Origin of the sequence: Catellatospora paridis (assembly GCF_009720365.1) — a bacterium.
Classification (GTDB): Bacteria; Actinomycetota; Actinomycetes; order Mycobacteriales; family Micromonosporaceae; genus Catellatospora; species Catellatospora paridis.
In genome coordinates this window covers 170,513-228,183 of the sequence record NZ_WBZD01000016.1, presented here as the reverse complement: position 1 = coordinate 228,183, position 57,671 = coordinate 170,513, and the positions used below count along the sequence as shown (strand labels likewise).

At 72.6% G+C, this 57,671-nt stretch carries 46 protein-coding genes and 1 pseudogene (2 of these 47 running past the window's edge); 21 read left to right on the top strand and 26 right to left on the bottom strand.

All coding sequences use genetic code 11. The features are described from left to right. From F9C41_RS30355 to F9C41_RS30340, 4 genes are all read right to left on the bottom strand, one after another. A protein-coding gene (locus F9C41_RS30355; RefSeq protein ID WP_155390227.1) for an ABC transporter permease crosses the window boundary here: on the bottom strand, positions 1-401 show its 5' portion. Its footprint begins 394 nt before the window's first position; the window shows 401 of its 795 coding nt (coding positions 1-401); the start codon lies at positions 399-401; its stop codon lies beyond the left edge, outside the window. Positions 402-465: 64 nt separating this feature from the next. Further along, complete coding sequence (locus F9C41_RS30350; protein WP_155390226.1) at positions 466-1,437, bottom strand: ATP-binding cassette domain-containing protein; 972 nt, start codon at positions 1,435-1,437, stop codon at positions 466-468. A gap of 48 nt (positions 1,438-1,485) precedes the next feature. Continuing rightward, positions 1,486-1,872: a VOC family protein gene (locus tag F9C41_RS30345; RefSeq protein ID WP_407924749.1), complete on the bottom strand. Its 387-nt coding sequence runs from the start codon at positions 1,870-1,872 to the stop codon at positions 1,486-1,488. Next, positions 1,869-2,447, bottom strand: coding sequence for a cob(I)yrinic acid a,c-diamide adenosyltransferase (locus F9C41_RS30340; RefSeq protein ID WP_155390224.1), 579 nt, complete (start codon positions 2,445-2,447; stop codon positions 1,869-1,871). The genes F9C41_RS30345 and F9C41_RS30340 overlap by 4 nt, the downstream gene beginning before the upstream one ends. Here F9C41_RS30340 and murA point away from each other — a divergent pair. Then, positions 2,446-3,822, top strand: coding sequence for a UDP-N-acetylglucosamine 1-carboxyvinyltransferase (gene murA, locus F9C41_RS30335; protein WP_196280017.1), 1,377 nt, complete (start codon positions 2,446-2,448; stop codon positions 3,820-3,822). The genes F9C41_RS30340 and murA overlap by 2 nt on opposite strands. An 85-nt stretch (positions 3,823-3,907) precedes the next feature. On the opposite strand, the gene F9C41_RS30330 is transcribed toward murA, so the two are convergent. Beyond that, positions 3,908-4,228 carry a hypothetical protein gene (locus F9C41_RS30330; protein WP_155390223.1) on the bottom strand — a complete coding sequence of 107 codons (321 nt, stop codon included), beginning with the start codon at positions 4,226-4,228 and terminating at the stop codon, positions 3,908-3,910. 141 nt (positions 4,229-4,369) lie between these two features. On the opposite strand from F9C41_RS30330, the gene F9C41_RS30325 reads away from it, so the two are divergent. Next, positions 4,370-5,218, top strand: a complete 849-nt coding sequence (locus F9C41_RS30325) for a 3-hydroxyacyl-CoA dehydrogenase family protein (protein ID WP_155390222.1) — start codon at positions 4,370-4,372, stop codon at positions 5,216-5,218. 47 nt (positions 5,219-5,265) lie between these two features. Here the strand turns inward: F9C41_RS30325 and F9C41_RS30320 are convergent, their stop codons facing one another. Together F9C41_RS30320 and F9C41_RS30315 are read right to left on the bottom strand one after the other, a co-directional pair. Continuing rightward, positions 5,266-6,126, bottom strand: coding sequence for an ABC transporter permease (locus tag F9C41_RS30320; protein WP_155390221.1), 861 nt, complete (start codon positions 6,124-6,126; stop codon positions 5,266-5,268). A 64-nt stretch (positions 6,127-6,190) separates the two neighbouring features. Continuing rightward, positions 6,191-7,054: an ABC transporter ATP-binding protein gene (locus F9C41_RS30315; RefSeq protein WP_230690129.1), complete on the bottom strand. Its 864-nt coding sequence runs from the start codon at positions 7,052-7,054 to the stop codon at positions 6,191-6,193. Between the two features lie 126 nt (positions 7,055-7,180). On the opposite strand from F9C41_RS30315, the gene F9C41_RS30310 reads away from it, so the two are divergent. Beyond that, positions 7,181-9,172 (top strand): protein meaA, encoded by a 1,992-nt coding sequence (locus tag F9C41_RS30310; RefSeq protein WP_155390219.1) that lies wholly within the window; start codon positions 7,181-7,183, stop codon positions 9,170-9,172. Positions 9,173-9,272: 100 nt separating this feature from the next. On the opposite strand, the gene F9C41_RS30305 is transcribed toward F9C41_RS30310, so the two are convergent. The 5 genes from F9C41_RS30305 to F9C41_RS30285 form a co-directional block, all read right to left on the bottom strand. Beyond that, positions 9,273-9,929 (bottom strand): hypothetical protein, encoded by a 657-nt coding sequence (locus F9C41_RS30305; RefSeq protein WP_155390218.1) that lies wholly within the window; start codon positions 9,927-9,929, stop codon positions 9,273-9,275. Beyond that, a complete protein-coding gene (locus F9C41_RS30300; protein WP_230690128.1) occupies positions 9,926-12,661 on the bottom strand; it encodes an FtsK/SpoIIIE domain-containing protein in 2,736 nt (911 codons plus the stop codon). The genes F9C41_RS30305 and F9C41_RS30300 overlap by 4 nt, the downstream gene beginning before the upstream one ends. Then, on the bottom strand, positions 12,654-13,664 hold the full coding sequence (locus tag F9C41_RS30295) for a hypothetical protein (RefSeq protein WP_155390217.1): 1,011 nt from the start codon (positions 13,662-13,664) through the stop codon (positions 12,654-12,656). Before F9C41_RS30295 ends, F9C41_RS30300 begins: the two co-directional genes overlap by 8 nt. 91 nt (positions 13,665-13,755) lie before the next feature. After that, a complete protein-coding gene (locus F9C41_RS30290) occupies positions 13,756-14,016 on the bottom strand; it encodes a hypothetical protein (protein ID WP_120318357.1) in 261 nt (86 codons plus the stop codon). Between the two features lie 93 nt (positions 14,017-14,109). Next, the gene (locus tag F9C41_RS30285; protein WP_155390216.1) at positions 14,110-14,712 is read right to left on the bottom strand and encodes a DUF4126 domain-containing protein; all 603 of its coding nucleotides are present in this window, start codon (positions 14,710-14,712) and stop codon (positions 14,110-14,112) included. Positions 14,713-14,783: 71 nt separating this feature from the next. Here F9C41_RS30285 and nucS point away from each other — a divergent pair, with 71 nt between their 5' ends. Continuing rightward, positions 14,784-15,443, top strand: a complete 660-nt coding sequence (nucS, locus tag F9C41_RS30280; RefSeq protein ID WP_155390215.1) for an endonuclease NucS — start codon at positions 14,784-14,786, stop codon at positions 15,441-15,443. An 18-nt stretch (positions 15,444-15,461) separates the two neighbouring features. Here the strand turns inward: nucS and F9C41_RS30275 are convergent, their stop codons facing one another. The 5 genes from F9C41_RS30275 to F9C41_RS30255 form a co-directional block, all read right to left on the bottom strand. After that, positions 15,462-16,049 (bottom strand): acyl-CoA-like ligand-binding transcription factor, encoded by a 588-nt coding sequence (locus F9C41_RS30275; RefSeq protein WP_155390214.1) that lies wholly within the window; start codon positions 16,047-16,049, stop codon positions 15,462-15,464. After that, the gene (locus F9C41_RS30270; protein WP_155390213.1) at positions 16,027-17,550 is read right to left on the bottom strand and encodes a DHA2 family efflux MFS transporter permease subunit; all 1,524 of its coding nucleotides are present in this window, start codon (positions 17,548-17,550) and stop codon (positions 16,027-16,029) included. The genes F9C41_RS30275 and F9C41_RS30270 overlap by 23 nt, the downstream gene beginning before the upstream one ends. A 112-nt stretch (positions 17,551-17,662) precedes the next feature. Continuing rightward, complete coding sequence (locus F9C41_RS30265) at positions 17,663-19,162, bottom strand: aldehyde dehydrogenase family protein (protein WP_155390212.1); 1,500 nt, start codon at positions 19,160-19,162, stop codon at positions 17,663-17,665. 41 nt (positions 19,163-19,203) lie between these two features. Then, on the bottom strand, positions 19,204-19,887 hold the full coding sequence (locus F9C41_RS30260; RefSeq protein WP_196280016.1) for an SDR family NAD(P)-dependent oxidoreductase: 684 nt from the start codon (positions 19,885-19,887) through the stop codon (positions 19,204-19,206). 60 nt (positions 19,888-19,947) lie between these two features. Continuing rightward, positions 19,948-21,024, bottom strand: a complete 1,077-nt coding sequence (locus F9C41_RS30255) for an RNA ligase (ATP) (protein ID WP_155390210.1) — start codon at positions 21,022-21,024, stop codon at positions 19,948-19,950. Positions 21,025-21,256: 232 nt separating this feature from the next. Here F9C41_RS30255 and F9C41_RS30250 point away from each other — a divergent pair, with 232 nt between their 5' ends. The 4 genes from F9C41_RS30250 (at position 21,257) to F9C41_RS30235 (ending at position 25,441) form a co-directional block, all read left to right on the top strand. Further along, a complete protein-coding gene (locus F9C41_RS30250) occupies positions 21,257-22,156 on the top strand; it encodes an alpha/beta fold hydrolase (protein ID WP_155390209.1) in 900 nt (299 codons plus the stop codon). A 200-nt stretch (positions 22,157-22,356) separates the two neighbouring features. After that, positions 22,357-24,150, top strand: coding sequence for a 3-hydroxyacyl-CoA dehydrogenase family protein (locus tag F9C41_RS30245; RefSeq protein ID WP_407924748.1), 1,794 nt, complete (start codon positions 22,357-22,359; stop codon positions 24,148-24,150). A gap of 118 nt (positions 24,151-24,268) precedes the next feature. Then, the gene (locus F9C41_RS30240) at positions 24,269-24,595 is read left to right on the top strand and encodes a hypothetical protein (protein WP_373313424.1); all 327 of its coding nucleotides are present in this window, start codon (positions 24,269-24,271) and stop codon (positions 24,593-24,595) included. 66 nt (positions 24,596-24,661) lie between these two features. Beyond that, positions 24,662-25,441 carry an alpha/beta hydrolase gene (locus tag F9C41_RS30235; protein WP_155390208.1) on the top strand — a complete coding sequence of 260 codons (780 nt, stop codon included), beginning with the start codon at positions 24,662-24,664 and terminating at the stop codon, positions 25,439-25,441. 84 nt (positions 25,442-25,525) lie between these two features. On the opposite strand, the gene F9C41_RS30230 is transcribed toward F9C41_RS30235, so the two are convergent. The 4 genes from F9C41_RS30230 to mce all read right to left on the bottom strand — a co-directional run bounded on the left by F9C41_RS30230 (position 25,526) and on the right by mce (position 30,419). After that, positions 25,526-26,788, bottom strand: a complete 1,263-nt coding sequence (locus tag F9C41_RS30230; protein ID WP_155390207.1) for a coiled-coil domain-containing protein — start codon at positions 26,786-26,788, stop codon at positions 25,526-25,528. A 78-nt stretch (positions 26,789-26,866) separates the two neighbouring features. Then, on the bottom strand, positions 26,867-28,117 hold the full coding sequence (locus F9C41_RS30225; protein ID WP_155390206.1) for a coiled-coil domain-containing protein: 1,251 nt from the start codon (positions 28,115-28,117) through the stop codon (positions 26,867-26,869). A 229-nt stretch (positions 28,118-28,346) separates the two neighbouring features. Then, positions 28,347-29,702 (bottom strand): crotonyl-CoA carboxylase/reductase, encoded by a 1,356-nt coding sequence (gene ccrA / locus F9C41_RS30220; protein ID WP_155390205.1) that lies wholly within the window; start codon positions 29,700-29,702, stop codon positions 28,347-28,349. 237 nt (positions 29,703-29,939) lie between these two features. Then, positions 29,940-30,419, bottom strand: a complete 480-nt coding sequence (gene mce, locus F9C41_RS30215) for a methylmalonyl-CoA epimerase (RefSeq protein ID WP_155390204.1) — start codon at positions 30,417-30,419, stop codon at positions 29,940-29,942. A 65-nt stretch (positions 30,420-30,484) separates the two neighbouring features. Between mce and F9C41_RS30210 the strand changes: the two genes are divergently transcribed. The 5 genes from F9C41_RS30210 to F9C41_RS30190 all read left to right on the top strand — a co-directional run bounded on the left by F9C41_RS30210 (position 30,485) and on the right by F9C41_RS30190 (position 37,734). After that, positions 30,485-31,666 carry an acetyl-CoA C-acetyltransferase gene (locus F9C41_RS30210; RefSeq protein ID WP_155390203.1) on the top strand — a complete coding sequence of 394 codons (1,182 nt, stop codon included), beginning with the start codon at positions 30,485-30,487 and terminating at the stop codon, positions 31,664-31,666. A 167-nt stretch (positions 31,667-31,833) separates the two neighbouring features. Further along, entirely contained in the window at positions 31,834-32,823 is a 990-nt protein-coding gene (gene meaB / locus F9C41_RS30205; protein ID WP_230690127.1) for a methylmalonyl Co-A mutase-associated GTPase MeaB, read from the top strand. 221 nt (positions 32,824-33,044) lie between these two features. Beyond that, positions 33,045-36,137, top strand: coding sequence for an FtsX-like permease family protein (locus tag F9C41_RS30200; RefSeq protein WP_155390201.1), 3,093 nt, complete (start codon positions 33,045-33,047; stop codon positions 36,135-36,137). Continuing rightward, positions 36,134-37,078: an ABC transporter ATP-binding protein gene (locus tag F9C41_RS30195; protein ID WP_155390200.1), complete on the top strand. Its 945-nt coding sequence runs from the start codon at positions 36,134-36,136 to the stop codon at positions 37,076-37,078. Before F9C41_RS30200 ends, F9C41_RS30195 begins: the two co-directional genes overlap by 4 nt. Continuing rightward, positions 37,078-37,734, top strand: coding sequence for an ABC transporter ATP-binding protein (locus F9C41_RS30190; protein WP_155390199.1), 657 nt, complete (start codon positions 37,078-37,080; stop codon positions 37,732-37,734). The genes F9C41_RS30195 and F9C41_RS30190 overlap by 1 nt, the downstream gene beginning before the upstream one ends. A gap of 93 nt (positions 37,735-37,827) precedes the next feature. Here the strand turns inward: F9C41_RS30190 and F9C41_RS30185 are convergent, their stop codons facing one another. Together F9C41_RS30185 and F9C41_RS30180 are read right to left on the bottom strand one after the other, a co-directional pair. Beyond that, positions 37,828-41,049, bottom strand: a complete 3,222-nt coding sequence (locus F9C41_RS30185; protein WP_155390198.1) for a penicillin acylase family protein — start codon at positions 41,047-41,049, stop codon at positions 37,828-37,830. Between the two features lie 246 nt (positions 41,050-41,295). Further along, entirely contained in the window at positions 41,296-42,570 is a 1,275-nt protein-coding gene (locus F9C41_RS30180; protein ID WP_155390197.1) for a CDP-glycerol glycerophosphotransferase family protein, read from the bottom strand. A gap of 291 nt (positions 42,571-42,861) precedes the next feature. On the opposite strand from F9C41_RS30180, the gene F9C41_RS30175 reads away from it, so the two are divergent. The 7 genes and pseudogenes from F9C41_RS30175 (at position 42,862) to F9C41_RS30145 (ending at position 49,469) form a co-directional block, all read left to right on the top strand. Continuing rightward, the gene (locus F9C41_RS30175; RefSeq protein WP_155390196.1) at positions 42,862-44,535 is read left to right on the top strand and encodes an acyl-CoA mutase large subunit family protein; all 1,674 of its coding nucleotides are present in this window, start codon (positions 42,862-42,864) and stop codon (positions 44,533-44,535) included. Positions 44,536-44,722: 187 nt separating this feature from the next. Next, positions 44,723-45,664: a tetratricopeptide repeat protein gene (locus F9C41_RS30170; RefSeq protein WP_155390195.1), complete on the top strand. Its 942-nt coding sequence runs from the start codon at positions 44,723-44,725 to the stop codon at positions 45,662-45,664. Positions 45,665-45,754: 90 nt separating this feature from the next. Then, positions 45,755-46,732 (top strand): annotated as a pseudogene (locus F9C41_RS30165) (arginase family protein); the annotation flags it as partial. Between the two features lie 222 nt (positions 46,733-46,954). After that, the gene (locus F9C41_RS30160) at positions 46,955-47,311 is read left to right on the top strand and encodes a hypothetical protein (protein WP_120318381.1); all 357 of its coding nucleotides are present in this window, start codon (positions 46,955-46,957) and stop codon (positions 47,309-47,311) included. Further along, positions 47,304-47,705, top strand: coding sequence for a hypothetical protein (locus tag F9C41_RS30155; RefSeq protein ID WP_155390193.1), 402 nt, complete (start codon positions 47,304-47,306; stop codon positions 47,703-47,705). The genes F9C41_RS30160 and F9C41_RS30155 overlap by 8 nt, the downstream gene beginning before the upstream one ends. 57 nt (positions 47,706-47,762) lie before the next feature. Then, positions 47,763-48,272 carry a SigE family RNA polymerase sigma factor gene (locus F9C41_RS30150; RefSeq protein ID WP_155390192.1) on the top strand — a complete coding sequence of 170 codons (510 nt, stop codon included), beginning with the start codon at positions 47,763-47,765 and terminating at the stop codon, positions 48,270-48,272. A gap of 3 nt (positions 48,273-48,275) precedes the next feature. Continuing rightward, complete coding sequence (locus tag F9C41_RS30145) at positions 48,276-49,469, top strand: Rossmann-fold NAD(P)-binding domain-containing protein (protein WP_155390191.1); 1,194 nt, start codon at positions 48,276-48,278, stop codon at positions 49,467-49,469. Positions 49,470-49,489: 20 nt separating this feature from the next. Here F9C41_RS30145 and F9C41_RS30140 read toward each other — a convergent pair whose 3' ends face one another. Beyond that, positions 49,490-51,418, bottom strand: a complete 1,929-nt coding sequence (locus F9C41_RS30140; protein WP_155390190.1) for a penicillin-binding transpeptidase domain-containing protein — start codon at positions 51,416-51,418, stop codon at positions 49,490-49,492. Positions 51,419-51,621: 203 nt separating this feature from the next. On the opposite strand from F9C41_RS30140, the gene F9C41_RS30135 reads away from it, so the two are divergent. Then, a complete protein-coding gene (locus F9C41_RS30135) occupies positions 51,622-56,640 on the top strand; it encodes an NAD-glutamate dehydrogenase (RefSeq protein ID WP_155390189.1) in 5,019 nt (1,672 codons plus the stop codon). 102 nt (positions 56,641-56,742) lie between these two features. Here the strand turns inward: F9C41_RS30135 and F9C41_RS30130 are convergent, their stop codons facing one another. Together F9C41_RS30130 and F9C41_RS30125 are read right to left on the bottom strand one after the other, a co-directional pair. Next, positions 56,743-57,303 carry a flavodoxin family protein gene (locus F9C41_RS30130; protein WP_230690126.1) on the bottom strand — a complete coding sequence of 187 codons (561 nt, stop codon included), beginning with the start codon at positions 57,301-57,303 and terminating at the stop codon, positions 56,743-56,745. Between the two features lie 108 nt (positions 57,304-57,411). Continuing rightward, positions 57,412-57,671: the 3' end of a glycoside hydrolase family 3 protein gene (locus tag F9C41_RS30125; RefSeq protein WP_155390187.1), read on the bottom strand. Its footprint extends 1,189 nt past the window's final position; only the last 260 of its 1,449 coding nucleotides appear in the window; its start codon lies beyond the right edge, outside the window — the gene reads right to left on this strand; it ends in the stop codon at positions 57,412-57,414.

The window sequence follows — 57,671 nt, the reverse complement described above, 5'->3', positions numbered from 1 at the left end:
CGCCAGCCCGCGATCACCCCCGCCGCCGCCGCGACCGCCGCCGTCATCGCGATCCGGACCAGGTCCGCCGCGGTACGCCCGAACAGCACCGCGGACGCGCGCACGGGCAGCGTCCGGAACCGGTCGACCATGCCCCGGCGCACGTCCTGCGCGACGCCCACCGCGGCCAGCCCGGCGGTGATCGCGACCGCCTGCACCAGCAGGCCAGGCGTCAGGTACCCCGGATAGGAGGCCACTCCCGGCACGGCGACCACGCCGCTCAGCACCACGCCGAACAGCAGCATGAACAGCACGGGTTGCAGCAGGGGCAGCGCCAGCAGGCGCGGCTCCCGCCGGCCGCGCAGCAGCCCTCGCCGGGCCGTGACCCACACGTCCTGCACCGCCGCCGCCAGCTCGCTCATGCCTTCTCCTCGCTGCGCTCGTCGGCGGCATCGAGGAGAACCATGATTCGCTCGCTGCGCTCGCTCATGCGCGGGCCTCCTCGTCGGCCAGGGTGGGGGTGGCGGCCTGGCCGGTGAGCTTGCGGAACACGTCGTCGAGGCTGGCCCGGTGGATGCCGATGTCGACCGGCTCGATGCCCGCCGCGTCGAGCCGGCGCACCAGCTCGACCAGGGCCGGGGTGCCCGCCACGACCGGCGCCTGGACCAGGTGCTGGTCCAGGAAGACCACGGCCCGGCCGCCGCAGACCCGGTTCAGGATGTCCTCGGCGACCTGGGTCTCGGCCCGGTTGCCCAGCACGACCTGCAGCCGGTCGCCGCCGATGTGCCGGGTGATCTCCTCCGGCGTGCCGCGGGTGAGCACGTGGCCCCGGTCGAGCACCACGATCTGGTCGGCGAGTTCGTCGGCCTCGTCCAGGTGCCGGGTGGCCAGCAGCAGGGTCGTGCCGGCGCGCACCCGCTCGCTGATCACGTCCCAGATGCCCAGCCGGCTGCGCTGGTCCAGCCCCGCGGTGGGCTCGTCGAGCAGGACCACGGGCGGTGCGGTCACCAGCGCGCCGGCCAGGTCGAGCCGACGGCGCATGCCGGGCGGGTAGCAGTGCACGGGCCGGTGCGCCGCCTCGCTCAGGTGGAACCGCTCCAGCAGCTCCTCGGCCCGCACCCGGGCCCGCCGCCGGCCGAGCCGGTGCAGCCGGCCGAGCTGCTCCAGGTTCTCGAAGCCGGTGAGGAAGTCGTCGACGGCCGGGCGCTGCCCGCACATGCCGATGTCCTGCCGTGCCCAGCGCGGGTGTGCCAGCACGTCGACGCCGTTGACCAGGCAGCTGCCCCCGTCGGGGCGCAGCAGGGTGGCCATGATCCGCACTGCGGTGGTCTTGCCGGCCCGATCCGGTCCGAGCAGGCCCAGCACGGTGCCCTCCGGCACGCTCAGCGACAGGCCGGCCAGGGCGGTCACCGAGCCGTACCGCTTGACCAGCCCTTCCGCGACGATCGCAGCGGCCATGGACACACGGTAGTCACGGTGCGGACCCGGCGAGCCGGATCCGCCCATTTACCGGGTCGCGACCAGTTCGACCTCGTAGCCCTGCTCGTCCTCCAGGTACGCCGCGTAGGTGTCCGGGCCGCCGGCGTGCGGGTGCCGGTCGGCGAACAGCAGCCGCCAGCCGTGCTCGCCCGCCGCCGCGACCAGCCGATCGACGTCGGCGGGGGAGCCCGCGTGCAGCGCCAGGTGGTTCAGCCCGGGTGCGCGGCGCTCGTGCCGGTCGCCGACGAGGTCCGGCGAACTCTCGAAGACGACGTACGCCGTGCCGTGCCGCCAGGAGACCCCGGCGTCCCAGCGCTGGTGCTCGACCCAGCCCAGCTCGGTCAGCAGCCAGCCCCAGGAACGTTCGGTCGCGTCCAGGTCGGGCACCCACACCTCGACGTGGTGCAGGCTCACCGGTTGGCCCCGGGCACCCACTTCACGTCGGCGGCGCCATCGGAATTGGCGACTCTTCCGAGGATGAACAGCAGATCGGAGAGCCGGTTGAGATACTGTGCGGGCAGCGGGCCGGTGCGCTCCGCGTCCACGCTCAGCAGCGCGAACGAGGAACGTTCCGCGCGCCGGGCGGTGGTTCGCGCTACGTGCAGCAGGGCCGCACCAGGCGAACCCCCCGGCAGGATAAAAGAATCCAGCTTGGTCAGTCGTGCGTTGAACTCGTCGCACCAGCCTTCCAGGCGGGTGACGTAGTCCTGCGTGACGCGCAGTGGCGGGTACTTCGGATCGGGGGTGATCGGGTTGCACAGGTCGGCGCCCACGTCGAACAGATCGTTCTGGATGAGGGTCAGCACGTTGCGCACATCGTCGGCTAGGTTGCCCAGAGCGAGCGCCACCCCCAGCGCGGCGTTGCACTCGTCCACATCGGCGTACGCGGTGATGCGCGGATCGGTCTTGTCCACGCGCTCGCCGTTGCCGAGCGCGGTGGTGCCGGCGTCGCCGGTCCTGGTGTAGATGCGGGTGAGGTGAACAGCCATGACAGCGAGCCTAATGGTGGCCGACGGTGGTGACTCCGTCGGCGCGTTGCTGACGGGCGTCCGGACGGGGGGTCCGGCTTCTACGATGGCCGACGTGGATGTGATCCGGGTCAAGGGCGGCGTACGGCTGGCCGGCGAGGTCGGCGTGGTCGGCGCGAAGAACAGCGCGCTCAAACTGATGGCAGCGGCGTTGCTGGCCGAAGGCGAGAGCGTGATCACCAACGTGCCGCGCATCACCGACATGGCGCTGATGGGGGAGGTGCTGCGGCGGCTGGGCGCGGACGTCGTCTTCTCCGACGACCGGGTGCGCATCAACGTGCCCGAGAGGCTGCATCCGGAGGCCGACTACGAGCTGGTCCGCCGGCTGCGGGCGTCGATCTGCGTGCTCGGGCCGCTGCTGGCGCGGTGCGGCAGGGTGCGGGTCGCGCACCCGGGCGGCGACGCGATCGGCTCCCGCGGGCTGGACATGCACGTGTCCGGCCTGGCGAAGATGGGTGCGGACATCAGCGGCGAGCACGGCTTCGTGGTCGCCGAGGCCCCGTCGGGCCTGCACGGCGCGAAGATCAGCCTGGACTTCCCCAGCGTCGGCGCGACCGAGAACCTGCTGATGGCGGCCGTGCTGGCCCGCGGCACCACGGTGATCGACAACGTGGCGCGCGAGCCGGAGATCGTCGACATCTGCCGGATGCTGACCGGGATGGGCGCGCGCATCGAGGGCGCGGGCACCTCCGAGCTGACGGTGCACGGCGTCCGCCAGCTCCAGCCCGTCGAGCACGCCACCATCGGCGACCGCATCGTCGCGGGCACCTGGGCCTTCGGGGCCGCGATGACGCGCGGCGACGTCACCGTGCGCGGCATCGACCCGCGCTGCCTGGAGATCGCGCTAGACAAGATCCAGCAGGCCGGCGGCGCGGTCGACTACGGCCCTGACTGGTTCCGGGTGCGCATCGCCGACCGGCCCACCGCGGTCGACGTACGCACGCTGCCCTTCCCGGGTTTCGCCACCGACCTGCTGCCGATGGCGATCGGCATGGCCGCGGTGGCCGACGGCGTCTCGCTGATCACGGAGAACATCTTCGACGGGCGCTTCATGTTCGCCGAGGAGCTCAAGCGGCTCGGCGCGGACATCCGCATCGAGGGCCACCACGCCATGGTCCGCGGCCGGAGCAACCTGTCCAGCGCCGAGGTCACCGCGAGCGACATCCGGGCCGGGGCCGGGCTGGTCATCGCGGGCCTGTGCGGCGACGGCGTGACCACGGTCCGCGCCGTGCACCACATCGACCGCGGCTACCCCGACTTCGCCGGCGACCTACGGGCGCTGGGCGTCGAGGTCGAACGCGCCGAAACCCCCGCCGATCCCGAGTACGGCTTCTGAGGTGCGTGAAGGCGTCCCCTGACCAGGGGACGCCTTGCTCGCGAGGGGCTGGACCGGGTGCCGGCGGCGTTGACGGCAACCGGGATCAGCGGGTCTCGCCGACGACGCGCCGGGCGCGGTTGACCTCGTCGGCGAAGACGAGCACCCGGATGCGCCCGTCGGGTGCGGTGGCGAGTGTGGCGCGGATGCCGACGCTGTGCAGGTGCTCGCGGATGAGCGCCGCGTCGGCGAGGGTACGAACGACGGCGGCGCTGGCCAGCAGGCCGTAGTCGTCGAGAGCGGGGCTCGGCGCGACCGGGGCGGGTGTCTCGGCGTCGCGCTGCAGTCCGCGGTGCAGGACCACGGCGAGGACCGCGATCGTCAGGATCGCGACCATCGGGCCGGCGAGATAGGCACTAGCAGGCATGATCCCAGTCTGCACCTCCGTGGCGGGGTCGCGAGGCCGTTCGCACCCTCCTGAGCGATCGTTTAGGCTCGACGCGTTCGGCAGCGCGTCCACCGGCCGCCGGACGACACCGGATCATGTTCCCCAGTGGGAGGCAGTGCAATGGCAGGGAAGCTCGCGGTCATCGGGGCGGGACTCATGGGCGCCGGCATCGCCCAGGTGGCGGCGCAGGCCGGTTGGCAGGTCACGCTGCGTGACCTCGACGACGCCGCCACCGGGCGCGGCCTGGACGGCATCCGCACCTCGCTGGGCCGGTTCGCCACCAAGGGCACCATCGCCGAGCAGGACGCCCAGGACGCACTGGCACGTATCACCACCACCACGGACCTCGAGGCCGCGGCCGAGGCCGACATCGTGATCGAGGCGGTCTTCGAGAAGCTGGAGATCAAGCAGGAGGTCTTCCGGGCACTGGACCGCATCTGCAAGCCGGACGCGGTGCTCGGCACCAACACCTCCGCCATCCCGATCACCCAGATCGCCGCGGCCACCTCCCGGCCCGAGATGGTCGTGGGCACCCACTTCTTCTCCCCGGTGCCGATGATGAAGCTGTGCGAGCTGGTCCGCGGCCACCGCACCAGCGACGAGACGCTGGCCACCGCGCGGGCGTTCGCCGAGGGCATCGGCAAGACCTGCATCGTGGTCAACCGCGACATCGCCGGCTTCGTCACCACCCGCCTGATCGCGGCGCTGGTCGTGGAGGCGGTCAAGCTGGTCGAGTCCGGGGTGTGCACGCCCGAGGACCTCGACACGGCCTGCAAGCTGGGCTTCGGCCACGCCATGGGCCCGCTGGCCACCACCGACCTGACCGGCGTGGACATCCTGGCGCACGCGGCCCGCAACATCTACACCGACACCGCCGACCCGAAGTTCTTCCCGCCGGAGCTGCTCCAGCGCATGGTCACGGCCGGTGAGCTGGGCCGCAAGAGCGGCAAGGGCTTCTACACGTACTGATCAGCGGCACGCCGCGCGGTGCTCGCTCGCACCGCGCGGCGCACGCGTCAGCCTTCCCGCTTGGTGGTCCAGCGGAAGCCGACCAGGCACAGGATCAGGCCACCGACACACCAGGCGGCGAGCACCAGGGCGACCCGGCCCAGCTCGAACGAGCCGGCGACCTCCTGGCTGGCGAACGACTCGGGCAGGAACACGCTGCGCAGGCCCTGGCACATCCACTTGAGCGGGAACAGCGCGGCGAACTGCTGCATCCAGTGCGGCAGGTCCTTGTACTCGAAGAACACGCCCGAGGTGAACTGCAGGATCAGCGCGATCGGGGTGACCACGGCGGGCCCGGAGCGGCCGGTCTTCGCGACGCCGGAGAAGGCGATGCCGCACAGCGTGCAGGCGATCAGGCCGAGCACGCTGACCCAGCCGAAGGTGAACCACTTCTGCCCGGTGTCGGGCAGCCGCAGGTCGTAGAGGGCCACCGCGACGCCCAGCAGCAGGACGACGGCGATGAACGCGAGCGCCGCCACGCACAGGATCTTGCCGGCGAAGAAGACCCACTTCGGCATGGGCGTGCCGCGGTAGCGCTTGAGCACTCCCCGGTCCCGCTCGATGGGGATGGTGATGGCCAGGTTCTGGAAACCGGTGGCCATGATGCCCGAGGCGATCATGCCGGTGACGAAGTACTGCGACAGGGTCACCGCGGGGACTTCGCCCTCCGGCGTGATGATCACGCTGCCGAAGATCGACCCGAAGATCAGCATCAGCATCACGGGGAAGAGCAGCGTGAAGACCAAAGACTCGCGCGTACGCACGAACTGCTTGAACTCGATCCCGCCCTGCGCCAGGGCCAGGCTGAGCCCGCCCGCCTGCCGCACGGCGGGCCGCGCCGCTTCCTGCTCGGTGGCCAACGCGCTCATGCCATCTCCTCGCTGCGCTCGTCGACGGCATCGACCGATGACATTGCTCGCTCGCTGCGCTCGCTCACGCCGGCTCCTGCCCGTTCTCGCCGATCATCTTCAGGTAGACGTCCTCCAGCGTGGGCCGGGTGACGGTCAGTTCCGGCACCTCGCCGCCGAACGAGGCGGCCAGCCGCTGCACCACCTCGGTGGGCCGGTCGGTCTCCTCGCTGCGCGGCCCGCCCTCGTCGCGCCAGCTCACCGTGGCCGTGGCCAGGTGCCGACCGCCCAGCTCCGCGGGGGTCGACACGGCGATCATGGTGCCGCGGGCGATCACGCCGACCCGGTCCGCGAGCGCCTCGGCCTCGTCCAGGTAGTGCGTGGTCAGCAGGATGGTGGTGCCGGTGTGCGAGAGCTGGCGGATCAGGTCCCAGAACTCGCGCCGGGCGGCCGGGTCGAAGCCCGTCGTCGGCTCGTCGAGGAACAGCACCTCGGGCTGGCTGATGATGCCCAGCGCCACGTCCAGGCGGCGCTTCTGGCCGCCGGAGAGGGTGTGCGTGCGCGAGTTCGCCTTCTCGCTCAGCCCGACCCGCTCGATGACCTCGTCGGGGTCGGCCGGGTGGGGATAGAAGCGGGCGAAGTGGCGTACCACCTCGTGCACCTTGAGCTCGTCGAACTCGCCGGTGCCCTGCAGCACGATGCCGACCCGGCGACGCCAGTCGCGGTCGGCCTTGGCCGGGTCGATGCCGAGCACGGACACCTGGCCGGAGTCGCGGGTGCGGAACCCCTCCAGGATCTCCACGGTAGTGGTCTTGCCGGCCCCGTTGGGGCCCAGCAGGGCGAAAACCTCGCCCGGCGGCACGGCCAGGTCGACCCCCGCGACGGCGACGTTGTCCGCATAGGACTTCCGCAGCCCGGAAACGCTGATCGCCAGCTCTTCGTGAGTCACACCCGGCACCATACGTCAGCGCCGCATAGAGCCCGGCCGGTGCTCGGCCGGGCGCGAGCGACGCCACGTACCCCAGTGAGATTCTTCACCGGCACAAGTTACTGAACGTTCACTTAGCATCGGCGTATGGAGCCACGTCTGCCCGATCGTGACCGTCCCTGGGTCATGCGCACCTACGCCGGTCACTCGAACGCGGCGGCCACCAACGCGCTCTTCCGGCGGAACCTGGCCAAGGGCCAGACCGGGCTGTCGGTCGCCTTCGACCTGCCCACGCAGACCGGCTACGACCCCGACCACGAGCTGGCCGCGGGCGAGGTGGGCCGGGTCGGCGTGCCGGTGGCGCACCTCGGCGACGCGCGGGCGCTGTTCGACGGCATCGACCTCGCCGCCGCGAACACCAGCATGACCATCAACGCCACCGCGATGTGGCTGCTCGCGCTGTACGTCACCGTCGCGCAGGAGCAGGGCGCGGACCCCGCCGCACTGGCCGGGACGACGCAGAACGACATCATCAAGGAGTACCTGTCGCGCGGGACGTACATCTTCCCGCCCGGCCCGTCGCTGCGGCTGACCACCGACGTCGTCGCGTGGACGGTGGCCAACGCGCCCGCCTGGAACCCGGTCAACATCTGCTCGTACCACCTCCAGGAGGCCGGCGCGACGCCCGTGCAGGAGGTCGGCTTCGCGCTGGCCACCGCCGTCGCGGTGCTGGACCGGGTGCGCGACGGCGGCCAGGTCGCGCCCGAGCGCATGGGCGACGTGGTGCAGCGCGTGTCGTTCTTCGTCAACTCCGGCGTGCGCTTCGTCGAGGAGATGGCGAAGATGCGCGCGTTCAACCGGCTCTGGGACGAGATCACCCGCGACCGGTACGGCGTCGCCGACGCCAAGCAGCGGCGACTGCGCTACGGCGTACAGGTCAACTCGCTGGGGCTGACCGAGTCGCAGCCGGAGAACAACGTGGCCCGGATCGTGCTGGAGATGCTCGGCGTCACCATGTCCCGCGACGCCCGCGCCCGTGCCGTGCAACTGCCCGCCTGGAACGAGGCCCTCGGCCTGCCCCGCCCGTGGGACCAGCAGTGGTCCCTGCGCCTGCAGCAGGTCCTGGCGTACGAGTCCGACCTGCTGGAATACCCCGACCTGTTCGCCGGGTCGCACGTGGTCGAGGCGCTGGTCGACGAGATCGCCGACGGGGCCCGCCGCCAGCTCGCCGAGGTGCTGGAGCTCGGCGGCGCGGTCGTCGCCGTGGAGGGCGGGCACCTCAAGAGCGCCCTGGTCGCCTCGCTGGCCCGCCGCCGCGGCCGCGTCGAGTCGGGCGAGGACGTGGTGGTCGGCGTCAACCGGTTCGTCGAGACCGAGCCGTCGCCGCTGACCGCCGCGGGCGCGCAGGCCATCGAGCAGGTCGACCCGGCCGCGGAGAAGGCCGCGATCGACGCGGTGCAGCGCTGGCGCGCGGAGCGCGACGGGTCGGCGGCTGCCGACGCGCTGGACCGGCTGCGCGCCGACGCCGCCGGGTCGCGCAACCTGATGGCGGCCACGCTGGAATGTGTGCAGGCCGGGGTCACCACGGGGGAGTGGGCCGGGGTGCTGCGGGAGGTGTTCGGCGAATACCGGGCCCCCACCGGGTTGAGCAGCGGCGTTTCCGGCAGCGCGGACGGTTCACTGGCCCGGGTCCGCGAGCGGGTGCACGCCACGGCCCGCGAGCTGGCGCGCCCGGCACTGCGGCTGCTGGTCGGCAAGCCCGGCCTGGACGGGCACTCCAACGGCGCGGAGCAGATCGCCGTACGCGCCCGCGACGCCGGGTTCGAGGTCGTCTACCAGGGCATCCGGCTGACCCCGGCGCAGATCGTGGCAGCGGCCGTGCAGGAGGACGTGGACCTGGTCGGCCTGTCCGTGCTGTCCGGCTCACACCTCAACGCGGTCCCCGCGGTGCTGGCCGGTCTGCGCGCGGCCGGGCTGCCCGACCTGCCGGTCGTCGTCGGCGGCATCATCCCCGAGGACGACGCCGAGGTGCTCCGCGAGGCGGGCGTGGCCCGCGTCTTCACCCCGAAGGACTTCGCCCTCACCGACATCATGGCCGAGCTGGTCACCGTGGTACGCGAACGCCACGGCCTGGCCTGACCCTTCTCAGGTCGATCGATCATGAAGTTGTGGACGCGACACGCCGTCGAGCCGTGCCATAAGTTCATGATCAACGCGGCGCAGCGCGGGGCGGGGGCGGTCAGGCGAGGGTGAGGGCGGTGGTGGCGAGCATGCCGGCCAGGATGGTGAGGGCGATGGCGCCGGGGTCGAGGCGGGCGCCGAACCAGCGGTCGGCCAGGTCGCGGGCCGGGAGCAGGCCGGACAGCGGCGCGCCGAGCAGGATCAGCCAGCCGGCGAGCAGGCCGACCGGGCCGTGGGACTGCAGGAAGGCCGTGAGCAGGGTGACCACGGCCGCGCAGGCCGCGCCGAGGGCGAACAGCAGCGGGAGGATCAGCGGGGGCAGTTTCTCGCCGCCGCGCCGGGCCCGGTCGATGCGGGCGGCGGCGCTCTCCAGCAGGGCGATCGGGTCGGTGGACGCGGACGCGGGCTGTTCGGGCAGGGGCAGCGGGGGCGGCACCGGGCCCAGCCGGCGGCCGCGGCGGCCGCGTACCTGTTTGAGCTCGTCCCACAGCGCCCCTGCCGCGAGGTCGGTCTGCGCGACGAGCCGCTGCGCGTGCGCCATCCGGGCACTCGCCGCGACCACCGCGTCGTCGGCCGCGGCGAGGTCGTGTTCGATGGTGGCGATGCCGTCCGCGTGGGACTGCACGGCCGCGGTCAGCGCCGTCTCGTGCCGCCGGGACGCGGCGACCAGGTCGGCGATCAGCGCGCGGTAGCGGACCGTCGGCGGGGAGGTCACGGGGCCACCTCGTACGGGATGATGATCTGCGCGCGGTGGTGCACCGCGCGGTCGAAGTGCAGGGCTCGGTTGAGCCGTGGGAACCAGGCCGGGCCGCCGGGCTGCGGGTAGAGCGCGGACAGCTCGGGCCCGTGCACGTCGAGCGCCACCCAGGCGCCGATCGCGTCGAATCGGGCGCCGGGACCGCCGAGGTCGTCGCGCAGCCGGGCGACCGTACGCCACCAGCCGAGCACATGGGTGCGCCGCTCGGGGCCCCGCGCCAACACGGTGCGCAGCAACTCGTGGCCGCTGGGCAGGCCCGGTCCGGGCTTGGCGGCCAGCCGGGCGGCGACCGCGTCCAGCGCGAAGGCGAACACGTAGTGCGGGGGAGCGGGGACCTCGCCGTCACCGCGGCCCTCCCCGGTGTTCTCGGCGAGTTCGGCCAGCAGGGCGGTGACGCCGTCGGCGTCGTACCAGTCGCAGCGGTGGCGGGCGTCGAGCACCGCGTGCAGCGACTTCGCGGGCGTGGTCGCGTCGGAGTCCAGGCACAGCACGCTGAACCGGGCCGAGCCGGAGGTGTGCTGGCTGCCCAGGGCGTGCCCGGCGGCGAGCAGCACCGCGCAGGCCTCGTCGGCGCGGGTGCCGAGCACGGCGAGGTTGCGGCCGGGCGCGCGGTTCAGCCGCAGCGTCGCGGGGCGGCCCGCGACGTCGATGGTCTCGCCGAGCAGGGCCACCGCGCCCACCGCGGCGGGCAGCTCCGGCGCGGGCGGCGGCGGCAGCAGCGGGAACAGCGGGCGGGAGTCGCCGTCGAACAGGCGCGGCGGTTCGGCACCGTCGGGCCGGGCCGACCACAACTGCTCCTGCAGCCCGAGCCAGGTCGCGCGGTCGCCCGCGTCGGGCAGGCGCACGATGGTGTTCGCCGAGGGCACGCCCGAGTCGGCGTTGACCACGGCGTGGCAGCGCGGGATCAGCTCGGCGGCCAGGTTCACATCGGACAGGATGCGGCGCGCCTTGGGCAGCGCGATGCGCAGCGTGAACTGCGAGACCAGGCCGGAGCGGCCCCACAGCGCCTCGATGCCGGACACGTCCTGGCTGGCCAGCACCAGGTGGATGCCCTGCGAGCGGCCCCGGCGGGCCAGGTCCTCCAGCAGGTCCACGGCCTCGCTGGTCACCGCGTCGCGCGCGCCCAGCAGCACCTGGAACTCGTCGATGACGGCGACGATGCGCGGCCAGTTGCCGGCCGGATCCTCGGCGCGCAGCTCGGCGAGCTTGGTCGCCTCATGCTGCTTGGCGGCGGCCGCCCGGCGCTTGAGCTCCTCGGCCAGGTGCCGCAGCAGGGCCAGGCCGAACTCCCGATCGCCGTTGACGTTGACGCCGACCAGCCGCACCTGCGGCAGCCAGCTGGGGTCGCGGGTGCCGGGGGCGAAGCGGGCGAAGGACACGCCCTCCTTGAAGTCCAGCAGGTACAGCGACAGCTCGCCGGGGGAGTAGCGGGTGGCCAGCGCGGCCAGCCAGCAGTAGATCAGGTTCGTCTTGCCCGAGCCGGACGGGCCGCCGATCAGGGCGTGCGGCGGATCGTCACCGAGCACCAGTTCCACCAGCCGGCCGTCGGTGCCCTCGCCGATCGGCGCGCGCAGCGACTCGGCCGAGGACTGCTGCCAGATCTCGTCGGGCAGCAGCGCGGCGAACGGCACCGGCGGCGGACCGGCGGTGGCCTGCTCGGCGAGCGCCCGGCAGACCCCGGTGACCAGGGCCGCGCCGGGTGGGGCGTCCAGCCGCACCGGGATCTCGCCGGTGAGGCTGGTCCGCGCGGTGCCGTTGGCCCGGATCGCGATCGTCTCCACGTCGGTGTCGGCGGCGAGCTCGAAACCCCGGCTGATCAGGTGTACGCCGGCCGCGACGCCGGTGCGGGCGACCCGGTCGAGCTGGGCGCGCTCGGCCTTGGACAGCTCCGCGCCGTTCGGGTCGGCCAGCAGCACCGCCACCCGCCACGGCTCCGGGCGGCGGCCGGTCTCCGCGGCGAGTTCGGCCACGCTCAGGTAGACCCCGCCGAGCACGTTCTCGTTGATGCGGCGGATCTGCTCGGCGAGGTCGTCGAGCAGCGGGGCGAGCCCGCCCGGCCCGAGGTACGAGATCAGGCCCGCCGGGGCCAGCGGGGCGAGCCCGGCCAGCGCGCCGCCGAGACGGCCCGGGTCGTACACGCTGATCCGCAGCGAACCGGGCGGCACCGACGCCAGCGCGCGCAGCAGCATCGCCCCGATCAGGGCGTCCACCGCGGCCGCACCGTCGCCGGACACGCTCAGGTGCGCGGTGTCCAGCAGCGGCACCAGGGCCGGGACGGGCACGTTCGGGGCGGGTTCCTGCACCAGCGAGCCGATCCGCAGCAGTCCGGGGGTGAGTCCGGCCTGCGGCTCGGGCCGCATGCCGGGCCGCCACGACGCCCACGGGCTGCCCGCGGTGCCCGGCGCGGCCGCCTCGGCGAGCCCGAGCAGGCCCCGGCCGAGTTTCGCGGTCTCCCGCTCGCGGCGGGCCCGTGCCTCGGCCAGGGTCTTGTCGCGCGTGGACAGCAGCTCGTCGCGCCGTTTGGGGGCGGACAGCCGGACGGCGTCGAGCTGCGCGAGTGCGGCGGCCCGAGCAGCCGCGGTGGCCGCCAGCGAGGCGCGGGCGGCGTGCCGGGCCGCGGCCAGTTCCCTGCGTACCGCCGCGACGATCCCTCGGCTGGTCGGCGCAGTCGCGGCGTCCTGCTCAGCCACCGCTGCGGCGGCGAGCCGTGGACTGCGTGACGCGGCCCAGTTCGTCGACGGCGGAGCGGCGGCGGCCGCTGTCGGTGATACGCAGCGCGGCCCGGTGGGCCTCGGCCCGTTCCGTGGCCCGCTGCTGGGCGGCCCCGGCGGCGGCCCGTTCGGCCTCGATGATCTGGTTCAGCTCGTCGGCTGCCCGGCCGTTGGCCCGCAGCAGCGCGGCGACCAGCAGCGCGGCGGCGGTGGCGGCGTCCACCGGGTGGGTGGGCGGGCGGTCGGCGGTGCGCTGGGGCGAGGTGTGGCAGACCCGCGCCACGATCTCCTCGGCCGCCTCGGCGGGCAGCTGCGGCAGCAGCTCCGCGGGCAGCGGCAGGGCCGCCCGGCGCACCCGGGCCAGATCCTCCAGTCGCGGCGGGTAGCCGACCAGGTCGGCGGCGAGGTGGCGCAGCAGCGGCGGCGCGATCGCGGCCAGGCCCAGGCCGACGGCAGGACCCGCCGCGGCCAGGTGCCGGTGCAGCCGCCTGCGGTCGCCGTCGTGTGCCGCCTGTACGCAGCGGCGCAGCAGCTCGGCGCTGGACTGCGCGGCGTCGGCACGGTCGCCGGTGAGCGTGGACGCGGAGAAGGACTCGCCGGTCAGCGCGGCGATCCGCTCGCCCCACCAGTCGGCCAGCCGGCAGTCGCCGGAGCCGCTGACCTCGCCGCGCGGGGCCTGGGTAGGCACGGCGGCCGGCCAGCCCTCGTCGTGGCGGGCGTGGGTGTCGGCGGGCATGCCCAGCGCCAGCGCGTACTCGTCGAGGCGGTCCTGGGCGACGCGCAGCGCGGCGGCGGCGTGGTCCAGGCGCTCGACGGCGCGGCTCAGGTCGGGCACGCTGACCGGGGTCGCGCTGTGGTGCAGCACCCAGGCCAGCAGCCCGGTGGCGCTGCGCAGGCGCTCGGCGGCGGCGGAGACCTGCGGCAGGGGCAGTTCCTCGCGGGCGACCCGCAACTGATCGGCAAGATCTTGAACGAGGCTCATGCCGTCGCCTCCTCGCTGCGCTCGTCACCGACGACGACATGAGCCGACCTGTGCCGACTGATTCGCTCGCTACGCTCGCTCATGTGGGCGCTCACAGCGTCGCGACGTACGACTCGGCCTGCTCCACCGCGTGCAGCGTCGCGGTGAGGCACTCCTCGAGTTCCGAGGCGGCCTGGGCGAGTGCGGCCTGCGCGGCGGTGACGGCCTCGTGCCCGGAGCCCTCGACCGCGGTGGCGAGGCTGAGCTGAGCCTCACCGAGCCGGTCGTTGGCGGAACGGACCGCGTCCTGGCCTTCCTGCACATGCAGCATCGCGGCATCGATGGCCGCTTTGACCTCGGCGACGCTGGCCACGGCACCTCCACGGGGGATTCGGATGGATTTCCTCCGCGAGAGTATGACGTTTTCGCCCGTTTATAACCCTTTCGCCACGCCTGACGGCGGTAGCTACTTTTCCGACAGTGCCCTGACCGTGCGACGCTGCCGCCGCCTGCGGGAAACGGTCACCATCCACCAGACCAGGCCGATCAGGAAGATGACCACCAGTGCGGGGATGATGATGGCGACGACCGACAGGCTCGCGCTCGCGCCGTCCTCGACCGTCGACACCACGGGAGCCGCCACGCCGAGCGTGGCCGCGTTCATCACCGGACGCGCGACCGCCTTGGTGCTGTGCACGGTGAGCGCGATGAGCAGCCCGATCACGATCGGTATCCACAGCTTCTGCGTCCACAGTGCCGACGGGTCGGTGACCGTGACCGTCTCGGAGCCCGAACCCGCGGCGAAGGCCATGCCGCCCGCGGTCGGCCGGACCACCGTCTGCACCACGTCGTTGACGCTGTCCACCACCGGCACCTTGTCCGCGACGAACTCGACCGCCAGCAGCACCGCGAGGATCAGCAGCACCCAGCCGTTGCTCAGCCACGACCAGGCCGAAGGCAGATTGATCAGATTCGTGTACCGGTCCAGCATGCCGATCACCAGCAGCGGTATGTATGCATTGAGCCCCGCGGCCGTGGCCAGCCCCGTGCCGGTCAGAAGTTCGAGCACGCTCCCAGCATGCCCCGACCGTGCGACGGACGCGAACGCTACGGCGGATACGCGTCCCTTAGGCTGGTTCGGTGCGTCTCGTCATCGCCCGGTGCACCGTCGACTATGTCGGACGGCTGTCATCCCACCTCCCCTCCGCCAAACGCCTGCTCATCGTGAAGGCGGATGGTTCGGTCTCGATCCACGCCGACGACCGGGCATACAAGCCGCTGAACTGGATGAGCCCACCCTGCAAGCTGGTCGAGGAGCCCGGCGTGTGGCGCGTGGTCAACAAGGCCGGCGAGGAGCTCAGGATCGCCCTCGAAGAAGTCTTCGAGGACACCTCCCACGTCTTCGGCCCCGACCCCGGCCTGCAGAAGGACGGCGTCGAAGCCCATCTCCAGGAGTTGCTGGCCGCCGCGCCGCACACCTTTGGCGAGGGCTTCACCTTGGTCCGCCGCGAGTACATGACCGCCATCGGCCCCGTCGACCTCCTCTGCCGTGACGCCGCCAAGGCCCACGTGGCCGTCGAGATCAAACGCCGCGGCGAGATCGACGGCGTAGAGCAGCTCACCCGCTACCTCGAACTCCTCAACCGCGACCCCCTGCTGGCCCCGGTAGCCGGCATCTTCGCCGCCCAGGAGATCAAACCCCAGGCCCGAGTCCTCGCCGAAGACCGCGGCATCCGCTGCGTCGTCGTCGACTACGACCGCCTCCGCGGCACCAAGAAAGACGAACTGACCCTCTTCTGAGCCTCTTGGCGGGCGGGCTTACGGGGTGAAGCCTTTGCCGACCTTTTCGAGGGCGTCGTCGACGACCTTGGTGAGGTCGAGGGTGCCGTTGGAGTCGACCCAGGCGAAGAGGGCGGGGAGCATGGCGCCGACGCAGGCGCCGGCCATGATCTGGACCTCCAGGTCGTCCTCGGGGCGGCCGATGCGGGGGGCGATCGCGGTGCTGATCAGCTTGATGTTGCCGATCAAGCCGTCGAGCAGGCGGGCGCGCAGCGCGGGGACCGAGTTCTGCAGGCGGCTGCGAAAGAGGATCTTGTCGCGGTCCGCTTCCGGCAGGTTGCTCATCGTGGTGCGCACGGCGTGCCGCAGCGCGTCGATCGGCCCCAGCTCGGCCGGCGCCGCCGCGACGGCGCCGGCCAGCATCGGGTCGTACTCGTCGTCGAGGACGACGTCCTCCTTGGTGGCGAAGTACCGGAAGAACGTGCTGGGCGAGATCTCGGCGGCCGCCGCGATCTGCTCGACCGTGGTGGCGTCGTAGCCCTGCTCGGTGAACAGCCGCAGCGCGTGCTCCTGGATCAGCCAGCGGGTCTTCTGCTTCTTGCGCTCACGCAACCCCGACGAGCTCATGTGCGGATTCTCCACCATCGCCGAGGTCGGGGCGGCGGGCGGGCAGCAGCAGGGCGGTCAGCGCCGCCCCCACGACCGCGATCGCGGCGCAGCTCCACAGCACCGCGGCCATGCCCGCGACGAAGGCGTCGTGCGCGCTCGCCGCCAGCTCCGGCCGACCCAGCGCGGCGGCCACGGCGTACGCGCCGGCGGCCGAGTCCTGCGCGGTCCGGGCCGCGTCGGCCCCGAGCCCGGCGACGTCGACCCGTCCGGTGTAGACGGCGTTCAGCAGGCTGCCGAGCAGGGCCACGCCCAGCGCCCCGGCGGCCTGCCGCATGGTCATGGTCAGCGCGGTGCCGGAGCCGGCCCGCTCCGGGGGCAGCGCGCCCAGCACGGCGTCCATCGCGGGTGCCAGTGCCAGCCCGGTGCCGAAGCCGACGATTGCGCACCAGGCGGCCGCGAAGCCGTACCCGGTGGTGGGCCCGGTCGTCGCGCCGAGCGCCAGCCCGGCCGCGGTGATGAGCAGGCCCGCGGTCACCGGCAGCCGGTGGCCGATCCGGACGGACAGCCGGGCCGCGAGCGGCGACGCCACGAACAGCCCGCCGATCAGGGGCAGCAGCCGGACGCCGGTGCCCAGGGCGTCGTAGCCGAACCCGAACGACAGGTACTGCGGCACCACGAAGAGCAGGCCGAACAGGCCGAAGGAGAGGACCGTGGCGGCGACCGCGCCCCACAGGAAGCCGGGGTCGCCGAACAGCCGCAGGTCGATCATCGGGTGGCCGGTGCGCCGCTCCCACCACCCGAACGCGGCCAGCAGCAGCACGCCTCCGGTCAGCGCGGCCAGCACCAGCGGGTCGCCCCAGCCGCGCTCCGGCGCGGCGACGATGCCGTACACCAGGGTCACCAGGCCGGTCGTGGAGAGCAGGCCGCCGGGCAGGTCGGCCGGGCGCGGGTGCGGATCGCGGTTCTCCGGCATGAGCAGCGCCACCGCGATCATGCCCAGTGCCGCGACCGGCACGTTGATCAGGAAGATCGAGCCCCACCAGAAGTGGTCGAGCAGGTAGCCGCCCACGATCGGGCCGAGCGGGATGCCCAGGCCGAGGCCCAGCATCAGCACCGCGACCGCCTTCGGCCGCTCGGCGGGCGCGAACAGCGCGGGCAGCACCGCGACCGCGGTCGGGGTGAGGATCGCCGCGCCGAAGCCCATCAGGGTGCGCGCGACCAGCAGCGCGCCCAGCCCGTCGGCGAACACCGAGACCAGCGAGGCCGTGCCGAGCACCGCCAGCCCGATCAGAAGCAGCCGCCGGCGGCCGTAACGGTCGCCCAGCGCCCCGAACGGCAGCATCAGCCCCGCGAACACCAGCACGTACGCGTTGACGACCCACTGCAGGCCGTCGGTGCCCGCGTCCAGGTCCGCCGCGATCGTGGGCAGCGCGACGTTGAGCACCGTCCCGTCCAGTCCCACCGTGAGCACGCTGAGCACCAGTGCGCCCAGCGCCCACCAGCGCCGCCGATCCGACATGACATCGCCTCCAAAATGATAGCCACTAGAAAATGACAGTAGCTATCAGAATTCTGGAGCGCAAACAGCGAGGCCCCCGGCGGGTGCGCCGGGGGCCTCGTGGTGTCTCGGATCAGCGGTCGCGACCGTGCAGCAGCTTCGTCACGGTCAGCGCCAGCCGGACCGCCGACGGCTTGCGCTCGAAGGTGAGCAGCGCGGGCAGGCTCGGCAGCCGCCGCCGGGCGATGGCCTTGGCCCGGGTGAACTCGCGCAGGCCGTCCGCGCCGTGGATGCGGCCGAAGCCGGACGCGCCGACGCCGCCGAAGGGCAGTGAGGGCAGCACCGCGAACGAGAACGCCGAGTTCACCGCGGTCATGCCGGTGCGCAGCCGGCGCGCGATCGCCATGCCGTGGCGCTTGGAGAACACCGCCGAGCCCAGCCCGTACGCGGAGTCGTTGGCCAGCGTGATCGCCTCCTCGACCGAGGCGACCTTGGTGACCGTGATGGTCGGCCCGAACGTCTCCTCGCGCACGGCCGCCGACGTCTCCGGCACGTCGACCAGGATGGTCGGCTTGACGTACGCGCCCTGCACCGAGTCGGGGCCGCCGAGCAGGGCGCGGCCGCCGCTGTTCAGCGCGTCGTCGATGTGCCGGGCGATGATGTCGCGCTGGCCGGGCATCGTGATCGGGCCGACCTGCTCGCCGAGCGTCAGCTTCTCGGTGCGCGCCACCAGCTTGCTCACGAACGCGTCGTACACCCGCTCGTGCACGTACGCCCGCTCGATGCCGACGCAGGCCTGGCCGGCGTTGAAGTTGGCGCCCCAGGCCGCCGCCTCCGCCGCCGCGTCGAGGTCGGCGTCGTCGGCCACGATCAGCGCGTCCTTGCCGCCGCACTCGATGAGCACCGGGGTCAGCGACTCGGCGCAGGCCGCCATCACCTTGCGGCCGGTCGCCGCGGAGCCGGTGAAGGCCAGCTTGTCCACGCCCGACCGGCACAGCGCCGCGCCCGTCTCGCCGGTGCCGTGCACGATCTGCAGCACCGGGTGCTCCGGCACGACCTCGTTGAAGGCGTCCACGTAGAACTGGCCGACGGCGGGGGTGTACTCGCTGGGCTTGAACACCACGGCGTTGCCCGCGGCCAGCCCGTACGCGATGGAGCCGAACGGGGTGAAGATCGGGAAGTTCCACGGGCCGAGCACGCCGATGACGCCGAACGGCTGGTACTCCAGGTGCGCGGCGTACTCGGACTGCATCAGCGAGCCACCGACCCGGCGCGGGCCGAGGACCTTGCGGGCGTGCTTGGCGGCCCAGGCGGCGTGGTCGACCGAGACGACGATCTCCAGCAGTGCCTCGTCGACCGGCTTGCCGCCCTCGCGGTGCATCAGCTCGGCCAGCTCGTGGATGCGGGTGACCAGCAGGCTACGCCAGCGCAGCAGCCGCCGGCGGCGCTCGCGCCAGCCCAGCCCGGCCCACCAGACGCTCGCGACGCGGGCCCGCTCGACGGCGGCGGCCACGTCCGCGGCGGTGGCGACGGGCAGGCGGGCCACCTCGTCACCGGTGGCGGGGTTCGTCGAGATCAGCTCGCCGGCCTCGACGACACTCGCGCCGGGCGGCAGGGATGAGGTGGTGGTCACGCGCGCAGTCTAGGCCTACTGATCAGTAATCCGAAACATCCTCACGCATGGAGGTGGTCCTCGATCAGCCGGGCCGCGATCGCCGCCGGGTCCGGGAGCTCGTTGTTCTCGAACAGGTCGAGGAAACGCTGCTGCCCGGCGAACCGGGCGGCCCGGATCGTCTCCTGCATGCCGGTGTCCATCACCCCGGGATTGACGATCTCCACCCGGATCCGGGGCTCGTCCGCGTACTGCTCGGCCAGGTGCGCGAAGAACTCCTCCGCCCCGCGCTTGGTCGCCGAGTACGCCGACCAGCCGTCGATGACCCGGTGCGCCGCGCCCGAGGAGACGAACATGATCAAGGCGCGGGCCGTCGCGGGCAGTGCCGCCAGCAGGGAGTTGGTCAGCAGCATCGGCGCGGTCAGGTTCACCGCGACCGCGTTGGCCAGCTCGTCGGGCTCAAGGTCGCCGATCGGCCCGATCGGGGCGACCACCGCGGCGTTGTGGATCAACACCACCTCGTCGGCGTCCGCGATCAGCTCGTTCAGCTCGGACGCGTGCGGCAGGGTGGACGGCTCGGCCAGCTCGCAGTGGCGCAGGATCAGCCGCGGGCCGGCGGCGATGCGCTGCGCGTCGGTGAAGCCGCGACCCAGCGCCAGCACCGTGGTGCCCTCGTCGGTCTCGAACTGGTTCAGCAGCGCCTCACCCAGCCCGCGGGACACGCCTGTGATCACGACATAACGCACGCTCACAGGCTAGTCCGTCGGTGGCCGCGCCGGTCGACCGGCGCGGCCGCCCGAGGCCCGTCACTCGTATTCGGTGCCGCCCTTGCGGGTGAGGTAGGCGGGGGAGACGAGCTTGCCGATGGCGCGGCCGCCGGTCACCGGGCTGTAGCGCTCGGGCAGCGAGCGTACGACCAGGCCCTCGCGCAGGTTCGCGCCCGTGCCGGACACCGTCTCGGTGCCGTCGGCCAGCCCGATCAGCTCCTGCTCGTCGTAGGCGCCCCGGTAGAGCACCGGGACCAGGGGCACCCCGTGCTCCGCTGCGAGCGGCGCGTATTCGTCCAGCGTCAGCCAGCGCACGCCGTCCCCGGCGTCCACGCACACGTCGAAGACCGCGTACCCGGGGCGCACCCCGGCGTTCGCGCCGTACGGCAGGTCCTGCACGCCGCGGCCGAACACCTCGCCGAACACGCCCACCCGGGCCGCGCCGAACGCGGCGGCGACCGCGGCCGCGAACGCGGGCACGTCGAACGTGCGGATCGCGCGCCAGTAGAGATTGTGGCCCGTCTCCTTGATGGCCAGGCGCTGCTTGCCGAAGCCCTTCGAGGACGCGTACACCTCGCCGGTCGCCGCGACGAACGTCATCAGCGTCGCCGAACCGTGGATCTTCTCGGTGGCGATCACCGGCTCGCCGGCCGTGAACAGGTCGGGGTAACGGCGGATGTTCTCCACCTCCAACCAGGGCAGCAGGTCGGCGGCGGGCTCCATGTCACCGGCCAGGTGCACCGGCACCGGCGGGTTCCACTTGACCACGCCGAGCAGCTCCGCGAAGTCCGTGCCCGCCGCGGCCGCCTGGACCAGGTCCACGTCGGACAGCGCCTTCGGCAGGCAGACGATGCCCTGGGACAGCTCGCCGCGCAGGCGTACCGCGGTGATGCGGTCCTTGTTCGCTCCCGCCAGACGGCCGGTGAGGCCGAGTTCGGCGATCAGCGGCTCCGGCAGCACGGAGCCTTCGGGCAGGTAGACGGCGTGGTCCCCGGTGCGGAAAGCACCCTTGGCGACCACCGCGCGCAGCCGTCCCACCTCGGCGAGTTCGAGCGCGTCGGCGTTGGGGTGCGGGTGGATCACCAGCCGTTCCGCGGTGACCTTGAGTGTCGACATGCGGAGAATCGTCCCGGCGCGGCATCCCCCCGGCAACCGACTTAAAGGAAGGGCACCTTCACATCGCTATACGTTGTGGAAGGCGCCCTTCCCCACCTGCTGAGGACCGGGGGACGGGCGGCGGTGCCGGTGGCGGCAGCCCTGTCGGTCGGCGCGGATTGTGTGGGCGGACACCACTGGCGCGAGGCGTCCGGTGTGGCAGCATCCCGCGCACGGCGTGGGAGGAGCGGAGATGGGTCAGCAGGTGGCGTACCGGATGGAGAGCGTGCCCGTACGCGGCGGCGAGCTGCGGGTGGGCGTGTGGGGCGAGCACGGTCCGGTGCTCGTCGCGGTGCACGGCATCACCTCGTCGCACCTGGCCTGGACACTGATCGGGCCCGAGCTGGGCCGCGACCACCAGGTGGTGGCGGTCGACCTGCGCGGCCGCGGCGGCAGCCGCGACCTGCCGGGCCCTTACGGCATGTCCGAGCACGCGGCCGACATCGCCGCAGTCGTCCGGGCGTACGCCGACGGCCCCGTCCCCCTGCTCGGCCACTCGATGGGCGGCTTCGTGGTCGCGGAGACCGCGCGCCGCTTCCCGGAGCTGGTCGAGCGCCTGATCCTGGTCGACGGCGGGGCTCCGCTGCCGCTGCCGCCGGGCATCGACGCGGTGGCCGGCCCGGCCGCGCTGGAGGAGGCGATCGCCACGACGGTGGGCGCCGTCTTCGCCCGGCTGAACATGACCTTCCCGGACCGGGACGCCTACCTGGCGCTGTGGCGGCAGCACCCGTCCTTCGACCCCTGGCCCGCCGGAGCCGACGCCTATCTCGACTACGACCTGGTCGGTGCGGATTCGCACCTGCACGCCGCCTGCCGCATGGAGGCCGCGGTCCGCGACGGGCAGGACCTCTACGCGCTGCCGGGCACGATGCCCGCGCCGCTGCCGCGTCCCGCGGTGTTCCTGCGTGCCCCGCGCGGCATGTTCGACGATCCGGACGCCCCGCTCTACACCCCGGGCCGGGCGAGCGAGTGGCTGCCGGGCGTGGCGGAGACCGACGTGCCGGATGTGAACCACTACACGATCACGCTGGGCCGCGAGGGCGCCGCGGCCGTGGCCGCCGCCGTCCGGTCGGGCGCCCGCCACCCACGCTGACCTGCGCATCGGCGGCACCCACCCGCCTGCGCGCCGCACCGGCCGTTAAGAAGGGCGCCTTCCACAACGCATGGCGATGTGAAGGTGCCCTTCCTTCTTGTCTGTCGGCGAGTGGCTAGGTTCACTTTCGGGGCAGGGTGTGGGGAGGCAGGGGCCGTGGGAGACTCCCGAGTAGCCTTAGCGATCGTTTGGGAGATGGGATGGGCACTGTGGCTCGCGAAATCAACACGGTGGGCGTGGTCGGCCTCGGCACCATGGGCGCCGGCATCGTCGAGGTATTCGCGCGCAACGGCCTGAACGTCGTGGCCGTCGAGATCAGCGAGGGCGCGCTGGAGCGGGGCCGGGCCAACCTGGCCGGCTCGACCGACCGCGCAGTGGCCAAGGGCAAGCTGTCCGAGCAGGACCGCGACGCGCTGCACGCCCGGGTCGACTTCCAGGTCGGGCTCGCCGCGCTGCACAGCGTCGACTTCGTGATCGAGGCGGTGCCCGAGCACCTGGACCTCAAGCAGGCGATCTTCGCCGAGCTGGACAAGGTCTGCCCGCCGCACGCCATCCTCGCCACCAACACCAGCTCGCTGTCGGTCACCGAGATCTCCGTGGCCACGCACCGGCCCAACCAGGTCATCGGCGTGCACTTCTTCAACCCCGCGCCGGTGATGAAGCTGGTCGAGATCATCCGCACCGTGGTGACCGCGCCGGAGGTCGTCGCCGACGTGGAGGCGCTGTGCGCCCGGCTCGGCAAGACCGACGTGACCATCAGCGACCGGGCCGGCTTCATCGCCAACGCGCTGCTGTTCGGCTACCTGAACCACGCCGTGACGATGTTCGAGAACCACTACGCCACCCGCGAGGACATCGACGCGGCCATGAAGCTGGGCTGCGGCCTGCCCATGGGCCCGCTCGCGCTGATGGACCTGATCGGCCTGGACACGGCGTACGAGATCCTCGACACCATGTACCGCCGCGGCGGCCGCGACCGCCGTCACGCCCCGGCGCCGCTGCTCAAGCAGATGGTCACCGCGGGCCTGCTGGGCCGTAAGACCGGCCGCGGCTTCTACACGTACACCAAGCAGGGCTCGCCGGTCGTCGTCGCCGACGAGCTGACCCCCGCTCCCGGAGCGCACGAGGCCAGCCCGCGCCCGATCGGCAGCGTCGGCGTGGTCGGCTCGGGCACCATGGCCACCGGCATCATCGAGGTCTTCGCCAAGGCCGGCTACGAGGTGCTGAGCGTGACCCGCGGCGCGGAGAAGTCCGCCAAGGTCTGCGAGGCGGTCAAGACGTCGCTGAACAAGGGCGTGGTGCGCGGCAAGCTCACCGAGGCCGAGCGCGACGCCGCCATCGGCCGGATCACCTGGTCCACCAACCTGGACCACCTGGCCGACGTGGACATGGTCGTCGAGGCCGTGGTGGAGGAGCTGAGCGTCAAGAAGGCGCTGTTCGCCAGCCTCGACGAGATCTGCAAGCCCGGCACCGTACTGGCCACCACCACGTCGAGCCTGCCGGTCGTCGAGTGCGCCATGGCCACCCACCGCCCCGCGGACGTGGTCGGCCTGCACTTCTTCAACCCCGCCCAGGTCATGCCGCTGATCGAGGTGGTCGCCACCATCCGCACCAGCGCCGCAACTCTGGCCACCGCCGACGCCGTCGTGTCCAGCCTCGGCAAGACCGCCGTCGACTGCGCCGACCGGGCCGGCTTCATCGTCAACGCGCTGCTGTTCCCGTACCTCAACGACGCGGTGAAGATGCTGGAGGCCAGCTACGCCACCGCCGACGACATCGACGCCGCCATGAAGCTCGGCTGCGGCTACCCCATGGGCCCCTTCGAACTCCTCGACGTGGTCGGCCTGGACGTCTCCCTGGCCATCCAGCGCGAGCTCTACCTCGAACTCCGCGAGCCCGGCTTCTCCCCCGCCCCCCTCCTGGAGCACCTCGTCACCGCCGGCTACCTCGGCCGCAAAACCGGCCGCGGCTTCCGCGACCACACCCACCGCTGACCCGCCCCACCGCGCAGATCTTGCGCGGACTGGGGGGATGACACGCCCTAATCGGGCATATCCCTAACAGTTCGCGCAAGATCGTAGGGTCGGGTGGGGTGCGTCGTATCTTGGGCACATGAGTCCGCGTCGTAACAACAAGAAGGATCGCCCGGAGCGCGATCTCGATGAGGCCATGTCGCGACGCGGGGTGGAGTACGTCCATGACGATCCGGACGGTGAGTTCACCGTCCGGCATCTGAGCGGCGAGAGGTCGGACAAGACCTACAAGTGCCCGGGGTGCCACCAGGAGATCCGGCCCGGAGTGCCACACGTGGTGGCGTGGCCGTCGCAGGGGTGGGGTGACGCGGGCGACCGCAGGCACTGGCACAGCAGCTGCTGGGGGAGCCGCCACCAGCGCAAACCCAACGTCGAACGGTCCCGCAACGCGCCCCGTTACGGCTGAGGGCCGCGGTGTGATCACCGTGACGTCAGGGGGTAGGGCGGACCGTCGCGCGGGCAGACTGTAGGAGTGACCGCGATCCGTGCCAACTCGATCCTGCCCGCGCGTCGGCAGGACATCGAACTGCATACCGCCGACGGGTTGAAGCTGGTCGGGGAGCTGGCGCTCCCCGCCGACCGCGACCCGGTCGCCACCCTGATCTGCCTGCACCCGCTGCCGACGCACGGCGGCATGATGGACAGCCACGTCTACCGCAAGGCCGCCTGGCGGCTGCCCGCGCTGGCCGGGATCGCGGTGCTGCGCTTCAACAGCCGCGGCACGTCCAGCGTGCGCGGCACCAGCGAGGGCGCCTTCGACCACGCGGTGGGGGAGCGCTTCGACGTCGCCGCCGCGATCGAGTACGCCGAGTTCCACGAGCTGCCGAACCTGTGGCTGGTCGGCTGGTCCTTCGGCACCGACCTGGCTCTCAAATACGGCTGCGACCCGGCGATCGCCGGTGCGATCCTGCTGTCCCCGCCGCTGCGCTTCAGCAAGCCCGAAGACCTGGCGGTATGGGCCGACTCCGGCCGCCCGGTGACCGCGCTCGTGCCCGAGCACGACGACTACCTGCGCCCGGCCGAGGCGAAGGAGCGCTTCGCCGCGATCCCGCACGCCGAGATCGTCGGCGTGCCCGGCGCGAAGCACCTGTGGGTCGGCGACGCCGAGACGGTGCTGGACGAGATCGTCCGCCGCGTCGCCCCCGCGGTCGAGGTCCCGCTCCCCAAGGACTGGCCCGGCCCCATGGAGTACGGCGACGCCAGCGCGTACGCCGACCGCACCGTCGCCGCCTTCGCCGACAAGCCGGTCTGACCGCGGCACCGTCGCCGACCGCGGACGGGCACGAAAAAAAAGCCGCTGTGCGTCCCAGGACGCACAGCGGCTTTTTCGCGACTGTTACCGGCTGGAGGCCTCGGCGTCGGTGCTGCGCCCGTCCAGGCTGATGGTGGGCTCGTTGCCGGCCAGCATGATCGTGGGCTCGTCCCCGGCCTGCGGCTCGACCGGCTTGTCGGTCTGCGGCTTGTCGGCCGGGACGGGCGCTGCCTGAGCAGCGGCCGGAGCGGGCACGGACAGGATCTGCGTCGGCGGCTCCTCGTCGGGACGCGACGCCTCGGCGCGCCGGCGCTCGGCCTGCTCGGCGTCGCGCTGCGCCTTGGCCAGCCGCTCCAGCTCGACGTGCAGCTGCTGCTTCAGCTCGGTCAGCCGGTGCTCCACCTGCGTGATGTCGGCCCGCACCGCCACCAGGCGGGCCTGGCCGTCCTCGTACTGCTGCTTGGCGGTGTCGGCGGCGGCCTGCTCGGCGGCGGCACGGCCGCGGGCGAGCGCCACCTCCTGCTCCGCCTGGTCCGTGCGCTGGGTCGCTTGGGCTTCCACCTCGGACAGTTTGCGGCCGGCCGCGGTCGTCGCCTCGGCGAGCTGCTGCTCGGCCTGGGCGGCGGCGGCGGCCAGGCGCTGCTCGGCCTCCGTGGCGGCGGCCGCCAGCTGCTGCTCCGCCTGGGCGCGGCTCTGTGCCGTGTGGCGCTCGGACTCGGCGCGCGCGGCGGCGATCTCCTTGTCGGCCTGGATGCGCCGGGAGGCGGCCTCCTGCGCCGCGGCGGTGCGCAGGCCCTGCGCCTCGACCTGGGCGTGCGCGAGCAGCTCGCGCGCTTCGGTGCGCAGGCGCTGCGTCTCGTCCATCAGCTCGGTGCGGTGGCGCTCCTCGGACTTGCGCTCCTCGGCGCGGCGGGAGGCCAGCGCCAGATCGAAGTCGCGGGACGCGGTGGCGGCCCGCTCGCGGGCGTCGGTGAGCAGGCGCTCGGCTTCGGACCGCTGGTCGGCGATCTCCTGTGCGGCGCCGTTGCGCAGGTCGTCGGCCTGGTCCTCGGCGAGCGAGAGGATCTGCTCCACCCGCGCGCCCAGGTGCCGGAAGGAGACCCGGGACGGCACGGCGCGGCGGGCGGCGTCGGCGAGCTCCAGCTGGAGCTGCTGCACCTGGCCGGCCAGCGCCTGAAGCTGCGAGATGGCCTGGTCACGTTCGGCGGCCAGCGTCGCCAGTTCGGACTCGACCTGGACGACGTATCGGTTCACCTGCTTCTTGTCGAAGCCCTTGAGGGATGTATCGAAGCTTGGTTCCGATGAGACGCCCTCACCGAGCGCGAACAGGTCTCCGCCGTGCGACATGCGGTCCATCTTCACATAAAGAGTCACGCCGCGCCCGGCAGGTGCCGGGCGCGGCGTGATCAGATGTGGATCCGGTCGTTATTCGGCCTTCTCGGCCTTCGGCTTCTCCTCGGCCGGTGCGGCCTGCGCGGCCGGTGCGGCCGCGCCGGAGTTGCCGATGCCCGGGACGATGCCGGCCAGGCCGGACAGCATCTGGCCGAGCTGCGCGGTGACCGCGTTCTTCTGGCGGGTGAGATCGTCGACCTCGCGGCGGGCGGCCGTGGTGGTCAGCTCGGCCTCGTTGCGGGCCTCGGACACCAGGCGGTGCGCCTCTGCCTTGGACTCGTTGACGTTCTTCTCGGCGGCGATACGAGCCTTCTCGGTCGTCTCGACGGCGGTGCGCTCGGACTCGACCCGGCGCGCCTCGGCGCGCTGCTCGATCTCCTTGGCCCGGTCCTCGGCGGCCCGGGCGCGCTCCTCGGCCTCGCCGACCAGCTTCTGCGTGGCGGCGACGGCGGAGGAGTGGCGCTGCGACTCCTCGCGCTCGGACTTCTCGCGGCGCTCGGCCAGCTCGAGCTGCAGGGCCTGCAGGTCCTTGTCGCGCTTGTCCCGGGCGTCGGCCAGCATCTTGGAGGCCTCGGCGCGCTTCTCCTCCGCCTCGCGGGCGGCCTTGGCGCGCAGCTGGGTGATCTCCCGCTCGGCGGTGGCGCGCAGCGTCGCGACCTCGCGCTCGACGGTGGCCTTGAGCTCGGCCACCTCGTGCGAGGTGGCGGTGCGCAGCTGCTTGGTCTCGCGGTCGGCGTCGGCGCGCAGCGTGTCGGCCTCGCGGCGGGCCTGCACCCGGACCTCGGCGGCCTCGCGCTCGGCGGCGGTGCGCAGGTTGCCGGCCTCGCGCTCGGCGGTCGCCTTCATGGCGGCGGCCTCGGCGCGCGCCTTGTCGGTGATCTCGCGGGCCTCGAGGCGGGCCGCGGACAGGATGCCCTCGGACTCGCGCTTGGACTCGCCGCGGTGGTCGTTGGCCTGCTCCTCGGCGAGGCGCAGGATCTGCTCCACGCGGGTGCCGAGGCCGGACAGGGTGGGGCGGCTGTTCTCTTCCAGCTGCTTGCTCGTGTCGGTCAGCTTCTGCTCGACCGAGTTGAGACGCTGCTCAGCCTGGCGCAGACGACGCTGGGCGTCGTTCATGCGCTGCTCGGCCTCCGCACGTGCCTGCTCCGACTGGGCAAGCTGAGCGTTCAGACGACCGACAAACGCGTTTACCTGCTCGCGGTCGAAACCGCGCAGGACGACTGTGAAGTCTTGTTGGGTATTCGCGCCATCGAAGAACGCGACGGAGGAGGGCTGCTGGGACATTGGCACATACTCGCAGATGACCCCGGGTGTCGCGCAAGGGCGTGGGGGTACTTTCGCCCACCGGATATGGGCCGATGGCACGAAGGTGCCGGTGACCATAACGGATGGAAGATCCATACCGGAAGCTAATTGTCAGTATTGCCCGAAATGCCGGATGGCGAAAGCGCGCCGTTGCGCTTCCGCCATCCGGGTCCTTCGGCAGCCAGCCTCACCTGCGGTGAGCCGGAGATCACACCCCGCGGAACCGGTTGATCGCGGGCAGGTGGCGGGCCCGCTTGGCCTGATCGCGTACGCCCAGACCCTCCGCGGGGGCCAGGCACAGCACGCCGACCTTGCCCTGGTGCGCGTTGCGGTGCACCTCGTAGGCGGCCTGACCGGTCTGCTCCAGAGGGAACACCTTGGACAGCGTCGGGTGCACGCGGCCCAGGTCGACCAGGCGGTTGGCCTCCCACGCCTCGCGGTAGTTGGCGAAGTGGCTGCCCACGATCCGCTTGAGCGACATCCACAGGTAGCGGTTGTCGTACTGGTGCTCGTAGCCGCTGGTCGAAGCGCAGGTGACGATGGTGCCGCCCTTCTTGGCGACGTACACGCTGGCGCCGAACGTCTCCCGGCCCGGGTGCTCGAACACGATGTCGGGGTCCTCGCCGCCGGTCAGCTCACGGATGCGCGCCCCGAACCGCTTCCACTCGGCCGGATCCTGGGTGTGCTCATCGGACCAGAACTTGTAGCCCTCCGCAGCCCGGTCGATGACCAGGTCGGCGCCCATGCGGCGGCAGATCTCGGCCTTCTCCGGAGAGGACACCACGCACACCGGGATCGCGCCGCCGTTGAGCGCCATCTGCGTGGCGTACGAGCCGAGGCCGCCGCTCGCGCCCCAGATCAGCACGACGTCGCCCTGCTTCATGTTCGCGCCGTGGTGCGACACCAGCTGCCGGTACGCGGTGGAGTTGACCAGCCCCGGGCTGGCCGCCTCCTCCCAGGTCAGGTGGGCGGGCTTGGGCATGAGCTGGTTGGACTTGACGATCGCCAGCTGGGCCAGCCCGCCGAAGTTGGTCTCGAAGCCCCAGATGCGCTGCTGCGGGTCGAGCATGGTGTCGTCGTGGCCGGCCGCGTCCTCCAGCTCGACGTTGAGGCAGTGCGCCACGACCTGGTCGCCGGCCTGCCACTTGGTCACCCCCGGGCCGGTGCGCAGCACCACGCCCGCCGCGTCCGAACCCACCACGTGGTACGGCAGGTCGTGGCGCTTGGTCAAAGCCGACAACCGTCCGTATCGCTTCAGGAACCCGAACGTCGACATCGGCTCGAAAATGGACGTCCACACGGTGTTGTAGTTGACCGCGCTGGCCATGACCGCGATCAGCGCCTCGCCCGGCCCCAGCTCGGGAGTGGGCACTTCCTGCAGGTGGAGTGCCTTGCGCGGGTCCTTGTCGCGGGTGGCCAGTCCGTCGAACATGGCGGTCTCGTCCTCGCGTACCACCATGCCCTGGTATGAGGCCGGCACCGGCACGCCGGCCAGGCTCCGCAGGAGCGCGGCGGGGTCGGCCGCGTTCTCGGCTTCCATGATCACGTCGAGGATGTCTTGCACGGCGCCACCTCCGTGGTGAGGGAACTGCGGCGTCCCGCGCTCGCGCTGCGGGCGGTAGTTCCGGGTCTGCGGGCCATCCTTGGCGGGCCCTCCTGCGGGTCGCCATGTGGTCGGGCACACATGTGCGCTTCAGGTGAGCCGGACGTTACTGGTCGGTAGCTTTCGCGGGAACGCTTGTGTGAAAAAGTCCACGCTCTACTTAACGATCATTCAGTCGGGGTGGCCCGCAGGGGCCGGTCAGTGGCCGTGGCCGGGCTCGACCAGCTCCACGAGCACGCCGCCGGCGTCCTTCGGGTGCACGAAGTTGATCCGCGAGCCCGCGGTGCCGCGCTTGGGGGCCTCGTAGAGCAGGCGTACACCGCGCTCGCGCAGGGCCGCGCAGGTCGCGTCGACGTCGGCGACCGTGTAGGCCATCTGCTGGATGCCGGGGCCGCTGCGGTCCAGGAACTTGCCGATCGGCGAGTCCGGGCGCAGGGGCGCGAGCAGCTGCACGGCGCCGCCGTCGGGGCTCGGCCCGACCTGGAGCATCGCCTCGCGTACGCCCTGCTCCTCGTTGGTCTCCGTGTGCACGCAGGTCATCCCGAACGTACCTTCGTAGAAGGCGATGGCGGCGTCGAGATCCGGCACGGCGATGCCCACGTGATCGATGCGCAGCAGACCCACGAGCTGTGACGGAGTGCTCTGTGATGAGGTCGACAGGGATCCGGGTTCGGTCATGCGGTTAGTCTGACCGAACCATCGTTAAGGCGATACGTGAACCAGGCCACTCGGAGGGGTACACCATGACTTCTGTGATCGTGAGCGGAGCGCGCACCCCGATGGGCCGCCTGCTCGGCAACCTGAAGGACCTGTCGGCCACGCAGCTCGGCTCGGTCGCCATCAAGGCCGCCCTGGAGCGCGCCGGGGTCTCCCCCGACCAGGTGCAGTACGTGATCATGGGCCAGGTGCTGCAGGCCGGCGGCGGCCAGATCACCGCCCGCCAGGCCGCCGTCGGCGCCGGCGTGCCGATGAGCGTGCCCGCGCTCACCGTGAACAAGGTCTGCCTGTCCGGCCTCGACGCGATCGCGCTGGCCGACCAGCTGATCCGGGCCGGCGAGTTCGACATCGTGGTGGCCGGCGGCATGGAGTCCATGACCAACGCCCCGCACCTGCTCATCGGCCAGCGCACCGGCTACAAGTACGGCGACGTCGTGGTCAAGGACCACATGGCCCACGACGGCCTGTCCGACGCGTGGGACCAGTGCTCCATGGGCGAGTCGACCGAGCGCCACAACGGCCGCTACGAGATCAGCCGCGCCGAGCAGGACGCCTTCGCCGCCGCGTCGCACCAGCGCGCCGCCGCCGCGATCAAGGACGGCCGCTTCGCCGAGGAGATCGCCCCGGTCACCATCCCCGCCCGCAAGGGCGACCCCATCGTGGTCAGCGAGGACGAGGGCGTACGCCCCGACACCACCGCCGACACCCTGGGCAGGCTGCGCCCGGCGTTCGCCAAGGACGGCACCATCACCGCCGGCTCCTCCTCGCCGATCTCCGACGGCGCGGCCGCGGTCGTGGTCATGCGCAAGGAGAAGGCGCAGGAGCTGGGCCTGACCTGGCTCGCCGAGATCGGCGCGCACGGCAACGTCGCGGGCCCCGACAACTCGCTGCACGCCCAGCCCGCCAACGCCATCAAGCAGGCCCTGGCCAAGGACGGCCTGACCACGGCCGACCTGGACCTGGTCGAGATCAACGAGGCGTTCGCCGCGGTCGGTATCCAGTCCACCCGCGAGCTGGGCATCGACCCCGAGATCGTGAACGTCAACGGCGGCGCGATCGCGCTGGGCCACCCCATCGGCATGTCCGGCGCCCGCCTCGCCCTCACCCTGGCCCTGGAGCTCAAGCGCCGCGGCGGCGGCATCGGCGCGGCCGCCCTCTGCGGCGGCGGCGGCCAGGGCGACGCCCTGATCCTCAAGGTCGCCCCCTGACCCACCGCCCTCCCGCCCACGACGCCGCCGCGCTGCCCGCGCCACGCGACGTCCGTGGCGCAACTCTCGAAGAGTCGCGGCTTCCGACTTCCCGGACGGCCGCGACTCTTTAAGAGTTGTCGAGGGTAGGTGTCCGCTGTCCGTCTCGTTGTCGAATGGTTGGCCTGATGTCTGAGCCGAGTGCGCTGTCCGTGTCGTCCGTGCCGCAGCGGTCGGTGGGTGAGCTCGTTGCGCGGGCTCGGGAGGGTGAGGCCAGGGCGGTCGCTCGGTTGATCACGCTGGTGGAGTCGGGGGCGGCGGCGCTGGCGGAGATCGCGGCGATGCTGGCGCCGACGGCGGGCGACGCGATCGTCGTCGGGCTGACCGGCTCGCCGGGCGTGGGCAAGTCGACCACCACCAACGAACTCGTGCGCGCGTACCGGGCCGCCGGCAAGCGCGTCGCGGTGCTGGCGATCGACCCGTCCAGCCCGTACACCGGCGGCGCGATCCTCGGCGACCGGATCCGCATGCAGGACCACGCCACCGACCCCGGCGTCTACATCCGGTCCATGTCCAGCCGCGGCCACCTCGGCGGGCTGTCCGCGGCCACCCCCGCGGCGGTGCGCGTGCTGGCCGGCGTCGGCTTCGACGTGGTGCTGGTGGAGACCGTGGGGGTGGGCCAGGCCGAGGTCGAGATCGCCTCACTGGCCGACACCACGCTGGTGCTGCTCGCGCCCGGCATGGGCGACGCGATCCAGGCGGTCAAGGCCGGCATCCTCGAGATCGCCGACATCTTCGTCATCAACAAGGCCGACCGCGACGGCGTGGAGGCCACCCACCGCGACATCCAGGGCATGATCGCCCTCGGCGGCTCGGACCGCGGCCCGGGAGACTGGCGGCCGCGTGTGGTCAGGGCCGTCGCGGCCCGGGCCGAGGGCATCGACGGCATCATCGCCGCGATCGAGGAGCACCGCACCTGGCTGGTCGACACCGATCAGCTGACGGTCCGCCGCCGCCGCCGCGCCGCCGCCGAGATCGAGGCGCTGGCCCTGGGCCAGCTGCGCGCCCGCTTCGCCGAACTGCCCGGTGCAGGCCTGTCCGCCCTCGCCGACAAGGTCGTCGCCGGCTCCCTCGACCCGTACGCGGCGGCCACCCAGCTCCTGGACGAACTGGTCTGAACGCTTCCGGGGGCCTGGATCTGCAGGCCTCACCGCTGGGGCCGCGCCCGGTCGTCCGGTACGACACGAGGGGGAGCGATCTAACGCTCCGTGAGCAGGTGAATTCGCCTGGAGAGCTGCTCGGACGCGGGTTGGCAACGATAGGCGAAGCGGCTTCACGGGCGGACTGACCAATCGCTAAGGTGTCGGGGCACATAGGGCTCTTACGCGTGGAGGCGATGGTGACCGGTTGGTCCGTCATGATGCGGGGCATCCGGCACCGCTCCGGCCGATCGCTGGTGGTGTTGTCGCTCGCGGCGTTCGCCACCGCCGCGGCGGTGCTCGCCCCGGCATACGGCCGCGCCGCGCAGCAGTCGGTGCTGACCGACGCGCTGAGCGCGGCCCCGGCCAGCGCCGCCGCGGTCACCGTGACCGCCGAGGGCAGCGCGGACACGGCCGAGGCGGCACACCAGCCGGTCGGTGACACCCAGTCGATCGTCAACGGTGCGCTGGCCAAGGCCCCGCACCTGGCCGCGGTGCTGGACCGGCCGGTCGGCTCCGTCAGCACGGACACGTCGCTGACCGTCGGCGCTTCCCGGTTCGCCGCCCGGCTGGCCTGGCACCAGGGCGCCTGCGCGCACCTGCGGATCACCGGCGACTGCGCCATCGACGCCGAGCAGGTGCTGCTCAGCGAGCGCGCCGCGGCCGAGGCCGGGGTCGAGGTCGGCGACAAGGTGTCGGTGCGCCCGGCCCAGGGCGAAGCACCGCTCCGGTCGTACGAGGTCGTCGGTCTCTACACCCCGCTCGCCCCCGACGAGGCCTACTGGGGCAACAACGGCTACTTCGCCCAGGCCCAGTCCGGTGGGGAGGGCGCGGCCCGGCTGGACGCCGTGTTCGCCGGCGCCGAGGACGACGTGCGGCTCGGCGACGCGGTGCCGGTGACCCTGTCCGTGGCATACCCGCTGCGGCCCGAGCAGGTGCGGCTGGACGACGTCGTCGCGCTGCGCGGCGAGCTGGGCACGCTCGGCCTGGCGCTGAACGGGTCCGAGCTGCAGGTCGAGACGGCGCTGCCGGCCATCGTGGAGGACGCGGCCAAGGACCAGGACGCGCTCGCCCGGACCGTGCCCATCATCGCGGTGCCGCTGGTGCTGCTGGCCTTCGTGGTGCTGCTGCTGCTGGTCGCGGCGCTGACCGAGGAGCGCGGCCCGGAGCTGGCGCTGGCCCGGCTGCGCGGCTACGGCAGCGGCGGCACGATCCGCTTCGGACTGGGCGAGACCCTGCTCCTGATCGTCCTCGGCGCTCCGCTGGGCCTGGCGGTCGGCATGGGCGCGGTCGAGCTGGCCGCCCGCTCGGTGCTCGCCGACGGCGTACACGCCGAGATCCGGTGGCCGGTCTTCGCGGCCGCCGCGGGCGGGTTGCTGCTCGCCTGCGTCGCGGCCTGGCTGGCCGCGCGCGCCACGCTCGGCCGCAGCGTGCTGGGCCTGCTGCGGCGGGTGCCGCAGCGCGGCACCTGGCGGGCGGGCGTGCTGGAGGGCGTGGCCGCGGCACTGGCGGTCGCCTCGCTGGCCGCGGCGCTGCGTGACCGGTCGGCCCCGCTGGCGCTGCTGGCTCCCGCCGCGCTCGCCATCGTTGCGGGCGTGCTCGCCGGGCGGATGCTGAGCATCTGGTCGCGGGTGCGGCTGGGCCTGGCCCGCCGCCGCGGCCGGCTGCCCGCCATGCTGTCGGCGGCGCAGCTGTCGCGCCGGCCCGGCGCGGCCCGCACCGTCGCGGTGCTCACCGCCGCCGTCGCGCTGCTGACCTTCTCCGCCACCGCGTGGGACGTCGCGGCGGATGCCCGCGACCAGCGGGCCGACGACGCGGTCGGCGCGTCGACCGTCTACGCCGTCTCCGCGGCGCACCCGCAGGCGCTGGTCAAGGCGCTGGCCGAGGCCGACCCGACGAACCGCTCGATGGCCGTGGTGCGGGTCGACGAGCTCTACAACAACCAGCGGGTGGAGCTGATCGGGGTGCAGTCCGAGCGGCTGCCCGCCGTCGCCATCTGGCGCGACCACGACGCCACCGCGATGTCCGACCTGGCCGGCCGCCTGCGCGCGAACGTGCCGCAGGTCGCCGAGGTCGGCGGCCAGCTGAGCGCGCACGTGTCGGTGACCACGCTCGGCGAGACGCCGGCGCGCCTGGGCGCGGTGGTGTCCGCGCCCGGTGAGCCGCCGAGCATCGTCTGGCTGGGCCGGTTGAAGGAGGGCGTGCGCGCCTACACCGCCGCCGTGCCGGCCTGCGCGAGCACGCCGTGCCGCCTGGTGGGCCTGGCCGTCTCCCGGCAGACCGGGGAAGCCGGACCGGTGCAGGTCCAGCTGTCCATCGACGAGCTGCGCTCCGGTGGGCAGGTGCTGCCGGTGCGCTTCGCCGAGTCGGCGGCCTGGCGGTTCCTGGTGGACCGCACACCCAACGCGACCGTACGGGTCACCCCCGGCCCGCAGCTCGGCCTCAGCGTGAGCTCGGCCGACCAGGGCGACGTGCACGTCTCGTACCTGGACACGCCCGCGGAACTGCCCGCGGTGCTGGCCGGCCCGGCCCCGAGCAGCGACGACCCGGACCACTTCGACCTGCCCGCGTTCGCCGAGGCGCCGCAGTCGTTCGGGGTGCTGGAGAAGGCGGCGGTGCTGCCCCGCGCGGGCGAGCGCGGCCTGCTGTTCGACCTGGACCTGGCGACCCGGGCGGCTGCGGTGACGCAGGGCCTGTCCGACGCGAGCGACCTGCGCTACGAGGTGTGGGCCGCGCAGGACGCCCCGTCCGACCTCGCCGCCAAGCTCGCCGGCCAGGGCGTACGGGTGCTGCGCACGGAGACCGTGCCCGACGAGCTGGCCCGGCTGGGCCGCCGCGCCCCCGCGCTCGGGCTGCGGCTCTACCTGCTGGCGGGCATCGCGGCCGCGCTGCTCGCGCTGGGCGTGCTCATGCTCAGCACCCGGCTGGGCGCCGGCGACCGCCGCGCCGAGCTGGCCGCGCTGCGCGTCACCGGCGTACGCCAGCAGGTACTGCGCCGCAGCCTGCGGCGGGAACGGTTCGCGCTGATCGGCCTGCCGATGATCGTCGGATTGCTGGTCGGGGTCGGGGCCGCGGCCCTGATGCTGCCCGGCATCCCGCTGGTCACCGTCGGCACGCCCGGGGCGCCGAACCTGACCGGGGACGTGCTCGGCACGCTGGTGCCCGGGCTGACCCTGGACGCGCTGCCGCTGGCCGTCGCCGGCGCGCTGCTGGTGCTCGTGGTGGCGGTGTTGCGCGGCGGCCGGCTGGTCAAGCGGGCCACCCCCGAACTGATCCGAGGAGGCGGCCGGTGAACGGCACGGTTACCTGTCGCGGCCTGGTCTACATCTACCGGCTCGAGGGATACGACGTGGTCGCCCTCGGCGGAGTGGACCTGGACATCGCGCCCGGCGAGTCGGTGGCCCTGCTGGGCCCGTCCGGCTCCGGCAAGTCCACCCTGCTGTCGCTGCTGGCCGGGCTGATCCGGCCGGCCGCCGGGCGGGCCACGGTCGGCGAGACCGACCTGGCCAAGGCGTCCGAGGCCGACCTGGCCCGGATGCGGGCCACCGAGGTCGGCGTCGTGCTGCAGGGCGCCGAGCGCAACCTGCTGCCGTACCTGACCGCCGAGCAGAACGTGCGCTTCGCCCAGCGCGCCGCCCGCTCCCACGGCGTCGGCGACCTGCCCGCCCCGCGCGACGTGCTGGCCCTGGTCGGCCTGCTCGGCGTGCGCGGACGGCTGCGCCAGCGCCCGCACGAGCTGACCCCCGGCGAGCGGCAGCGGCTGGCCCTGGCGGTGGCGCTGGCGCACAAGCCGGGGCTGCTGCTGGCCGACGAGCCGACCAGCCAGCTCGACTCGGTCGCCCGCGACGAGGTCATCGCGGCGCTGGAGTCGGTGCGCCGGGCCGGCACGACGGTGGTCGTGGTCACCCATGACCCCGAGGTCGGCGCGGGCATGGGCCGCCAGGTCACCATCCGCGACGGGCGGGTCGGCGGCGAGGGCCGGCTCGGCGAGGAGTTCGCCGTGGTCGGCCGGGACGGCTCGGTGCACCTGCCGCCCGACGTGCTGGCGATGCTGCCGCCCGGCACCCGGCTGCGGGTCCACCCGCGTCCCGACGGCACGGTGCTGCTGGCCCCTGCCCACGCCGCACAGCCGGGCAGCGAGATGGTGCCCGCCGACGAGTACGAGCCCGAGGACGACGCGACCGCCTACCGGCGCGGGCAGATCGTTCCCGACTACAGCCGTGAGGTGGCCTGATGACCCGGAAGCTGCTGGCCGATCGGATCACCATGGCATACGGCAAGGACCGGGCGGTGCTGCGCGAGGTCACCGCGGCCGCCCAGCCGGGCCGCATCCTGGCCGTCACCGGCGCGTCCGGCGCCGGCAAGACCACGCTGCTGTGGGCGCTGGCCGGGCTGTTGCACCCGGTCGAGGGCCAGGTCACCCTGGACGGCACCCCGCTGCGTGACCGCGACCAGGCCGTCACTCAGGGCATCATCCTGATCCCGCAGCACAACGGCCTCGCCCCGACCCTGACCGCGGCCGAGAACATCCTGGTCGCGCTGGTGTCCGCGGGCGTGCGGGCCGCGGACGCGCGCCGGCTCACGGCCGAGGCGCTGGAGCGGGTCGGCCTGGCCAACCAGGCCGAGCAGCTGGTCGAGGAGCTGTCCGGTGGGCAGCAGCAGCGTACGGCGATCGCCCGCGGTCTGGCCCTGCGCGGCCCGGTGCTGCTGGCCGACGAGATCACCAGCGAACTCGACGCCGCCAACCGCCAGACGGTGCTGACCCTGCTGCGCGCCGAGGCCGAGCGCGGCGCGGCCGTCGTCTTCGCCACCCACGACCCCCAGGCCGCCGCCGCCTGCGACGACGAACTCCACCTCGTCGACGGCTACGCCGCCGCCCCCGTCCACTGACCCCCACCCTCTCGCGCAACTCTTGAAGACCTGCGGCCTCCGAGCCCTTCGGAGGCCGCAGGTCTTTAAGAGCCGTCGCAGGGAGGGGACAGGTCAGCGGCTGTAGATCTCGAACTCCCAGAGGGAGTAGCCGTAGGTGGTGGCGCGCTGGACGCCCTGCATGCGGACGTAGCGGGCGTTGACGGGGGTGAAGACGTCGTTGTCGACGGCGCCGTTGCCGGTGGTGGTGGCGAAGGCGGTGGTCCAGGTGCTGCCGTCGGTGGAGACGTCGATCCGGTACGAGCGGCCGTACGCCGCCTCCCAGCGCAGGATGGTCCGGCCCACGCTGCGTACGCTGCCCAGGTCGACCGTGATCTGCCTGCTGTCGGCGGAGCTGCTGCTCCAGCGGGTGGTCGGGTTGCCGTCGACGGCGTTGCCGACCGGGTAGAACAGCTGGCTGCCGTTGGCCGAGACCGGGCGGCCCTGGGCCAGGTTGGCGATGTCCTGGCCGCGCTTGGCCGGGAACGACACCACCTGCTGGTAGGTCGGCCGGTTCTGCCAGGCGGTCAGCGGCGCGGTGATGCCGCCGAGGGCCGACTGCAGGATGGCGTCGGCGCACCACTGGTCACCGGCGGCGCAGTGCTCGTCGCCGGGGTAGACGGCGCTCGCCGCCTGCCCGTTGGCGGTGCCCAGGGCGGACAGCAGGACCGAGCGGCAGGCGCCGAGCACCCCGTTGCCGCAGTACGTGCGCCCGAGCCCGCCCGCGACCGGGTCGCCGAGCACGGTGCGGACGTCCTTCTCGACGTATCCCCACCAGCCGTGCTGGAAGGACGAGCCCTTGTGGGCCTGGCTGGCGTTGAGCGAGCCGGGCAGGGCAGAGCCGGGCCCGTTCTGGCCGCCGGACGGGGATTCGTTGATCTGCATGGCGTCGGCCAGGGCGCCGTAGAGGCCGTCGCCGAGCGCGCCCTGGAACTGACCGCTGACCAGCAACGGCCACCATGCGTCGAAGATGCGGATCGCGTCGGCGTGGGCGTACGCCTTCGAGCCGGGGGTGGTCTCCACGCGCCGGGCCCCGGCCTGCTGCCAGGCCTTGAGCTTGCCGACCGCGGTGGCCAGCGCGGGGTCGGTGACGGCCTGGCTCTCGATCACGCGGAGCAGGTCGTCGAGCACCTTCCAGCCGCGCAGGTCGGTGACCCCGGCGTTCTCGACCAGGGTGGTCAGCGAGGCGCGGGTGAACTTGTGCCCGCTCGCGATCGCCGCCTTGACCGGGGCGTCGAGCAGGTCGCCGCGGTGCACCGAGCCGAAGCTGAAGTCGCCGTCGGCCGCGCCGAAGTCCTTGGCCTGCCGGTTGTTCCAGCTGACGTAGTAGTCCTGGTTCACCGACTGCGGGTGGGTGGCGTTCGACGCCCAGGTCGCATTGTTGGTGTCGGCCTGGTAACCCGCCCACTCGTATGCCGCGTCGCCGCGTACCGGCAGGTTGGGGTTGTGGCCTGCGGCGCGCTGCGGGTTGCTGCCGGACATGAAGTAGGCAGTGTCGGTCGAGTTGACGTAGAACCAGTTGAACGAGTAGCCGACGTTGCCCGCGGCGGTCTTGAAGTCGGCGGGGGTGCCCATCGCGGCGGGGTCGTTGAACATCTGGAAGCCGATCGCCGAGTCGGCCTCATGGCGATAGGTCGAGCGCAGGTGGGTGAAGGCGTGCGGTACGCCGCCGACGGTGCCGCGCCAGGCCACCAGACCGAGCTTGGTCCGGTACGCGCGCAGCTTGTACGACCCCGCGGCGGTGCCGTCGGCCGTGCTCGGCGTCCACGCGTTGGTGTGCGACAGCTCCTCCATCGCGGTGCAGACGCCCCGGTAGAGGTACTTGTTGCTGCTCAGGGTGGGGGCGCTGCCGTCGGTGGTGCACAGCGGCAGCGAGTACGTGTCGGTGATGTCGTGCGCTGCCGAGGTGGCGCTCCACGCGTAGTCCTGCCCGCGCCCGAGCAGCACGTACAGGTTGAGCCCGGCGAACGCCGCGCCGCGGGCGCTGATGCCGGGGCCCTGCAGTTCCTGCACCATCAGCAGCTGCGGGGAGAAGTAGCCGGTCTGCGGCCCGAACACGGCGACGGGGTGGCCGGTGGCCGAGTGCGCCGCGGAGATCACCGCGGCGTTGGACATGCCGCGGTGGGCCGGGCCGATGGTCAGGCTGCCCAGCGCCGCGGCGATGTCGGACTGCGCGGTGACGGAGCTGGTCGCCGAGCCGGTGGGGTCGGCGGTGACGGGTTCGGCCACGGCGCTGCCGGAGTCGGGCAGCACCACGCCCGCGGCGTTGTCGTCGGCCGCGCCGTACGGGAAGCTCGTGCCGTCGTGGACGGTCAGCACCGCCTCCGGGTCGGTGCGGCTGCGGAACCCGTTCCACACCGCGTCGCCCTCGACCGCGCCGTAGCGGGCCCGCGCGGCCACCCGGACCAGGGCGGACTGCATCTCGCTGCCGCCGCCCCCGCCGAACAGCCCGCCGACCACGCCCGCGATGGCGATCAGGTCGGTCATCGTGAACTGGACCGGGCCGCCCGCGTTGGTGATCGCGTCGAGGTGGCCGGTGAGCACGTACTCGCCGGGGCAGTTGCGATCGGCCATGCACCTGGCGATGTAGGCGTTGATGCCCGCGATGTAGTTCTGCACGTCGGTGTAGAGCTGCGCGCCCCGCGTGCCGAGCGCCTGCAGCGCGTTGACCTGGGCTTGCAGGTCGGCTTCGGTGTACGGCGAGTTGCGCCAGACGCTCTGCTCCAGCGAGCGGTTGCCTGCCGCGCCGCCCGCGAACGGGGTGAGCGTGCCGCGCCCGACGTGGCGCAGCAGGTCCATGGTGAACAGGCGGTCCTCGGCGCCGGCGTAGCCGGCCCCGAACATGGTCCCGGCCCGGGTGGTGCCGGTGACGTGCGGCGTGCCGGTGGCCTTGTCGCGCACCACGGTCACGTCGGAGCGGGGCGCGTAGCTGCGTTCGACCTGCCCGGCGGGCACCCCGAACGAGGCGTCGTTGAAGTACGCCGGGATCTGCTCGTCGGTGAGCCCGGCGTAGTTGTAGACGAGGTTGGCGTACCGGTCGAGCTGGTCGGCCGAGTGCGCGGGCCGGGTGCCGAACACCTGGTGGCCGAGGATGTCGACGAGGGTGGCGTTGCCGTTCTGCCCGGGCGGCAGGATGTCGGCGCACTCGGCGAGGCAGTAGTCGTTCGGGGCGAGCACGGCCGCGGCGGCGGGAGCCGAGGGCGCGACCACCGCGAAGGCACCGGCAGTGAGCAGTGCGAACGTGGCGGCGAGGGGGCGTCTGGCGCGGAGGCGGGGGCGGGTGGCGCGTCGGGACATGGGGTGGATCCCTTCGGCAGGACGGGACGGGGGCCGCTGATCCGCATCGGACAGCAGGCCCACGCGCAGCCTGACGCGACGTGACACCGCCGCCGACGCACTTACGTGAAGCAATTTCGTGTACCGGATGGTAACGAAGTATTCATCACGATGAAAGAGATGCGCCCGATCGTGCGCATGGCGCGGCGGGTCGCGCGAGCGCCGCAGGCGCGCGGGGGTTCGGCGCGGGGTGCGGCGGGGCGAGGGTCAGGACAGGGCGGGCTGCTGCGCGGTGGCGGCCGGGCGGTCGGCGCGGGTGGCCTGCTGCGGCACGCGCGATGCGGTCGTGGGCCGGTGGTCGACCTGCTCGCCGAGCAGCACCCGGCGCACCACGCGCTCGCTGGCCCGGCCGTCCTCCAGGGCGCAGAAGCGCTCCCGGAACGCCGCCCGCCGCTGCCGCGCGTCCGGGCCGTCGACCGCGCCCGAGGCGAACAGGGCGACCAGCTCGTCCTGGGTGGTGGCGATGACCCCGGGGTGCGCCTCGGCGATGTCGAAGTACGCGCCGCGGGACCGCCGGTAGTACGACCAGTCCGCGGCGTAGACGGCGATCGGCCGGTCGAGCACGGCGAAATCGAACATGGTCGACGAGTAGTCCGTGATCAGCACGTCCGCGGCCAGGTAGAGGTCCTCCACCCGGGGGTGGGTGGTCACGTCGACGACCCGTGCCGCGCCCGCCGCGGCCGACGGCCGGTCCTCGTAGAAGTAGTGCGAGCGCGCCAGGATCACGGTGTCCGGGCCCAGCGACTCGGCCAGCGCGGCGGCGTCGAGGTAGGAGGAGCGGGCGCCCGGGGTGCTGCCGCGATGCGTCGGCGCGTACAGGATGACCCGCTTTCCGGGCTCGATGCCCAGCTCGGCGCGCACTCGGACGCCGTGTTCGGGAGTCGCGGAGACCAGGACGTCGTTGCGCGGGTAGCCGTATTCCAGCGACTCGTAGCCGCCCGGGAAGGCGGTGCGCCAGGCCTCGGTGGAGAACGGGTTGGCCGCGATGCTGTAGTCCCACCGGGCGACCAGTCGGCGCAGCTCGGCGCTGCCCGTGCCGTCGCGGCCGGCGAAGGTGAGCCCGTCCATGCCCATCAGCTTCAGCGGGGTGCCGTGATGCGTCAGCACCACGACCGATCCCGGGCGCTTGACGATGTACTCGGGGAAGTTCGCGTTGCTGATGAAGTACTTGGCCCGGGCCATGGCCCGGAAGTACGCCGGGGACTCCTCGATCACGTAGTCGACGCCGGCCGGGATGTTCGCCACGCGGTCGGCCTTGACCACCCAAACGCCCCGGATGTGCGGGGCCAGCTCGCGGGCCTTCTCGTAGATCGCGGCCGGGTTGCAGCTGTAGGCGGCGTTCCAGTAGGCCGAGTAGACGGCGAGGTGCTCGTCCAGGGGCAGGCGCAGCTGGGCGCGGTACAGCGCGTACTTGAGGGCGCGGCTCGGCTGTCGGGTCACGCGGCGGGCCTTGGCGCTGATCGACCGTATCCGGCGCAGCATCGGCACAGGCTTCCCCCTCGCGTGCGTTCACCTGGGGCGATGGGCCCGCCGGGCCGCCCGCTCCGGGACGCGCGGGCCAGTGGCGGCCCGCGGCCATAGTGGGCCAGAAGATAACAGGAGGGGCCGGTCCGAGTAAACAGTCACCGAACGGCCCGTGACCTGTTCGCGCATGGTTCGCGGTGGGCGCGTGATGTGACCGGCCGGTAGCGACTGGCTGAGCGATCGTTCAGGCAATCGGGCTACGCTGTGCTCGAAATCCTGTGATCCAGGTATCAGACCCCGGGAGGAAACGTGGACGCGAACGAGATCGCCGCCGGTCGCGAGCGTTGGCAGCAGCGGTACGACAAGGCGCACAAGCGCCACGCGGACTTCACCACGCTCAGCGGGGTCGAGGTCGAACCGCTCTACGGCCCGGCCGAGGGTGTCGCGTACCCGGGCTTCGAGCGCATCGGCTGGCCCGGTGAGTTCCCGTTCACCCGCGGCCTGTACCCGACCGGCTACCGGGGCCGCACCTGGACCATCCGCCAGTTCGCCGGCTTCGGCAACGCGGTGCAGACCAACGAGCGCTACAAGCTGATCCTGGGCGCGGGCGGCGGCGGCCTGTCGGTCGCCTTCGACATGCCCACCCTGATGGGCCGCGACTCCGACGACGGCCGCTCGCTGGGCGAGGTCGGCCACTGCGGCGTGGCCGTCGACTCGGCCGCCGACATGGACGTGCTGTTCGGTGGCATCGACCTGCAGAAGGTCACCACCTCGATGACCATCTCCGGGCCCGCGGTGCCGGTGTTCTGCATGTACCTGGTCGCCGCCGAGCGCCAGGGCGCCGACCTGAGCAAGCTCGACGGCACCCTGCAGACCGACATCTTCAAGGAGTACATCGCGCAGAAGGAGTGGCTGTTCGACCCCGAGCCGCACTTGCGCCTCATCGGCGACCTGATGGAGTACTGCGCGCACAACATCCCGAAGTACAAGCCGCTGTCGGTGTCGGGCTACCACATCCGCGAGGCGGGCGCGACGGCCGCGCAGGAGCTGGCGTACACGCTGGCCGACGGCTTCGGCTACGTCGAGCTGGGCCTGTCCCGCGGCCTGGACGTCAACCTGTTCGCCCCCGGCCTGAGCTTCTTCTTCGACGCGCACGTCGACTTCTTCGAGGAGATCGCGAAGTTCCGCGCCGCCCGGCGCATCTGGGCCCGCTGGATGCGCGACGTGTACGGCGCGACCAGTGAGAAGGCCCAGTGGCTGCGCTTCCACACGCAGACCGCCGGTGTCTCGCTGACTGCCCAGCAGCCGGTCAACAACGTGGTGCGCACCGCGGTCGAGGCGCTGTCGGCGATCCTCGGCGGCACCAACTCGCTGCACACCAACGCCCTGGACGAGACCCTGGCGCTGCCCACCGACGAGTCCGCCGAGATCGCCCTGCGCACCCAGCAGGTGCTGATGGAGGAGACCGGCGTGATCAACGTGGCCGACCCGCTGGGCGGCTCCTGGTACGTCGAGGCGCTCACCGACAAGATCGAGGCCGAGGCCGAGGCGATCTTCCAGCGCATCAAGGAGCGGGGCACCGACGGCACCATCACCAGCGGCATCCTGCGCGGCATCGAGGACGGCTGGTTCACCTCCGCGATCGCCGACTCGGCGTACACCTTCCAGCGCGCGCTGGAGGAGGGCGACAAGCGCATCGTCGGCGTGAACTGCCACACCGGCACCATCGCCAAGGACCTGGAGATCATGCGTGTCTCCCACGAGGTCGAGCGCGAGCAGGTCAAGATGCTCCAGGCCCGCCGCACCGACCGCGACCAGGCCGCCGTCGACGCCGCCCTCAAGCGAATGATCGACATCTCTCGCACCGAAGCCAACATGGTCCCCGCCATGCTCGACGCCTGCCGCGCCGAAGCCACCCTCGGCGAGATCTGCGACGCCTTGCGCGCCGAATGGGGCGTCTACCGGGAGCCCGCCCGCTTCTGACCCTCGGGGCCGACGATCAGGCGACGGGCCCGTGCCGCACGGCACAGGCCCGTCGCCGACGTGCCCGACGCGCAGCCACGCCGCCATATCGGGCGTCAGCGGGCCATCCGTACAAGATCGTCGTGATCTATGGGCGGGTGGGGACCTTTGCGGGGGGATTGTTACGGGCGTGGGAGACTGGGTAACCATGAGCGATCTCCGACCCGGACAGTCGATCTTCACGCGCGGTGCCGTGGATCTCGGCGCGCTGGCCGCGCGCACCCAGCAGGCCCCCGCGGCGACCTCCGCCGCGTCCACGACGACCCCGGCCGGTCCCGGCAACGGGGGCAATGGCGGTTTCCCCGGCGCGCCCGCGGGGGGTGGTCACGTGGTGGACGTGACCGAGGCCAACGTGCAGGACGAGGTCCTGCAGAAGTCGATGACCACGCCCGTGGTGGTGGCGTTCCTGGCCCCGGGCTACCCCGAGGTGGACCAGCTGGCCGACGCGCTGGCGCAGTTCAACGCCGCCGACGGCGGCAGCTGGGTGCTCGCCCGGGTGAACGCGCAGGCCGATCCGCGGCTGGCCGCCATGTTCCGGGTGCAGAGCGTGCCCACCGTGTACGCCGTGGTCGGCGGGCAGCCGATCGACGCGTTCGCCGGGCCCGTGCCGCCCGCGCAGCTGCGCCAGTGGCTGGACGCGGTGCTGCGGGCCGGCGGGGTCGACGTGGCCGTGCCCGAGGACCCGCGCCTGGAAGAGGCCGACGAGGCCCTGATCATGGGCAACCTGGACGAGGCCGAGAAGGCGTACCGCAAGATCCTTTCGGACTCGCCGAAGGACGCCGCGGCCGAGGCGGGCCTGGCCCAGGTGGTACTGGCCAAGCGCGTCGCGGGCGTGGACCCGCAGGCCGCGGTGGCCGCCGCCGACGCCGCGCCCGACGACATGGCCGCGCAGCTGCAGGCGGCCGACGTCGAGGTGCTGGCCGGTCAGGCAGAGCAGGCGTATCAGCGGCTGGTCAATCTGGTGCGCCGCGTCTACGGTGACGATCGGGAGACGGTGCGCCAGCACCTCGTGTCGCTGTTCGCCGTCGCCGGCCCGGACGACCCCGCGGTGGCGGCCGCGCGTCGCGCCCTGGCCAGTGCATTGTTCTAGAACCGCTCGTGGCCCGTCCCGGACGGCCCGCCAGAACGGCGGGCCTACGGGAACTCCCCACCAGCGTGCATGAGGCCAGGGGGGAGAGGTATGCGCCGCATCGCGGTTCTCGACGCGCCGTCGAACCTGGGCCTGCGCCCGCCGACCGAGACCTCCGTGCCCGGCTGTGCCAAGGCGCCCGGGGCGCTGCGCGACAAGAAGCTGCTGACTCGGCTCGACGCGCGCGACGCCGGCTGCGTCACCCCGCCCCGCTACGACCCCGGTGACTGGCGTCCCGGCGACGGGGTGGCGCACGCGCTGCAGATCCACTCGTACAGCGTGCGGCTGGCGGAGCGGATCGGCGCGATCGTCGACGGCGGGGAGTTCCCGCTGGTGCTGGGCGGCGACTGCTCGATCCTGCTGGGCTCGGCGCTGGCCATGCGGCGGCTGGGCGAGGAGGTCGGCGGCCGCATCGGGCTGGTCTTCGTGGACGGGCACTCCGACTTCCGGCACCCCGGCAACGCGCCGTACGTCGGCGCGGCCGCGGGCGAGGACCTCGCGCTGGTCACCGGCCGGGGCCAGACCGAGCTGGCCGGGATCGAGGGCCGCCGGCCCTACTTCCGCGACAGCGACGTGGTGGTGCTCGGCATCCGCGAGCACGACGAGTACCGCCTGGACCTGCAGGCGGCCGGTTTCGCGACCCGCCCGGCGACCGCGGTGCGGGCCGAGGGCGCCCGGCGCACCGCGCAGTGGGCCCGCGAGCGCCTGGCCGACTGCGCCGGCTTCTGGGTGCACATCGACGTGGACGTGCTCGACCCCGCGGTGATGCCCGCCGTCGACGCCCCCGAGCCCGGCGGCATCGCCCTCACCGAGCTGGAACTCCTGCTCACCGGCCTGGTCAACACCCCCGACTGCCTGGGTATGGAACTGACCGTCTTCGACCCCGACCACGACCCCGACGGCCGCCACGCCGCCGAACTGGTCAGCACCCTGGTCGCCGGCCTGGCCCCCCTCATGCCCCCCAAACGCCCCGCCCGCGCCCCCCGCGTCCCCACCCCGCGCACCCCCTCCGAAAAACGCACCGCCGCCTGACCCCCACTTCCCCGCGTTGATCATGAACTTATGGCACGGCTCGACGGCGTGTCGCTGCCATAACCTCATGATCATCTGGGGAGGGCGGCTCGGCCGCGGCGGCCCGCCGTCGCCGGGCGCGCTGTCCGGCGGCAGGCCGGGGTGGCGCGGTGGTGGTGTGGGCTACCCGGGGCGGAGGTGCGCGCGGCGGGAACGGCCCCGGCGGTTAGGGTGGCCCCCATGCCCGCTGTGCTCTCCACCGCGACGACCGTCGTCGCCCTGCTGCTGGCCGCGCTCGCCCTGCTGGCGGCGGCGCGCGACCGAGCCCCGGACCGCGTGCAGCTGATCGGCACCGTCGTGGTCAGCATCGCCGCGGTGGTGCTGGTGGGCGCGGCGGTGGCGAGCTGGATCGGCGGTCACTCGCCGCGGGAGACCACGACCTTCCTCGGGTACGCCCTGACGATGGTGCTCCTGCCCGCGGGCGCCTGGATCGTCGGCAAGATGGAGCCCACCCGCTTCGGCAGCGTGATCATCGGGGTGGCCGCGCTCATCGTGCCCGTGCTCGTGCTGCGCATCGGGCAGGTGTTCGGTGCCTAAGCCGGTCAACACGGGGCTCGGTCGCGTCCTCGTCTTCGTGTACGGCCTGTTCGCCGTCGCCGCGACGTGCCGCGCGACCGTGCAGATCATCATGAAGTTCGGCGAGGCCCCGGTCTCGTACCTGCTCAGCGCGCTGGCCGCGGTGCTCTACATCGTGGCCACCGTGGGCCTGGTGCGCGGCGACGCGGGCGGCCGCCGGCTGGCGCAGGCCTGCTTCACCGTCGAACTGGTCGGCGTGCTCGCCGTCGGCACGCTCAGCGTGCTCCAGCCGCAGGACTTCCCGGACGCCACCGTCTGGTCCGGCTTCGGCGAGGGGTATGGCTACCTGCCGCTCGTGCTGCCCGTGCTCGGCCTGATCTGGCTGCGCCGCAAGGCTCCCGTCACCGCATCCTGAGACCGGGCAACCCCGCACCCGCCGGCCCGTGTTCAAGGGGCGGAGCGAGGGGGCGCGATGGCGAAGGACGTCGAGGGGTTCCGCGAGTACACGGCGGGCCGCCTGGAGAAGTGGCGGCGCACGGCGTACCTGCTCAGCGGTGACTGGTTCCTCGCGGACGACATGGTGTCGACCGCGCTGACCGGGCTCTACCGCCACTGGGACCGGGTGTCGCGGATGGAGAATCCCGACGCCTACGTACGTACCTCGATGCTGCGGGCGATGCTCAACGAGCGCCGCCGACCGTGGCGCCGCGAACGCGTCCTCGACGTGCTGCCCGAACGGGCCTCGACCGAGCCGGGCGCCGACGGCGTCGCCGACCGGCTGGCCGTCGTCGCCCTGCTCGCCGAACTGCCGGCACGCCGCCGGGCCGTGCTCGTGCTGCGGTACTTCTGCGACCTGTCGGTCGAACAGACGGCGGCGGAACTCGGCTGCTCCACCGGCACCGTCAAGAGCCAGACGTCCCGGGCCCTGGAGGCGCTGCGCGCGCGCCTGCAGGGTGCCGAGCTTGTCGCAGAGGAGGCCTGACCCATGAACGACCTGCCCGAACAGCTGCGCGCCGCGACCGACGACGCGCCGCCCAGCCGCATCGATCTCGACTCCTTCATCGCCCGGGAGCAGCGGCGCACCCGCCTGCTGCGCTGGAGCGGCGCGAGCGCGGGAGCCGCCGTGCTGGTCGCCGCGCTGCTGGCGGTGCCCGCGCTGTACGCCGGCGGCACGGGACTCACCTCAGGGCTCGGCGGCGCCGCGTGCCCGACGCCCAGCCCGAACCCGACCGAGGTGCCGTCCGACGGCGCGACGCTGCCCGCCGCGCCGTCCGCGCAGGAGTGCGCCGCCACGGTGGCGCGGCTGTCGGCGGCGCTGCGGGACGTGCTCGCGGTGACCGCCCCGGACCGGGCCACGGGCCCGTTCGCCGGGATCGCCTTCGTGTACCAGCCGCGCTACGCGCAGTACGAGGCCGACGTGCACCTGTCCGGCCCCGGCGGTCGCGGTCTGCTGCACGTGGTGGTCTCGGAGCTGACCGAGGATCCGCCCAGCGCGGTGCAGGTGTGCCCGGAGGGCTCGGTCGGCCGCGGCTGCTCGTACGAGGTCCACGCGACCGGGGCCGTGGTGTTCGTGACCGACTACGCCGACACCCGCCAGGTGGAGGCGCACCGGGCGGACGGGACGCGGGTCATGGTCGCGGTCGGCGTGCCCGGGGTGGCGGGGGAGACCCGGCCGCCCGGCGCGGTGCCGCCGCTGACCATGGCGCAGCTCGTCGACATCGCGGAGGCTCCTGGGCTGTCCCTGTTCCCGGGCCGCTCGCCCAGCGCACGCCCGACCAGGGACGCGGCGGTGGAGGATCTGGTCGGCCTGTTCACGTTGCTGTTGCGCCAGAAGTTCCCGGACCAGGAGTTCGCGTCGTCCCCGGTGCAGGGTTCAGCGGAAACCGGCTACCGGACGTCGGTGACCGTCGCGGACGAGGGTTCGGTGTCGGTCGAGGTGACCCCGGCCTGTTCCGGCCCCACCTGCCCGGCGCCGCCGCCCTGCCCGGGACCTGGCGACACCTCCTGCACCGTGCGCGGCGACGGCAGCAGGGTGACGGTCCGCGACGACGCGACGACACGCACGGTCCGCGTCTACACCGCCGCCACCGGCACCGTGACCCTGCGCGTAACCGGCCCCCTGGTATCCCGCCTCACCGTGGACCACCTGGTCACCCTCGCCGCCAGACTCCGCCCCTGACCGCCGCGCGGCGGGGCGGGTCAGCGGAGGTTGCGGAGGAAGGCGGCGGACACGGGGACGGCGGTTTCGCTGGGTTTGATGCCGTCCTCGACGAAGACGGCGAAGGCGATGTCGCCCTGCCAGCCGATGAACCAGGCGTGGGTGTGCGCGGGGTTGTCGTCGTACTCGGCGGTGCCGGTCTTGCCGAAGACCGCGCCGCCGGGGACGTCCTTAAGGGCGGTGGCGGTGCCGACGGTGACGACCTCGCGCATCATCGCGCGCAGCGGGTCGACGGTGGTCGGCTTGAGGGCCGGGCCGTCGGCGGCGGGCTTGGCTGGGGCGGGGTCGAGCAGCAGGACCGGCTGCTTCCACTGGCCGCGGGCGATCGCGGCGGCGACGCCGGCCATGGCGACCGGGCTGACGATGGTCTGGCCCTGGCCGAAGGTGGCCGCGGCCAGTTCGGTGGCAGTGCCGCCCGCGGAGACCCGGCCGGTGAAGGCGGGCACGCCCAGGTCCCAGGTCTGGCCCAGGCCCAGTGCGGTGCCGGCGTTGAGCAGGCCGTCGGGGCCCAGCTGCGGGGCCAGCGAGGCGAACGCGGTGTTGCAGGACTTCGCGAAGTCCGTGTGGAACGGGACGTTGCCGAGTTCCAGGAAGTTCGAGTTCTTGAACTGGCGGCCCTCGACGGTGAGGAACTTCGGGCACGGCACGATCTGGTTCGCGGTCACCTTGCCGGCGTCGAGCAGGCCGTACGCGGACACGGCCTTGAAGGTCGAGCCCGGCGGGACCTGCGCGGTGAAGGCGAGGTTGTCCGCGCCGCTGTTGGCCACCGCGACGAGCCGGCCGTCGCTGATCCGGATCGCCACCATCGCGCTGCGCTGCTTGACCGCGGCGAGCGCCTTCTCGGCCGCGATCTGGGCCTTCTGGTCGATGGCGAGCTGGAGCTTCTGGCCGTCCTTGTCCTCGACGGTGTAGAGCGGGGTGTCCTGGACGGTGCCGTCGGAGGCCTTGCGGCTGGAGACCACGCTCACGCCGGCGGTGCCGCGCAGCCGGTCGTCGTAGGTGCGCTGGATGCCGCCGAGACCGGCCTGGTCGCCCACCTGGTAGGCCCCGGGCTTGCTGTCCATGATCTCCTTGGTGACCGGCCCGACCGTGCCGAGCAGCGCCCGCGCGAACGTACGGGTCGGCGAGAGCAGCCACTCCTCCTCACGGAACTGCACTCCCCGGTCCATCAGCGCGCGCAGGCGGTCCCGGATCGGCTCGTAGATCTCCCGGCGCAGGGTCACGATCTCGACCAGGGCGTCGGGCTTGGCCTCCTTCACCCGGGCGGGCAGTTTGGCCAGGTCGTCCTTGCTGACGTCGTACGCCCCCGACGTGAAGATCGTGGTCAGCTCCTTGACCAGCGCGTCGATGTCCTTCACCTTCTGCGGCTCGATGCCGATGACGACGACCGGCCGGGGCCGGACGATCTCCGCGCCGGTGCCGTCGAAGACGCCGGCACGGGCCGGGGCCAGCCGGCGTACGGCCAGCTCGTCGCCCTTGGTCAGCTTCTCGTGCACGATCGCCGGCTCCCAGACGACCTGCCAGTTGTCCTTGGCCTTGGTCATCCGGACCGTGGTCGTGTACTCCCAGACGGTCTTGTCCGGCAGCGGCTGGGCGACCTTGATCTGGGTGGTCGCCAGGCCCTGGTTCACCGCCGGGGCCTGCTTGGTCAGCGTCGGAGGAGTGTCCCGGAAGACGCCCTCCAGCGCCCGCAGCTCGGTCTTGACCGTGTCGGCGGCGACACCCTGGCCGGTCGGGCTGACGAAAGTGACCTTGTCGTAGGTCCCCGTGCGCCAGCCGGTCAGGAACGCGTCGAGCATGGGCTCGGGGCCGTCGTCCTTCGAGCAGGCGGCAAGTGCGGGGAACAGCAGCGACATCGCCACCAGAGAGAGGACAATCTTGGGACGGCGTACCTTCGAGCGCAGAGCCATGCGGGCATTCTGCCGTAACGGCAGCGCCGGTGTGGCATCAGCGCTGTCCGGCACCGGACTTGAGCGTCGCCCATGTGGGCGGCCCCCGAACGAGTGCCTGGCCGGGGGTGCTGACTAGGCTGGGGTCGACGACGGGACGGCCCCTGCAACGGCCCGTCCCACCAACGACCCACAGCGCGGTGGGCGAAGGGGAGTGGCTTTTCATGGAGTCTGGCGGCGCAATCGTCGGCGGCAGCGCTTCCGCCGAGGTCGAAGCCGGTGCGAGCGGCGACACCATCAGGAATGAGGGTCTGCCTCAGGCGCACCCGGACGACCTGGACGACAGCGATCTCGACGAGCCGCTGCCCAACGGCGAGCGCCTGATCGCGGCCGCGGTCGCGCTGGCCGCCGGCGGCAGCCCCGACACCCCGAGCCTGTCCGACGACCGGCTGGCCGAGGCGCAGCTGGTGCAGCGGTACTGGCGGTTCGCCCCGGACGAGGAACTCGTCGACCTGACCCCGGCCCGCCTGGTCGAGGCCGCCCGCGCGCACCGGCAGCTGGCCGCGTCGCGGATGCCCGGCGAGCTGAAACTGCGCCTGTCGCTGTCCCAGGAACCGCGCCACACCGTCGTGGAGGTCGTCACCGACGACATGCCGTTCCTGGTCGACTCGGTCACCGCGGCGCTGTCCGCGCGTAAGGACGTGCAACTGCTGGTGCACCCGGTGATGGTGGTGCGCCGCGACGAGCAGGGCGACCTGACCGAGGTCTGCGCCGACGTCGAGCCGGACGACGCCATCGCCGGCGACCTGGTCGAGAGCTGGATGCGGATCGAGGTCGGCGCCATCCGCGACGAGGCGGAGCTGGCGGGCCTGCGGGCCGACCTGGAACGGGTGCTCGGCGACGTACGCCGGGCGGTGGAGGACTGGCCGCGGATGCGGGCGCAGGCGCTCGCGCTGGCCGACGAGATCTCCGGGGCCGAGCTGCCCGTGCCCGACCGCGACATCACCGACTCGGTGGACCTGCTGCGCTGGCTGGCCGACCACCACTTCACCTTCCTCGGCTACCGCGAGTACGAGCTGATCCACGTGCCCGGCGCGGCCGGGTCGGAGACCGACCTGATGCGGGCCGTGCCCGGCACCGGTCTGGGCATCCTGCGCGGCGACGAGTCCACCGCCCGCACGCTGGAGTCGATGACGCCGGAGGCGCAGCAGAAGGCGCTGGAGAAGCGCCTGCTGGTGATCACCAAGGCGAACTCGCGGGCCACCGTGCACCGCTCGGCCTACCTGGACTACATCGGCTTCAAGATGTTCGACACCGACGGCAACGTCGTCGGCGAGCGCCGTTTCCTCGGCCTGTTCTCGTCGGCGGCCTACCGCACCAGCGTGCGGGACCTGCCGGTGATCCGCCGCAAGGTGGACAACGTGCTGGAGCGCTCCGGCCTGTCCGCGCGCAGCCACTCCGGCAAGGACCTGCTGGAGATCCTGGAGACCTACCCGCGCGACGAGCTGTTCCAGATCAGCACCGACGACCTGTACCAGGCCGTGACCGGGGTGCTGCGCATGGCGGGCCGCCGCCAGCTGCGGCTGTTCCTGCGCCGGGACGGCTACGGCCGGTTCATCTCCTGCCTGATCTACCTGCCGCGGGACCGGTTCACCACCGCGCACCGGCTGGCCATGCAGGACATCCTGCTGCGCGAGCTGAACGGCGTCGGCGTCGACTACACCACCCGGGTCAGCGAGTCCAACCTGGCGCGGATCCACTTCATCGTGCGCACCGACCCCAACGACCCGCCCGGCGAGGTCGACGCCGACGCGCTGGCCGAGATGCTGGGCGACGCCACCCGCAACTGGGACGACGACTTCCGGCTGGTGCTGGAGCGCAAGGTCGGCGACGAGCAGGCCAAGCTGCTGGCCGCGCGGTACACCGACGCGCTGCCGGAGACGTACAAGGACGGGCACCTCCCGTACGAGGGCGCGCAGGACCTGGCCAAGCTGGAGCTGCTGGACGAGCCCGGCCAGCTGGAGATGCACCTGTTCCGGCGGCGCTTCACGGCCGGCTCGGGCAGCGTGGTCGAGGCCACCACGCCCGGCAACGACGTGCGGTTCAAGGTGTACCGGCACGGCGAGCCGATGCTGCTGTCGGCGGTGCTGCCGGTGCTGCACTCGCTGGGCGTGCGGGTCACCGACGAGCGGCCGTACGAGGTGCGCCGCGACGACGCGACCGTGTTCGTGTACGACTTCGGCCTGCAGTTGCCCGCGGGCGCGCGGGACCTGGCCGAGGTGCGCGCACACGTGGAGAACGCCTTCGCCGCCGCGTGGCGGGGTGAGGCCGAGGTCGACGGCTTCAACGAGCTGGTGCTGCGCGCGGGCCTGACCTGGCGGCAGGTCGTGGTGCTGCGGGCATACGCCAAGTACCTGCGCCAGGCCGGCACGGTCTTCGCGCAGGAGTCGATGGAGGCCACGTTCACGGCATACCCGCAGATCGCGGCGATGCTGGTGGCGCTGTTCGAGACCCGGTTCAACCCGAAGCTGCAGCTGAGCGACGCCGAGCGCAGCAGCCAGGCCAAGGAGCTGATCTCGGCGATCGGCCGCCAGCTGGAGTCCGTGTCGAGCCTGGACCAGGACCGGATCCTGCGCAACTACCTGACGCTGATGCAGGCCACCCTGCGTACGTCCTTCTTCCAGAAGGCGGCCGACGGGCGGCCGAAGTCCTACATCGCGTTCAAGCTGGACCCGCAGGCGATCCCGGACCTGCCCGCGCCGCGGCCCAAGTTCGAGATCTTCGTGTACTCGCCCCGGTTCGAGGGCGTGCACCTGCGCTTCGGCGCGGTGGCCCGGGGCGGGTTGCGCTGGTCGGACCGCCGCGACGACTTCCGGACCGAGGTCCTGGGCCTGGTCAAGGCGCAGATGGTCAAGAACGCGGTCATCGTGCCGGTCGGGGCCAAGGGCGGGTTCGTGCTCAAGCAGGCCCCCGCCGCGGGTGACCGCGACGCCCTGCAGGCCGAGGGGGTGGCCTGCTACAAGCGGTTCATCTCGGCGCTGCTGGACATCACCGACAACCTCGACGCGGGCAAGATCGTGCCGCCGGCCGACGTGGTGCGCCACGACGGTGACGACCCGTACCTGGTCGTGGCCGCGGACAAGGGCACCGCCACGTTCTCCGACATCGCCAACGAGATCTCCGCGTCGTACGGGTTCTGGCTGGGCGACGCGTTCGCCTCGGGCGGCTCGGCGGGCTACGACCACAAGGGCATGGGCATCACCGCCCGGGGCGCGTGGGAGTCGGTCAAGCGCCACTTCCGCGACCTGGGCCAGGACACCCAGACCGAGGACTTCACCGTCGTCGGCGTGGGTGACATGTCCGGTGACGTGTTCGGCAACGGGATGCTGCTGTCCGAGCACATCCGGCTGGTCGCCGCGTTCGACCACCGGCACATCTTCCTCGACCCGAACCCGGACCCGGCGGCCTCGTTCGCCGAGCGGGCCCGCATGTTCGCGCTGCCGCGCAGCTCCTGGGCCGACTACGACACCACGCTCGTCTCCGAGGGCGGCGGCGTGCACCCGCGCACCGCCAAGTCGATCCCGGTCACGCCGCAGGTCCGGGCCGCGCTCGGGCTGGCGGACACGGTGACCGCGATGAGCCCGGCCGAGCTGATGAAGGCGATCCTGCTCGCGCCGGTCGACCTGCTGTGGAACGGCGGCATCGGCACCTACGTCAAGGCGACGACCGAGTCGCATGCCGAGGTAGGCGACAAGGCCAACGACGCTATCCGGGTCAACGGCGGGCACCTGCGCGCCCGGGTCGTCGGCGAGGGCGGCAACCTGGGCCTGACCCAGGCCGGACGCATCGAGTACGCCCGCAGGGGCGCGCAGGGCGCGGGCGGCCGGATCTTCACCGACTTCATCGACAACACGGCCGGCGTCGACTGCTCCGACCACGAGGTCAACATCAAGATCCTGCTGGGCGCGGACGCCGACCTCACCCTCGAAGCCCGCAACCAGCTGCTGGCCAGCATGACCGACGAGGTCGCCGCACTGGTGCTGCGCGACAACTACGGCCAGGCCACGGCGCTGGGCAACGCCCGCGCACAGACCCTGTCCCTGCTTCCGGTGCACCGCCGGCTCATCACCGAACTGGAGCGCTCCGGACGGCTGGACCGGGCACTGGAGGGCCTGCCCACCGACGAGGAGCTGCTGTCTCGCGCGGAGAACGGCGAGGGCCTGTCCACGCCCGAGTTCGCCGTGCTCATGGCGTACGTGAAGATCGCGCTGGAGGAGGAGATCGTCCACTCCGACCTGCCCGACGACGCGTGGACCGCGCAGACCATGGCCGACTACTTCCCGACGCCGCTGCACGGCATGAGCCGGCAGATGGCCGAGCACCGGCTGCGTCGCGAGATCGTCACCACGGTGCTGGTCAACGAGACGGTCAACCGGGGCGGCATCACGTTCGTGCACCGTACGGTCGAGGAGACGGGTGCGTCCGCCGCGGACGTGCTGCGGGCCTTCGAGATCGTGTGGGAGGTCTTCGACCTGCCCGCACTCTGGGCGGCCGTGGAGGCGACCGACAACCGGGTGCCGACGGCCGCGCAGACCGCGGTCTACCTGAAGGCCCGCCGGCTCATGGACCGGGCGGTGCGCTGGCTCATCCAGAACCGGCGCTCGCCGCTCGACGTGCCCGGCGAGATCGCCCGGCTCAAGCCCGGCGTGTCCGCGCTGGCTCCGCGCATGAAGGAGATGTTCCTGGGCGCGGAGCGTGAGGGCATCGCCGAGCACGAGGCGGAGCTGGTCGGCCTCGGCGCGCCGCAGGACCTGGCCGAGTGGGGCGCCCGCACGCTGTACAGCTTCGCCCTGCTGGACGTGGTGGAGGTCGCCTCGGCGACCGGCCGTGACCTCGACGAGGTGGCCGGCGTCTACTTCGTGCTGTCCGAGCGCTTCCGCGTCGACGAGCTGCTCACGAAGATCTCGATGCTGCCCCGCGACGACCGCTGGCAGACCCTGGCCCGGATGGCCCTGCGCTACGACCTCTACGCGGCCCTGGCGGCCCTGACCGGCGAGGTCCTCGCGGCCTCCCCGTCCGGCACCCCCCAGGAGCGCGTGACCCAGTGGGAGCAGCGCAACGCCGCCACGATCGCCCAGGCCCGCAAATCCATCGCCGAGCTGGAGGGCATCAAGGCCGACCTGGCCCCCCTCTCCGTCCTCCTCCGCCAGATCCGCACCCTGGTCCGCACCGCCGCCGCCTGACCCGCCGTCGCGACGATCTTGCGTGGACTGTGGGGATGACACGCCCGAACAGGGCGTATCCCCAACAGCTCGCGCAAGATCGTCGCGGTCTCGAGGTGCGGGTCAGCCGAAGAAGGTCTTTGCGCGGGTGAGGGCTTCGGAGTCGGCGGTGATGTCGCCGGGGCGGTTGCCGTAGCCCAGCAGGGCGCCGCCCCAGTTCATCTTCAGGTACTCGGCGGACAGGCGCAGGGTGCCGACGAGCGGGTCGGCGGTGGTGTGGTCGGTGGAGCTGAGCACGCTGACCGTCCACAGCGTCCTGCCGCGCATCCGGGCTTTGAAGCCGGCGCCGGGCACGCGCAGCCAGCCTGCCCAGTAGTCGAGGTAGAGCTTGGCGGACGCGGACACGCTGTACCAGTACAGCGGCGAGACGATGACCAGGTTGTCGGCGGCCAGAGTGGCGTCGAGCAGGATCTTCTCGGCACCCTCGGGCTGGGGGTAGACGCCGTCGCCGGCGTGCCGGACGTCGTCGAACGGGGCCAGCGGCAGCTCGCGCAGGTCGAGCCAGGTCTGCTTGGCGTGTGCGGGCAGTTCGGCGGCGGCGGCGCGGGCCAGCGTCTCGGTGTTGCCGCCTTCCCGCGCCCCAGCGAGCAGGAAGAGGTAGGTGCTCGGGTCGTCGTGCGGCACGGCCGGTTCTCCCGTCGGAAATGATTCATGCTCACGCATTAGATGCGTGAGCATGAATACTGCCATCGAGCCGGACCGGCAGTCCAGTCCGGAGGGACGTGACGCCGGTTACGAGGCGAGGCCCAGGATCTCGGCGGCGGCGCGGCCGTTGGCGTGGCTCGCGCCGTACGTGGTGACGAAGGCCTTCACGCCGCTCGGCCGCCACCCGGCGGGCCAGCCCATCTCCACCACGGCCAGCGGGTGCACCGCGGCCAGCTGCTCGGCCAGTGACCGGGCGGCGGGGTTGCGGTGGGTGTGCCGGCCGACGAGCACGATCGGCCGCCCGGCGGCGGCGTCGATGAGCGCGCCGGCGCTGGTCTCGTCGGCGG

What these genes read in the sequence shown, in the direction of transcription:
- F9C41_RS30295 (WP_155390217.1), bottom strand. Translation starts at nt 13,664, where the DNA reads ATGAGCCTCGTTCAAGATCTTGCCGATCAGTTGCGGGTCGCCCGCGAG.
- F9C41_RS30240 (WP_373313424.1), top strand. Translation starts at nt 24,269, where the DNA reads ATGAGTCCGCGTCGTAACAACAAGAAGGATCGCCCGGAGCGCGATCTC.
- F9C41_RS30325 (WP_155390222.1), top strand. Translation starts at nt 4,370, where the DNA reads ATGGCAGGGAAGCTCGCGGTCATCGGGGCGGGACTCATGGGCGCCGGC.
- F9C41_RS30320 (WP_155390221.1), bottom strand. Translation starts at nt 6,126, where the DNA reads ATGAGCGCGTTGGCCACCGAGCAGGAAGCGGCGCGGCCCGCCGTGCGG.
- F9C41_RS30275 (WP_155390214.1), bottom strand. Translation starts at nt 16,049, where the DNA reads ATGAGCTCGTCGGGGTTGCGTGAGCGCAAGAAGCAGAAGACCCGCTGG.
- F9C41_RS30210 (WP_155390203.1), top strand. Translation starts at nt 30,485, where the DNA reads ATGACTTCTGTGATCGTGAGCGGAGCGCGCACCCCGATGGGCCGCCTG.
- F9C41_RS30140 (WP_155390190.1), bottom strand. Translation starts at nt 51,418, where the DNA reads ATGGCTCTGCGCTCGAAGGTACGCCGTCCCAAGATTGTCCTCTCTCTG.
- F9C41_RS30180 (WP_155390197.1), bottom strand. Translation starts at nt 42,570, where the DNA reads ATGCTGCGCCGGATACGGTCGATCAGCGCCAAGGCCCGCCGCGTGACC.
- F9C41_RS30225 (WP_155390206.1), bottom strand. Translation starts at nt 28,117, where the DNA reads ATGTCCCAGCAGCCCTCCTCCGTCGCGTTCTTCGATGGCGCGAATACC.
- F9C41_RS30145 (WP_155390191.1), top strand. Translation starts at nt 48,276, where the DNA reads ATGAACGACCTGCCCGAACAGCTGCGCGCCGCGACCGACGACGCGCCG.
- F9C41_RS30185 (WP_155390198.1), bottom strand. Translation starts at nt 41,049, where the DNA reads ATGTCCCGACGCGCCACCCGCCCCCGCCTCCGCGCCAGACGCCCCCTC.
- F9C41_RS30270 (WP_155390213.1), bottom strand. Translation starts at nt 17,550, where the DNA reads ATGTCGGATCGGCGGCGCTGGTGGGCGCTGGGCGCACTGGTGCTCAGC.
- F9C41_RS30250 (WP_155390209.1), top strand. Translation starts at nt 21,257, where the DNA reads ATGGGTCAGCAGGTGGCGTACCGGATGGAGAGCGTGCCCGTACGCGGC.
- F9C41_RS30330 (WP_155390223.1), bottom strand. Translation starts at nt 4,228, where the DNA reads ATGCCTGCTAGTGCCTATCTCGCCGGCCCGATGGTCGCGATCCTGACG.
- F9C41_RS30340 (WP_155390224.1), bottom strand. Translation starts at nt 2,447, where the DNA reads ATGGCTGTTCACCTCACCCGCATCTACACCAGGACCGGCGACGCCGGC.
- meaB (WP_230690127.1), top strand. Translation starts at nt 31,834, where the DNA reads ATGTCTGAGCCGAGTGCGCTGTCCGTGTCGTCCGTGCCGCAGCGGTCG.
- F9C41_RS30170 (WP_155390195.1), top strand. Translation starts at nt 44,723, where the DNA reads ATGAGCGATCTCCGACCCGGACAGTCGATCTTCACGCGCGGTGCCGTG.
- F9C41_RS30255 (WP_155390210.1), bottom strand. Translation starts at nt 21,024, where the DNA reads ATGTCGACACTCAAGGTCACCGCGGAACGGCTGGTGATCCACCCGCAC.
- F9C41_RS30135 (WP_155390189.1), top strand. Translation starts at nt 51,622, where the DNA reads ATGGAGTCTGGCGGCGCAATCGTCGGCGGCAGCGCTTCCGCCGAGGTC.
- F9C41_RS30350 (WP_155390226.1), bottom strand. Translation starts at nt 1,437, where the DNA reads ATGGCCGCTGCGATCGTCGCGGAAGGGCTGGTCAAGCGGTACGGCTCG.
- mce (WP_155390204.1), bottom strand. Translation starts at nt 30,419, where the DNA reads ATGACCGAACCCGGATCCCTGTCGACCTCATCACAGAGCACTCCGTCA.
- murA (WP_196280017.1), top strand. Translation starts at nt 2,446, where the DNA reads ATGACAGCGAGCCTAATGGTGGCCGACGGTGGTGACTCCGTCGGCGCG.
- F9C41_RS30245 (WP_407924748.1), top strand. Translation starts at nt 22,357, where the DNA reads ATGGGCACTGTGGCTCGCGAAATCAACACGGTGGGCGTGGTCGGCCTC.
- F9C41_RS30150 (WP_155390192.1), top strand. Translation starts at nt 47,763, where the DNA reads ATGGCGAAGGACGTCGAGGGGTTCCGCGAGTACACGGCGGGCCGCCTG.
- F9C41_RS30160 (WP_120318381.1), top strand. Translation starts at nt 46,955, where the DNA reads ATGCCCGCTGTGCTCTCCACCGCGACGACCGTCGTCGCCCTGCTGCTG.
- F9C41_RS30310 (WP_155390219.1), top strand. Translation starts at nt 7,181, where the DNA reads ATGGAGCCACGTCTGCCCGATCGTGACCGTCCCTGGGTCATGCGCACC.
- F9C41_RS30190 (WP_155390199.1), top strand. Translation starts at nt 37,078, where the DNA reads ATGACCCGGAAGCTGCTGGCCGATCGGATCACCATGGCATACGGCAAG.
- F9C41_RS30230 (WP_155390207.1), bottom strand. Translation starts at nt 26,788, where the DNA reads ATGTCGCACGGCGGAGACCTGTTCGCGCTCGGTGAGGGCGTCTCATCG.